The sequence below is a fragment of the Flavobacterium subsaxonicum WB 4.1-42 = DSM 21790 genome (genome assembly GCF_000422725.1).
Lineage (GTDB): Bacteria > Bacteroidota > Bacteroidia > Flavobacteriales > Flavobacteriaceae > Flavobacterium > Flavobacterium subsaxonicum.
The window spans coordinates 230,686-287,779 of record NZ_KE383911.1 but is presented as its reverse complement, the minus strand read 5'-3'; the positions used below and the strand labels follow the sequence as shown (position 1 = coordinate 287,779).

Genomic DNA, 57,094 nt, shown 5'->3' with positions numbered 1-57,094 from the left:
ATCTGCTATTTAGTAATTTGAATAGCAGATATACTACCAGGCTCGCAGACAACACAATTATTAGTGTCAGTTCTGGAAATAGTGGCATAGCTATAGTGGATGTTTACGCTAATTTACTGAAAAATTACCCGAAACCCTTATGTTTTAAGGTATTGGCGCACGAAAAAACAATTTTATAATTTGAGATACTTTAAAATAATAATACAATAAAATAAAGGGGCTTAAATTTAAAATTTGTTGATATTAGGGTAATGATGATTTTTATACATTAACAGTTCGCCGCTTTTTTTATATAGTTCGTAGATATTTTGCAGATAATTTTCATCAAATAGTTGCGCTCTAATTCAGATTTATAGCAAATGCCCTTAAACTTTAGGGGAGGTAGTTACTTTTGCTTTTTGTTGTACAGATGTAAAAATACATACCCGGCACAACCGGCCAGTATGGAGGCTATTAGTATCGCAAATTTGGCTTCAGCCTGAAGCGAAACCTCTGTAAAGGATAGCAAAGCTATGAAAATTGACATGGTAAAGCCAATACCACCCAGTAATCCTAACCCTAAAACGTGCGGCCATTTCACGCCTTCGGGCAATTGAGCGATCTTTAATTTTACCGATAGCCACGACATTGCAAATATCCCTACGGGCTTCCCTAAGAATAGACCTAATACAATGCCTAAGCCTAAATTGCCGGTTAAGCCCTGTAGCATGCCATCTTCAAAAGTTATGTTGGTATTTGCCAGTGCAAACAATGGCATAATAATAAAATTGACAGGTCTGGATAAAAAATGCTCCAGTTTTTCTAAAGGCGATTCGGTTGCATCGGGTGTTGTGGGTAAGGTAAGCGCCGTTAATACTCCTGCAATGGTGGCATGTATACCCGAATGGTGTATGCAATACCACATTATGATGCCCGGAAGTAAATACGCCCAAAGGCTTTTTACACCCATTTTGTTGAAGATAATCTGTACGATAAAAAGGCCACCGGCATACATTAAATATTCGGTGTGCATCCCTGTGGAGTAGAATAGGGCAATAACCAGTATGGCCATCAAGTCGTCTACAATGGCAAGGGCAGCCAGGAATATTTTGAGTCCTGTTGGCACTCTATTCCCTAATAACGATAAAATTCCCAATGCAAAAGCAATATCGGTAGCCATGGGTATGCCCCAGCCACCGGCAATTGCGGTGTTAGTATTGAATGATATATAAATGAGTGCCGGCACCAAAACCCCGCCAATAGCTGCAAGCACGGGTAGTGCCGCTTTACGTGCTGATGATAATTCGCCCTCTACAATCTCGCGTTTAATTTCGAGCCCTACCAGTAAAAAGAAGATTGCCATAAGGCCATCGTTTATCCAGAGCAGCAGTGGGTAGCGCAATTGGATGCTTTCGGTTTCAAAACCCAATTGCGTTGCAAGCAGCTGTTCAAAATCTGCCGAAAGGCCAGAATTAGCTATAAGTAACGATACGGCAACACACGCCAGCAGTACGATACCACCTGCTGATGAGGAACTGAAAAATTTTTTAAAAACGCTAAGGTTAATGGGGTTTTCCATAGTTGTAAAAATACAGAATTTAACACAAAAAAGCGAGCAATAACGCGGTATTATGCCCTATCTGTGGCTACTTTATAAGTGGGGTCTTCGGCTATATTTACCACTATTACACCTTCGGCATTTTTAAGCAATTGCCTGGAATCAGCACTTAAATGTGTAAGTGTTACGGTTTTGCCAACAGCGCTGTATTTGCGGGTAATGTTGTTAAGCGCCTCAATGGCCGACATATCGGTTATGCGGCTCTCTGTAAAGTCGATTACAATTTGCTCGGGGTCGTTGGCTACATCAAAGGTTTCTAAAAAGGTGGTGGTCGACCCAAAAAATAACGGCCCTAAGATATTGTAATGCTTTACACCATCTGCATCAACATACATTTTAGCGCGTATGTGCTTGGCGCTTTCCCATGCAAAAACCAGCGCCGATATTATTACACCTATTAGCACGGCCAGTGCCAGGTTGTGCAATACGATAGTGATGATGGCCACTACAATACCCGTAAAAATATCCTGCTTTGGCATTTTATTTATGATTCGGAAACTGGCCCACTCAAACGTGCCAATGGCAACCATCATCATAACGCCAACCAACGCAGCCATAGGTAGTTTGCCTATTACGGATGCACCGAATAATATGATTATAAGTATCGTAATTGCAGCTATAATTCCCGACAATCTTGCCCTCGACCCCGCCGAAAGGTTAACCAGCGTTTGCGCTATCATGGGGCAGCCTCCCATACCAAAAAAGAAACCGTTGGCAATGTTGGCGCTACCCTGTGCAATACATTCGCGGTTGCTGTTGCCTTTGGTTCCGGTAATTTCGTCTACTAAATTCAGCGTAAGCAGGCCTTCGGTTAAACCTACGGCAGCCATAATTAAGGAGTAAGGAAGTATTATTTGGAGCGTCTCGAAATTTATTGGAATGTTCGGGATATGGAAAGGAGGGAACCCGCCTTGCACCGATGCGATATCCTGAACGGTTTTGGTCTCTATGCCAAAGCCTAATACTATGGCAAACACCACTATAATAGCAACTAACGATGCCGGCAATGCCTTTGTAATTTTTGGGAAACCAATTACTATAGCAATGGTTAGGGCAACCAGGCCGGCCATGGTGTATAGCGTTGGTCCGGTTAGCCAGGCTTCCTCACCATTAATCATTGTTTTAAACTGTCCTAATTGCGACATAAATATTACAACGGCAAGGCCATTTACAAAGCCATACATAACAGGCTGGGGCACAAGCCTGATAAATTTTCCTAACTTAAAAAGCCCAACCAGTATTTGCATTACACCACCTAAAGCCACGGCTGCAAAAACATATTCTATGCCCTGTGCCTGCATTAAGGCTATAAGCGTAATTACCGTTGCACCCGCGCCACCCGATACCAGCCCTGGCCTTCCGCCAAAAATTGCAGTTACCAGGCCCATTATAAAGGCGGCATACAAGCCCACCAACGGCGGAAAACCTGCCAGTATAGCAAACGAAAGCGACTCCGGAATCATGGTCATGGCTACGGTTAAGCCGGCCAGGATTTCGTTTTTATAGTTTACTTTTTGCGAGAAGTCGAAAAGGCCAAATGTTTTGGTTTGCATGGATGTGTGTAAGTTTTGCAAAGTTACAAAGTACATTACTATTTAAGCACAGCTAAAAAATAATATAGCGGTTGCAAAACTAAATAATATTTATCGTAATATTGCGATAAATAAAATGTAATTTTTATGGGCACTACAAAATCAGAACAATTTACAGCGCGCCAAAACGAGCTTTCGGCTTTAGCCAAAGCAATTGGGCACCCTGCGCGCATAGCCATTATTGAGTATCTGTTACAGACAGATGCCTGTGTGTGCGGCGATATCGTGGAGGTTTTGCCCCTTGCGCAGGCCACGGTATCGCAGCATTTAAAAGAGCTTAAAAATGCAGGGCTTATAAAAGGGAGCATAGAGGGTACATCGGTTTGTTATTGTATTGACGAGAATGGCTTCGAAAAAATTAAGTCGTTTTTTGATCATGTCGCCCTTTCTATTACAAACAGAAAAAACGAATGTTGTTAACTAAATCATACAGATTATGAAACTATCTGAAATTAAAAACCACCTGGCTACAGCCGAGGCGGTAAATTTTAAACTGCCCAACGGTACCTTTGTGCCGGAGAATTTTCATGTAACCGAGGTTGGCGTGATTACTAAAAACTTTATAGACTGCGGTGGCGTAGTGCGTAAAGAAGAAGTGGCTAACTTTCAGCTTTGGGATGCTAACGACTTTGAACACAGGCTAAAGCCGAAAAAGCTGCTGGATATTATTGCACTATCTGAAAAAGTACTGGGTATGGGCGATTTTGAAATTGAGGTGGAATACCAGTCGGATACTATTGGTAAATACGACCTGGATTTTAATGGTACAGATTTTATTTTGGTTAATAAGCAAACGGCCTGCCTTGCTGAGGATGCGTGCGGTATACCGGCTAAACCAAAACTGAGTTTGCAAATGTTAGGTAATCAGGAAGGTAATTCGTGCACTCCGGGTGGGGGTTGCTGCTAATTTTACGTTATGAAAAATATATTAGTATTATGTACCGGCAACAGCTGCCGAAGCCAGATTGCCGAGGGATATTTAAGGTACTTTGCAAAAGATAAAGCTACCATATACAGCGCAGGTGTAGAGACGCATGGCGTTAACCCTAAGGCTATTGCTGTTATGGGTGAAGATGGGCTGGATATATCGTTACACACCTCTAACAACATCGAAGAGTATTTTGATGTGAATTTTGACTATGTAATTACCGTATGCGATAACGCAAAAGAGCGTTGCCCTTTTTTCCCTACGCAGGCTAAAAAATTTCATTATAATTTTCCTGACCCCGCAAAAGCCACAGGGTCAGAAGAAGAAATTATGGATGAATTCAGAAGGGTAAGGGGTATGATAAAAGAATATTCTGAAAATTTCGTTCAGCAAAATCTCTCAGTATCTCAGTAGTTAAGTACCTCTCTCTAAAACTTATGGATAATAAAAATACACGGCCTGTTATGCAGGTCGGGTATTTCTTTTTTCCATTGGGCTACCGTTTTTGTTTTTATTAATTCGGTAGGTTGCGTAATATCCGCTGCAATACACAAGTGGGTAGTAGGTTGCAGTGCCAGTAAAACCTCTTCGAGCATTTTGTTGTTGCGAAAGGGTGTTTCTATAAATAGTTGCGACTGGCTTTTATCCTGAGATAGTTTCTCAAAGTTTTTTAAAGCAGCCCTTTTTTCGCCTTTTTCTATGGGCAGGTAGCCGTTAAAAGCAAAGCTTTGCCCGTTCATGCCGCTGGCCATCATTGCCATCAATATAGAAGATGGCCCCACAAGCGGAACCACCTGTATGCCTTTTTCGTGGGCAATTTTTACAATGGCCGCACCGGGGTCGGCTACACCGGGGCAACCGGCTTCGCTCATCAGGCCAACATTTTTACCTTCCATGCAGGGTTGTAAAAAGCCACTATGCTCAGATGGTTTTGTATGCTTATTTAAAACCGACAGTTTTAGGTCGGGTTGCTTTTTAGTGGGCAGTATGGCTTTTATAAAGCGGCGTGCTGTTTTCTCATTCTCAACTATGTAATGGTCTATAAAATCAACGGCGCGTTCTATAGCCTGTGGCAGCACATCTTTAGTATCGCCTTCTTCGCCAAGCGGCACAGGCAATAAGTATAATTTTCCTTTGGGGGATGGTGTATTCATCTTCTTGTTTAGATAATTGCAAAAATAGGCATATTAATTAACTTACTTTCGGGTTAATTGCTACTTTAATAAAGATAAATAGAGTGCAAGAGTAGAGGTACTATTGTATGTGGTGTTCTTTTAAAAGCTTGGCGGCTACAAGTTCGCAGGCATCATCAAGCATATCATATACATTGTCAAAACCTTCGGGGCCACCGTAGTAAGGGTCGGGCACATCAACTTTCTGTCCGGGAAAAATCTCGTCCATCATCAGTTTAACCTTGGCCTTAGCCTGTGGGGTTGGGGCAAGCTGCGTAACATCTTTAAGGTTAGAGCTGTCCATAACATAAATATGGTCAAATTCTGTAAAGTCAGCTTTTTTGATCTGGCGTGCCTTTTGGCAGCTAATATCCAGGCCACGGTTTTTTGCAGTGGCTACAGATCTTGGATCCGGACCCTGGCCTGCGTGCCAGTTACCTGTACCGGCGCTATCTACCAAAAATTTATCTGTAGGTAATTTAGACTGCAGTATACCTTCTGCCAGCGGAGAGCGGCAAATGTTACCCAGGCAAACCATTAAAATTTTAACGGGCATTATACCGATAGTTTTTTGTTTATATCGTCTACAAATTTTCTAAACTGCTTATCTGTAGTAACAAGGTTATCTACGGTTTTGCAGGCGTGCAGTACGGTAGCGTGGTCGCGGTCGCCAATTTGCGAGCCAATATTTGCAAGAGATGCTTTGGTAAACTTCTTGGCAAAAAACATGGCAAGCTGCCTGGCTTGTACAACGTGGCGTTTCCTGGTTTTAGATTGCAGGGTATCTACATCAAGCTGGAAATAATCTGACACTACTTTTTGAATGTAATCGATTGAAATCTCGCGTTTAACGTTTTTTACGAATTTTTCTACCACCATTTTGGCAAGCTCAAGCGTTACCTCGCGGTGGTTGAAAGATGACTGTGCAATAAGCGATATTATGGCACCTTCAAGCTCGCGCACATTGCTTTTAATGTTGCGGGCTACATATTCTATAATTTCTTCGGGCATTTCTACGCCGTCTCCAAATAGTATGTTTTTAAGTATCGATACACGTGTTTCATAATCAGGCTGGTGCAATTCTGCCGAAAGGCCCCATTTAAAGCGCGATAGCAATCGCTGCTCTATATCCTGCATGTCTACCGGTGCCTTATCTGATGTAAGGATAACCTGTTTGCCGTTTTGGTGCAGGTGGTTAAAGATGTGGAAAAACACATCCTGAGTACCTGTTTTGCCTGAAAGGAACTGAACATCGTCTATAATAAGTACGTCTATCAATTGATAGAAGTGAATAAAATCGTTACGGGTGTTGCGCTTAACCGAGTCGATATACTGCTGGGTAAAGATCTCTGCCGATATGTACAGCACAGTTTTATCCGGGTATTTATCTTTAATCTCTATACCAATAGCGTGCGCAAGGTGGGTTTTGCCCAAACCTACGCCACCAAATATAAGCAGCGGGTTAAAAGATGTACCCCCCGGTTTATTGGCAACAGCCAATCCTGCCGAACGGGCAAGGCGGTTAGAGTCGCCCTCAAAAAAGTTGTCAAAGCTGTAATTTGCATTAAGCTGCGACTCTATTTTAAGGTTACGGATGCCGGGTATAACAAACGGATTTTTAAGCTCCGGGTTTTTATTTTGTAACGGAAAATCAACTTCCTGTGGTTTAACAGGTGCGCGGTGGGCACTTGGCAACTGCTCTGTAAAGGGCTGTTTGTTGCCAAAGGTGTTTTCCATCTTAATTTTATAAAGTAACTTTGCGCTATTGCCAAGCTCTTTAGTAAGGGCTACTTTTAATAATTTAACATAGTGCTCTTCCAGCCACTCGTAAAAGAATTTGCTGGGCACCTGGATATACAAAGCACCGTCGGTTAACTCAACTGCCCTGATGGGTTCAAACCAGGTTTTGTAGGCCTGATCCTGAATATTGTCTTTTATAAATAACAGACAGTTATCCCATACCGATTGCGCAGTTTTAGTCATATATCCTGATAATTAATTGTTTATTAAAAGTTGTCTTACAAAAGGGAATGCTGGAAAATCATTCCTTTTAGGGAGAACAAATATGGTCACAAAAATCAGTAAAAAAAAACAAAAGGCGTATTGATTATTATAAAAAAATATTGTAAGCGTCTAAACCTAAAATTAATAAAAAATTAACATTTAAAATATATGAATTTTCACGAATTTAAAGTACGTGTCCGCTATGCAGAGACCGACCAGATGGGGGTTGTATATCATGGCAATTACGCGCAATACTTTGAGATGGGGCGGGTAGAATGGCTTAGAAATCTTGGACTTAGCTATAAGTTTATGGAAGAGAACGGTATTATGCTGCCTGTTGTTTCTTTAACATTAAATTATAAAAAACCGGCCCGATATGATGATCTCTTAACTGTAAGAACTATCTTAAAAAAACAGGAGTCGGTTAAGATAGAATTTGACTACGAAATATACAATGAGGGGGGAGAGTTATTAACAATTGGCAACTCGGTTTTGGTATTTGTAGACATGAAAACCGGCCGCCCGGTAGCACCGCCAGACTATGTAAAAGAGAAGCTCGTTAAGTAGCTTTTAGTCGCAGTTGCAGTCTCAATTTGCAGTTAATTTTGGGACTGAAAACTGCGACTGTGACTGTTTACTTTATCGTAATTCCATACAAATTTTGCAGTGCCTCAAGTACCATTGGGGCATTTTGCTTTCGGGTGCTAAGGGTAATTTCGCAATCATTCTCCATTTTTTGCGATACAATATTCAGGTTCTTCTCCTTAATAATACGCATTACGCGATTCATATCGGCATAGCCAAAAGCAAGTGTAAAGTAAGAATCGATGGTTTTTTCGATGATTTCAGATTCCTCCAAAGCCATTTGGGCTGAAGTTCGGTATGCAGAAATGAGTCCGCCTACACCCAGTTTTACCCCACCAAAATATCGAACCACAATAACCAGAACGTTAGTAACGCCAAAGCTTTGTATCTGCCCGTAAATAGGCATACCTGCAGAGTTGTTGGGTTCGCCATCATCGTTAGCGCGGTAGTAAACAGTTTCTGTGCCAAGCTGAAAGGCGTAACACCAGTGCCTGGCGGAGTGGTGCTGTTTCCTGATATCTGCAAGCAGTGCCTTAACCTCGTCTTCGGTAGTAACCGGGTAGGCGTAGCCAAAAAACTTACTGTTCTTTTCTTTAAACAGCATTTCGGGCGATGGTGTGGCAAGGGTTTTATAGGTGTCTTTTTCCAAATCAGGGTTAAACTTTACAGGTTGCAAAGTTAGTTAAGTTATTCGAAACCAAAAATTGAGTATACTTGTATGGATTATACTTCGCTATGAAAAATATCACCTTAACCTTATTTTTACTTTACGCGGTTGTTGGATTTGCACAAAGCAATGATAATAGCTATTCTATTTATTCTACGGTACTTAATAACAAATTAGCGCAGTTTTATGGCCCCAAATTAGATTCTTTACAGTCGTTAATAGTTCTTTATAACAATAATACAGATAGTAATGATCTTAAGTTCGTTGATGAATTAGTTGACGATCCACCCTGTGATTATCTCTTTAATTATTTGTATTTTCAGTCAGGAAAAGATTCTGTTTTTATCCACAGGTTTAAAAATGAACCTGAAATTAAGGAGGTTATTACAAAATTTAGAAAGAATGCTAATATTAATTTTGATGCCGATATGGGGCTTTTAAAGCTTATAAGTAATGCGAAAATTAATACAATTACTCTGCAAGAGTATCGCTCCTTCTTTAAAAATGGTAAAAATATTGATAAAGGATGGAACAAAATAAAGGATAAATATGGTTCAAAATCAGTCTTTGAATTATCTCAAATAACTTACAGTCAAAATTTTGCTGTTTTTTACATAGCTCATCACTGTGGTGGACTTTGCGGCTCAGGCGATTTTGTAATAATGGAAAATGTTGAGGGTAAATGGCGATTGCTTAGCGTCATAAACTTGTGGATATCATAACTACTTAGTTATCACCTTCTTCTTTTTCTTTTTGTCAAAAAGGTAGCCAATAATTAAGCCTACTACCGCCCATAGGGGTATGCCCAACAGTATTTTGGCAAGGTCAAATCGCTCATGGTCTATTAGCGGAAACATAACCATAGTAATTACGTATAAAAGGCCGGCCCACACAAGGCCGGAACGGACCCATTTTTTCATGACGTTTGTGTTTTGTTATCATAAATTTAGCAAAATTTACTGTGATATGCAAGCAAATTCGCATTTGCGTAATGTGCTAATTACATTATCTTTGCGGCTTTAAAAACCAAAAGTTACAATGAAGATGAAAAAATGTTTGGGGATATTAGGCTTTATGTTGTTTTTTATCCTTCAGGCTGCAGCCCAGTTTCCGGCCGGCACTAAAGAGGGTGGTTATACGTCTGCTTCAGAGTTTCTGAGTAATAACCCGCAATACAAGTCTGATTTTGAGGTTATAAAAAGAACCCGAACCGATATTTTAATGTGGGCGGGCAACGATTATAAAGTAGAAACTAAAGATAAGCAGGTTAAGACTTCGGTTATTAAAAAAGAGCTTTGGGGTGTGTTTAAAAAAGATACCCTTTACCTAAATGCCAAGCCTTTAACAGGATACGCCTGGTATGCAAAAGTAGAGGTGTATGGTAAATATTGCTTTTTAAAGCCAGAATATCCTTTTGCTAAGGGTGTACAGGAAGAGTTGGGTATGATAGTAGACCCTGATTTTTCTGCCAATCCGGGCAGCGGCCTGGGTGGTGCTATTGGCGGTGGAGAAAAAGCTGTAATGAGGCTGCCGCTTATTTATAATATGCAAACCGCTAAAAAACAGGTGCTTTCTAAAACTACACTACTGGCATTGCTTGAAAAATACCCCAATGTTAAGGCTCGCTTTGAGGCAGAACCCGACATGAAAAGCGAGGCTACGCTTGTAAAATACCTTATAACAATTAACGAACTCGAAAAATAATAGCCGTTACAAATCAATGCGGCTTTAAAATTTAGATGTAAATGATTACTATTGATGCACTTTCGGTACAGTTTGGCGGTACCACGCTGTTTAGCGATGTTTCTTTTTCTATAAACGAGACCGATAAAATAGCCCTTATGGGTAAAAACGGCGCCGGTAAAAGTACACTGCTAAAAATTATAGCCGGCGAAAACAAACCCTCAACAGGCTCTATATCATCTCCTAAGGGCACTGTGATTGCTTACCTGCCACAGCATTTGCTTACGCACGATAACGCCACCGTGTTTGAGGAAACATCTAAAGCGTTTGAAGGCATCTTTAAAATGAAGGCCGAAATTGATGCCCTTAACGAAGAGCTAACCGTACGTACTGATTATGAGAGTGATGAGTACTACAAAATCATCGAAAAGGTATCGGAACTCAGCGAGAAATTTTACTCTATAGAAGAGATAAACTACGAGGCCGAAGTAGAGAAAGTGCTTGTGGGCATTGGCTTTACGCGCGAAGACTTTCATCGCCCAACATCTGAATTTAGTGGCGGATGGCGTATGCGTATTGAGCTTGCCAAGATACTTTTACAAAAACCCGACCTGATCTTGCTGGATGAGCCTACTAACCACATGGACATTGAAAGCATCCAGTGGCTGGAAGATTTTCTTATCAATAGTGCTAAGGCTGTGATGGTTATAAGTCACGACAGGGCCTTTGTAGATAACATAACAACTCGTACCATAGAGGTTACTATGGGCCGTATTTACGACTATAAAGCCAAGTATTCGCACTACTTAGAGCTGCGAAAAGACCGCCGTGCCCACCAACAGAAGGCCTACGACGAGCAGCAGAAGATGATTGCTGAAAACATGGAGTTTATAGAGCGTTTTAAGGGTACCTACTCTAAAACACTACAGGTGCAGAGCCGTGTTAAGATGCTGGAAAAGCTTGATCTTGTGGAGGTTGACGAAGTAGATACATCGGCATTGCGCCTAAAATTTCCGCTTGCGCCACGCTCTGGGCAGTATCCTGTTGTGGTAGAGGCGCTTACCAAAAACTACGGCGACCACACCGTGTTTAATAACGCCAATATGGTTATAGAGCGTGGCCAGAAGGTAGCCTTTGTAGGTAAGAATGGCGAAGGTAAATCGACTATGGTTAAGGCCATTATGAGCGAGATCGACTTTGAGGGCAAAATGGAACTGGGTCATAACGTTAAGATAGGTTACTTTGCTCAGAACCAGGCAGCTATGTTAGATGAAGACATTACTGTGTTTGAAACGATAGACCGTATTGCCGAGGGTGATATACGTACGCAAATCAAAAATATATTAGGTGCTTTTATGTTTAGCGGAGACGATACTACCAAGAAAGTCAAGGTGTTATCGGGTGGCGAGAAGACCCGCCTTGCCATGATTAAGCTGCTTTTGGAGCCGGTTAACCTGCTTATTTTGGATGAGCCTACTAACCATTTGGATATGAAGACTAAAGACATTATTAAAGATGCCCTTAACGCTTTTGACGGTACGTTGGTACTGGTATCGCACGACAGGGATTTCCTTGACGGACTGGTTACTAAGGTGTTCGAATTTGGCAACAAACGTGTTAAAGAGCATTTTGAAGGTATTAAAGGTTTCCTTGAAATTAAAAAGATAGAAAACCTTAGAGAGATAGAGCGAAAATAGGTTAATATTTCACTTTTCGATCATGAGTTACAGTTAAAGAGGCGCCTGTTTAGCGCCTCTTTTTTTGTGTTTTGTGTAGCGTGTATTGTATAATAATAACCAATAATATACCAATCGGTATATTATTTTGACACTTTATCGTTCTAAAATAAAAATATACCGATTGGTATATTTTTAGGTGCAAAAAAAGGCATAAGTTGTAAAAACGTATGCCTTTTTTGTATGATAGTAGTAAAGGTAATTATAGATTCAAATTAATTGAATTTTACTTCCAGGATATCAATTTCTCCTTCGCTAATTTCGTTGTTATCATCGGCAATAATATTAATGCCCGAAATGCAAAGCGATTTTACTTTTCTCTTGCCTTTAGTAACCAGTTTGTCAAAATTAGACGGGTGAAGCATCAGCATCACATTCTCGGTAAGGGCATTTGTAAGGATAAAACTCTTGATGGTGGCTAAGTCGATGTTCTTTTTCATAGCAATTTGCTTTAGAAGGTTTGTTTTACAAAGATGGACTATAAACCTTTAAAATTTTGGTAACAAAAAGCCAATAAAACATTAAATTTTGTTAACAAAATTTTTGCTAACACCAGTACTGTTTCGTTTGAGTAAATTTTATGCGTTTTACCAAACCGTTAACTTTGCCAGGTAATCGGCATCGCTAAAATAAGCCGGTTTTTGCTCGTTAATACCTATAATAGTATAGGCCTCGTTGTGGTTGCCCTCAATCTCAAAGCTGCTGGTAGAGGTATACTGATCTAAAAAGCCTTTAATATCAAAGTCTTCCAGCTCCGGCTTAGGCAGCAGCACAAAATAGTCTATAATAGTCTCTTCGCCTCTAAAGGTAGCCCTGCCCTCAAAGTTTTTAAGTTCGTCGAATATATCTTTAGCTTCCTGGTATTTCATAATTTGATTTTTAGATGATTGGATTAATAGATTGTTGGATGTGTAGATTTTTAGATTGGCAGATAGTTAGACTGCCTGTAGCAATTGCTTAGTATTTACGGGCTTATTTTTTGGAGCTTGTATTTTGTGATTTGTATTTTCCCCTCCCGTAATTCGTAATTTAAAATTTGTAATTCAAAATTACCTCGACAGCCACTTATACAACCGCTCCGCATTCTCTTTAGTAAACAGCCCGGTACCGGTGCTCATGGTAGCGGCAGATCCGCAGGCTACGCCCATACGGGCCATATCTTTATGGCTGCCGCCCTGTGCCAATATGGCAACCATACCGGCCACCATGCTATCGCCCGCGCCAACGGTACTCAGTTTTTTGACTGATGGTGCCGGCACGTGTATGCTCTCGTCTTTACTAACAAGGTAGGCACCCTGCGGCCCCAGAGACACCACCACAATTTCGGCCTTGCCCTCGTCGATCAGCTGTTTGGCGGCCTCATCGGCACTCTCGTTATCCAAGTCCTTCATCCCCGTAAGGGTACTCAGTTCGCCCAGGTTAGGTTTAAGCAGGTACACGCCTTCTTTAAGCACTTCGGTCAGCGCCTCGCCAGAGGTGTCGGCAATAACCTTAGCGCCCTTTTCTTTCAGTTCGCGTACAAGCATGCCAATAAAGGCCGGTTCAATGCCCGGGGGCAGGCTGCCGCTAATAACCACAATTTCGGGGGTAGGCGAGAGGCCATGTATAATCTTGGCAATATCTTTAACCTCGGCGGCCGTAATATCTTCGCCGGGCATACCAAAGCGGTACTGCTCGTTGTGCGATGTATCTACCACAATAAAATTCTCGCGGGTTTCGGCAGCGGTAGGTATGGTGCTTGTAGTAACGTTTTCCTCCTTAAGCAGTTGCTCCAGCAGCTCGCCGGTACGGCCACCGCAGGTAAAAAGCGCGACCGATTTTATGCCAAGGCGGGCCAGCCCGCGCGAAACATTAATGCCACCGCCCCCCGGCTCGTATTTGGGCGGGGTGCAGCGCAGTTTTTTCTCGGGTTTAAGGTTTTCTACCGTGGTGCTTTTATCTACGGTGGGGTTAAGCGTAATGGTTACTATGTTTTTTATCATTGCTAAAAAGCTGTTTTTTAAGGCCTGGTTTAATAGCTAATATAGCAATTAAAAGCCTGCGCACTACTTAACGCTATGTTAAGAGTACGGCAACAATAAAAAATGTAATAACAATTTTAGCTAATAAAGCGCTCTATAATACTGTACTCGTTGCTAAGCTCTATATAGTAGCAGCCTTCGGGTATCTCTACATCAAGTTCGGCAATTTGTTTTTCTGTAAAGCCGCGTTTTAAAAGCTCTTCGCGGTTATGCAGTAAAATGGGCTCATCACCAACGTAATACAAATCGTCGTCAGAGTGGTTAACTTCTGTAACCGTGCCAGATATGCCGTAGTCTAATGAGTTGTACAATAATTCTTTTTCCAGCTCTTCGTCAGAGAGCTTGTTAAGCCATGTTTTAAGTTCTTTTAGCTTCATTTGTGCATTAGTAAAAATTAGTAATTGGGCGTAATCGGTAATTTATTGTGGGGCAAAAAATTAGGGTATAAATATACAGATTTATTAGTAATTATATACAAGGTGTTAAATATTTATTAAATATTCTTACAATATTATACATCTAAAAATTAGCTGTTTAAGCACTATAGCTATAGCTGTGCCTGCGGTACATTATGTTTTGCCCTTTATTACAGGGAGTTCGCACTTTTGGCAGGCTTATTGATGTTTATTTATTAAGTAATTTTTAACGAGATAATTATTTTAAAACATACAATCTGTTTTTTGTGATATTTCTTACAATTGGTTGAAATTTTAAGATTTTTAAAGATGTTTTTTAGCAGTTAAACGACACTTTAGAGTGGTACTATTATTATTTCTGAAAGATTTAATAAATAAATGCCCCAAAATTGCCGGGTAAAAAAAAAGTTTATATTTGTAAAATATAGTGCCGCTGTTTCAGGCGTTTTACCAGTAAAATGTACTCCTGCGGCACTATACACAAACCCTCCAAAAACGCCCTGAAATGAAAACTTACGATGTTAAACACATAGCCTTTCATGTGCTGGTGGCCCTGTATTTTATATGGTTACCGGTGTTTGGCGTGCTGTTGGCCTTTGCCTTAACCAATACGCTGGATGCCGAGAGCCTCTCGCTGTCTAAAATATTTTTAACCTGGATATTTTTAAACCTGCTTATGGGCTCTGCCCTGTTTGCGGTTATACAGCTTTTTCAGAAAAAGGATTTGCTTGCAAAAATTATACGGTTCAGCTACATGGCAATGGCAGTAATTTCTGTAACCATTACTGTTATTATAGTTACCAACGCAAAGGGGTAGCACCTTTTTTGCATTAGCGCTTTGCAGTACGCAAAATTAAGCTTAACTTGTTGTTTTAACAGGCATTATTGCACAACAGGCTGTTTAAACACTAAAATAGAGTTACTAATTTGGCAAAATAATGCCTGCACACCTTTTTACTAATAAAGTTGTGGCGGGATTAATGTATATTTGCCTTTATTTTTTATTACGAATGGATAACAAAAGCGAAGAATTTTACGCAAGGCTTAAAGAAGAGCTGGCAAAATCAGAGAACTGGCCTGCCGAATACCTGTTTAAGTTTATAGTACCGTCTGACCCTGCAAAAGTACTCCAGATAGAAGAAACCTTTAATAATATGGGTGCGGTTATAGAAACAACACAATCTAAAACCGGAAAATATACCAGTGTTTCTATAAACGTACGTATGGGCGGCGCGCAGCAAATTATAGATAAATACATAGCGCTGTCTACTATAGAAGGTATTATATCTTTATAATAAACTACAACACACAACATGTACAATACACAAGAAGCTATTAATTTTCTTGAATATAATGCCGAAAGGCCTCACCTTATTATTCCGGAATACGGCCGCCATTTGCAAAAGCTTATTAAGCAGGCCATAGAACTGGAGGATAGAGATGAGCGCAATAAAGCGGCACGCTATATAATTGGGGTTATGGGCAGCCTTAACCCGCACCTGCGCGATGTGCCCGATTTTCAGCACAAGCTTTGGGACCAGATATTTATAATGTCTGATTTTAAGCTCGATGTAGATAGCCCGTACCCAACGCCATCGCCAGAGACTATTGCCCTTAAGCCTACACCGCTGGGGTATCCGCAAAATTTTCCTAAATACCGCTTTTACGGCAACAACATTAAGTATATGATAGATGTTGCCAACAGCTGGCCGGAGGGCGAAATGAAAAATGCACTTATTATTGTGATTGCCAACCACATGAAAAAGTCGTTTTTAAGCTGGAACAAAGATACCGTTAAAGACGATGTTATTTTTGAGCACCTTAAAGAACTATCCGGCGGTAAGATAAACCTGCAGGCTACCGATGAGGAGCTTTCTAACGCTACCGACCTGATGAAGGTTAACAAAAAACTTAGCAACAAAACACAGTTTAGCATTAATCCCAAGCAAAAAATGCAAAGGAGCAATGCCAGCGACAGACGTAATAACAACCAAAACAACAACAACCGTAAACCCTAATTTTTTTAACGCTGCATGGGAACATTTAAAATTGAAGGAGGAGCGCCCCTTAAAGGCGAAATTAAGCCGCAGGGAGCCAAAAACGAGGCACTGCAGGTACTTTGTACTGTACTGCTAACCCCCCAAAAAGTAACCATTAATAATATACCGGATATTATTGATGTTAACAAGCTTATTAGCCTGCTGCGCAATCTTGGCGTTAAGGTAGAAAAGCTTGCCCACGGATCGTATTCGTTCCAGGCAGACGAGGTTAACCTTGCATACCTGGAGTCTGAGGCGTTTAAAAAAGAGGGCGCATCTTTAAGGGGTTCTATTATGATAGTAGGCCCGCTATTGGCGCGTTTTGGTAAAGGCTACATACCTAAGCCGGGTGGCGATAAAATTGGACGCCGCCGTTTAGATACCCACTTTGAAGGTTTTATTAACCTTGGGGCAAAATTTAGGTATAACGAAGAAGACCATTTTTATGGCGTAGAGGCCGACAGGCTTAAAGGTACGTACATGCTTTTAGACGAGGCATCGGTTACCGGTACGGCAAATATTGTTATGGCTGCCGTGCTTGCCGAAGGCAAAACCACTATATACAACGCCGCCTGCGAGCCCTACCTGCAACAACTTTGCAGGATGCTTAACAGCATGGGCGCTAACATTACCGGTATTGGCTCTAACCTTTTAGAGATAGAAGGTGTAGAAACCCTTGGCGGATGCGAGCACCGCATATTGCCCGATATGATAGAGATTGGCAGCTGGATTGGCCTTGCCGCCATGACCCAGAGCGAAATTACTATTAAAGATGTTAGCTGGGATAACCTTGGCGTTATACCGGGCACCTTCCGCAAGCTGGGTATTACCCTGGAGCGCAGGGGAGACGATATTTACATTCCTGCACATACCGATGGGTACGAGATACAGAATTACATAGACGGTTCTATCTTAACCATATCCGATGCGCCGTGGCCGGGCTTTACGCCCGACCTTTTAAGTATCGTTCTGGTTGTGGCAACACAGGCACGTGGCGAGATACTTATCCATCAAAAAATGTTCGAAAGCCGTTTGTTTTTTGTAGACAGGCTTATAGATATGGGCGCAAAAATTATTTTATGCGACCCACACAGGGCTACCGTAATAGGTTTAGACTTTAAGTCGAAACTAAAAGGCATCCTAATGTCATCTCCGGATATCAGGGCGGGTATATCGCTGCTAATTGCGGCACTATCTGCAAAAGGAACCAGTACCATACAAAACTCAGACCAGATAGACCGTGGCTACGAGCGCATCGACGAAAGGCTTATTGCCATTGGCGCAAAAATTACAAGGATAGATTAATTTCTACTGAAATACATACCACTAAGGGCCGGATCTATTCCGGCCCTTTTTTGTTGTAAGCCTGTAGGTTGCAATTGTAAAAAGCTGTACTTTTCCAATTGAAAATCAATCAACCAAATCAATCAACCAAATCAATCACTACAATGGATAACAACTACACCTCAAAACAGCTTAATAATAACCCCGAAGCTTACTTTAAAGCTGCAAAAAAGAACAATACCAAAAAAGCCCTTATAATTGTGGCTGCCATTATTATTGCGCTGGGGCTAATAGGCTTTTTTATTGTTACAGGTATAAGCAGGGTTTTAAAAGGCAGCGACACTTATAACCTTGCCATAAATACAATACAAAACGACCCCGAAGTTAAAAAACTAACCGGCGGCATTAAAGACTATGGCTTTTTATCCACCGGCTCTATAGAGATAGATAATGGCGTGGGCACGGCATCGTTAACCATTACCGTAAAAGGGGTTAAAAAAGACATAGATGTTGCCGTGGCGATGGAAAAAGCAGCGAATTCTGAATGGAAAGTAACTGATATGGAAATTGTTGAATAATATAAAATATAACTAACCTATTTATGAAAAAACTATTTACCCTTTTAGCCCTGGCCCTAACCCTTGCCACGCACGCACAGGCTGTACAACAAGAAGATAAACCGTATATTGAGGTTACGGGCACGGCCCAAAAAGAGGTAGTGCCCGATATTATCTATATTACCATTACCCTGAAAGATAAGGTGGTAAACAAAGATAGTTACACCATTATCCAGCAGGAAACCAAGCTAAAGCAGGCGTTGCAGCAGGCGGGTATCGACCTTAAAAAGATGTCGTTGTCGGATGCCAGTTCTGATATTATTATGTACAAGCGTAAAGAAAAGGGTGTAGAAGAGATGAAAGAATATACCCTGATAGTAAATAATGCTACCGAGGTAAGTAAGGTATTCGAAACCCTGCATAACATTAATATTAAAGAGGCAGAAATCTCTAAAACCGAATATTCGCAAATTTATAACCTTAGAAAAGAGGTGCGTATTTCAGCAATAAAAGCAGCTAAAGATAAAGCAACATATCTTTTAGAAGCGATTGGAGAACAGCCAGGTAAACCGTTGGTAATTAACGAGCTTGGTTCTAATTTTAGTGCGCCTAAATTTGGATCTAACGTGGCTCTCCCGTCAGATTATGTAACCAATTATACAGATTCTTTTAAGCCTATTAAAATAGAGTTTTCCTACTATGTTAAGTATGCTATAAAGTAAGTCGCTTATTGGTTTGTAATTATAACGTATTAATTCCCTACGGGAAAACTGGCCGCTGCCTAATCAAAATTTGCTACCGAAATTAAATCGCTACGCGATAGTGATGGCGTAAACTTTCCTTATCACAAATTTTAATTTCCTATAGGCAATTAATTTCGGTAGCAAATTAAAATCGCAACGCAACAAATTTCCCGAAAGGAATACATTTCGTTAGCAACCAAAAGGGAGGCATTCCAACTTTGCCGTAGGCAATTAATTTCGGTAGTAAATTAAAATCGCGAGACAACAAATTTCCCAAAAGGAATGCATTTCGGTAGCAACCAATAGGGAGGCATTCCAACTTTGCCTTGGGCAATTAATTTCGGTAGCAAATTAAAATCGCGACGTAACAAATTTCCCAAAAGGAATACATTTCGGTAGCAACCAAAAGGGAGGCATTCCAACTTTGCCATAGGCAATTAATTTCGGTAGCAAATTAAAATCGCGAGACAACAAATTTCCCGTAGGGAATACATTTCGGTAGCAACCAATAGGGAGGCGTTCCAACTTTGCCGTAGGCAATTAATTTCGGTAGCAAATTAAAATCGCGGGGTAACAAATTTCCCTAAGGGAATAAAATTCCTATCACAAAAAAAGAGCTAAACACTTTACCGCGGTTAGCTCTTTTTATATTAAAAAGGTAGGGGGGAATTTAATCAAGCATACCCATAAACTTAAGGCCAATCATAATACCATCGGTAGCAAAGCCGCCTTGGTAGGCGCGTACATAATCTACCCTAAAAAAGCGGAATTTGCCAAAGCCTACATTGTCAAACCCGGCAGTAAACTCCTGGTACGGTTTGGCATCGGGGGTGGCAAGGGCATGGTAGCCCACTATAAAGTTCCACTCTAAAAGGTTAAGCAGCGGTATCTTGTTCATAATATAGCCCCTGGTGTTCAGTTCGGTGTGCAGCTCGGCATACGAGTCGTTCGTGCTGTGGCTGTAGTACGGCAACAGGTTAAAAGCATTTAGGTAGCCCGCAGTGTTAACGTGGGTTTGGTTACCGTTAAAATGTTTGTAATCGGCAAACGAAATACCATCGGCACCAAAAAACTTACCGGCTTTAAGGTTAATGCTAAAATCGCCCTTATTGCCTAACGAGGTAGAGTAGGTAGTGCGCGCAGCAACAAAATCGTACTCATAGTTTTTTTCGCTGCCGGCAAAAGCCTTTTCGTACTGTAACGAAAGGGTAGGGTAGTTGCTGTTGCTAACGTTTATCTTGCCATCTGGGCGGGTAATGTATTTTTGTCCGAACTTTATACTCGCCACCACACCCGCTTTATAAAGGTGGTGCGTTGCAAACGGTGCCGAAAATTCGTTAAACGGATCTAACGGATTGTTCGATGTAAAATTATCATCGTTTTTAATAAGCACATAATCAGTATTATTAAACAACGCCTTTCTGCGCGAATATTCGGCATAGCCCTGCATGTTCAGCCCTGTAAAAACCTCCTGGCCGTACTGTACACGGGCAAAGGTTTTGTCGTACAGCTTCATGTAGTTGTCTTTAAAAAACAAGGTGCTAACAAGGTTTACCAGTGGGGTAATGGGTTCGGCGGGGTTAAACTGCACGGCCTGGCTGCCGCCGCTAATGTATAAGTAGGCATTGTTTTGCCTGTTAAAACGGTGGCTGTACGTACCCACCACACGCAGGCGGTCTTCGGCAATGCCGTAGTTAAATTTGGCGCCCGCAAAGGTAGAGGTGCCTTTCTCCTCATCATACTTGCTGTAATTAAGCCCGGCATTAAAATTCCAACCCTGTACGGTGTTGTAGCCAATGGCGAACGGATCAAGCGGACCCTCATACGTAAAACGTGATTTTTTGTATGAGTTGGCATAGCTGTAGCCGGTTAAGATGTCGAAAATCTTAAACTTATTGTTTTTCCTGTCAATAGAGTCCAGGTAGGTTTTAGACTCGCGAAGCGTTTGTATGCTATCTTTTTTGGTATAGTCGGCTACCTCTTCATCCGTAAGCGGAATCGGCCTCATGGCATTCCAGTACAGCGAGTCTTTTTTGTTGGAGTTTTCTTCTACAAAAACAATCTCCTTGCCAAAAGTCTTTTTGTCAAAACTATCTTTAAACACATAGTTGGTGTACACGTGCGTAAAGCCACCGGTAAATTTTATACCAAAGGCACCCGCCTTAATATCAAATATCTGCGAGTTTTTAGCCCATATCCTGTTCTCGGTATTATAGCTGAAATTTTGCTTAAGGTTAAGGTTTTCTAATATAGGGTTTTGCATACGGAAACCCTTAACATCTACATCTATAGCATAAATAGCCCAGCTGCCATCTACAATATAAATATAGCCCTCAAACACCGGCTCTTTATCGCGGCGCGGTATCAGCTTAATCTTGTTTATCTGGTTGTTGTTCTCATCAAAAAAAGTACCCTCCAGCTTAAACTTGTAGTAGTTAAAGGTATTGTTAGCCAGTGGCGATACCATATTTACATTAAAATCGATGTAATTATTGTAGAAGTTGTAAAACGTGCCCAAAGCTGTGTTGTAGCTAAAACCCCTGCTGTCGCCGCTGGTTTTACTGGCCACAATGCGCTCTTTAATGTTGTTAGGCTGCTCGAAAGTAATTTTAGAAACCGTTTCAGACAGGTACAAAATACCAGATCCGGTGCTGTCTACCATACCCTCGGGCGCATCTACCTTAATGCCCATAATTTTTTTAGGCAGGTCTTTTACCTTAAAGATACCCTTCGAGTAAAAGTCGGCTTCAAAGCGGCCGGTTTTTTCGCTATTCTCTTTTTTGTGGGCCACCGCCTGGCGAATCACCTCGTAGGCAGGGTCTTCTTTGGTAGAAATTACCACCTCGTTAAGCTCGTAATTTTCTTCCTGAAGCGTAACGTTAAGCAGGTGTGGAAGCGCGCTAACCGTTACCGGAACTTTTTTTGTTTTATAGCCTATGGACTGAAAAATAATGGTGTACTGGCCGGTGTTTTTTATAATAAGCTCAAAATTGCCTTCTTCGTTAGTAGTGGTGTTGTTATAGGTGTTCTCGATAGCAACGCTAACAAACGGAATGGCCTCTCCGTTAGCCGATGTAATTTTACCTTTAATCTGTGCGTTTGTGGTTAGTGCCGCAAAAAATAAAAGCAGGGTCAAAAATTTGTGCATGGTTGGTTTTGTTGGTTAAGTAAGGGTAATATTTGTATTAGTATAGACGGGTATTGTTAATAAATGGTTGCATGACTATTAAAATTTTATTGGTTAGCATAGATAACGGGCTATTGCACTAATTGTTACACCGTAGCTGCGCATAAAAATAAATGATAAATATAAAGTTTGCATCCCTTAGCTTGAAAAAGTTACACATTACCTGTATTTTTGCGATATGAAAAATAATTACTCCATGTATTTACAATTTAAGAAACAATTACTTCATGGAGACAAATCATAACCCGGCATCTGCCGCAGGGCTAAAAACCACGCTTACGGGTATTATTGTCAGCACCATACTGGCAATTGTAAAGGCCCTTGGCGGAATTTTTGGCAACTCGTACGCCCTTATTGCAGATGCTATAGAAAGCACTACCGATATTGTTACGTCGGCCATGATGTACATTGGCCTTAAATGGTCGTCTAAACCGGCCGATAAAGAGCACCCTTACGGCCACGGCAAAGCCGAAGCCCTTATTGCCTTGGGTATTGCCCTGGCATTGGTTATTGCTGCTATAGTAATAGCGGTAGAGAGCGTGCACAACATCCGTACGCCGCATAAATCGCCTAAAGCATTTACGTTAATTATACTGGTGGTGGTTATCGCCACCAAAGAGTTTTTGTACCGTTATGTTATTAAAACGGGTAACGAGATTAACAGCGGTGCGGTTAAGGCCGATGCTTTCCACCACCGTAGCGATGCCATAACATCGGGCGCGGCGTTTATTGGTATTACCATTGGGCTTCTTGGTGGCCCGGGTTACGAAGTGGCCGACGATTGGGCTGCCCTGCTTGCCGGCGGAATTATTATTGTTAATGCCTACCTTATTGCTCGCCCCGCTATTGGCGAGCTGTTAGACGAAGAACTGGATCCCAAGCTAAATGTGCGCATAACAGAGCTTGCCGCCGAAGTAGCGGGTGTGGAATACGTGCAAAAATGCCATATACGTAAAATGGGACTTATGAGCCATGCCGATATGCACGTTTGGGTTAATAAAGACCTTACCGTAGAGCAGGGGCACACCATTGCTCATGCCGTGCAGGACCATATACAAAGCGTACTGCCCCAGTTTGCCTACATACACATACACATAGAGCCCGCAGGGGCTGTACATTAACCATACTTTATTATGAGAGATAAACGTTTTAACCTTGCCAGCAGGCTTATACACTGGGCTATAGCTTTTACTTTTTTATACCTTTTATTAACGGTGTTGCTGCGCCTTGGGTGGATGAATAAAAACCACATAGGCGGTATTATTCAGGATGGCCTTGCCGAAGATGGTGTTAGTATAGATAAAGACCTTGCCGGTACTATTGGCAAAAAAGTGCGCCGCCCAATGTGGCACACCCATACCATTGCGGGCTATGTGCTTACCGGCCTTTTTGTGGTGCGCTGCGTAATTACTTATGTACAGGGGCAGGCATTCCCCAGCCCGTTTAAGGCAGTGTCGGGGTATAATAAATTTAAGGCGTGGGTGTATGTTATATTTTATATTCTGGTTGCGGTATCGCTGGGTACAGGACTGATTATTGAATTCGGACCCGAGAGCATTCACGATATTAGCGAAGAGATCCATAAACTGTCGTTATACTATATGGTAACATTTATAGCGGTACACCTTATTGGGGTTATTATTGCCGATGGCACTAAAGACCGTGGCATTATTTCTAAAATAATTAGCGGCGACAGGCCGTAGGCATTGAACTCGTCTTGACATTTTTGATTGAAGCGAAAAATAAGAGTTTTTGTACAGATTTTGGCTTTTTTGCACTGCATAGCAGCGCTACGGAGTAATAAAACAGGTAAAATATGGAGCAAAAAGACCATTTTGCAGCCAATTAAAAAAGTCAAGATGAGTTCATTACTAAATATTTTATAAACCAAAGATGGTGCATTGTACTTTGCCTATCTTTGGTTTTATTTTTTTACTACAAGCCATGAAAAAGATTACCGAAGCAATGATACGCAAAGAGGCTACCATCAATAAAATACAGTTTGATAAAGAATGGTTTTATGCCGTAGATGATGTAGCCGACTTTTTAAACGAAGACTTTACCGGTATAGAAACCGTTACCCTGCCTATTATAATTGATGGCGAGAGCTACAACATGCTTTGCGCCACCTGGGAAGATTTTGAACGCATCCGCCAAAAAGAACCCCTTGAAGATTTTAGGGGCAGTGTTTTGCGCAATAAAAAACCATTAATAAGAAAGAAGAAGTAGTTTATATAAATATTATCTTTGAATATCGTTATACTACAAAATCATATAATTATGAAACAGCTGGTCATAAATATTAACGACAACAAGTTGTCGTTTTTTCTGGAATTGATCAAAAATTTTGATTTTATAACAGTTGAGGATACTGCTGATTGGTACCTATCGCTTTCCGATAAACAAAAGCAATCTATTGAAAGAGGTTTGGACGATGTTAAAAATGGAAATGTTATAAGTCATTCTGAAGTAATGCAATCTGTTAAAGCAAAAATTCAAAGTTTAAAAGATCGATAATGGATGTGTTTTGGTCGGGCAATGCCCAAGTTAATTATTTGGAAGTTATCGAACAAATTTTTGAAAAATGGAATTTAGATATAGTTCTTAGATTTGAGAATCAGGTAAAGGAACTTATCGAAAAGATATCCCAATATAATTATATATGCCCTTCTTCTAAAATAGTAAACTTGCATCGTTGCATAATTAACGAGCATACTTCATTAATTTATAAACTGGATGGTAACATTATTAATGTTATAGATATTATTTTCAATCAGAGTAATCATAAATTTTAGGAAAAACTACTCTAATGTTCAGGAAGAATATCTTTGAATTTTCCATACAGCTCTATGACCTCTTGCAAAGCAAAAACTATATTTCTCTGTGAATCTCTGAGATCACTCCGTGCATCTCTGTGGAATAACCCTTAACTCCAAACCCACAACTCCAAACCCGAAACCCATAACGCCTAACCAAAAAACTATTCCAAAATATCCAGGAAAGTCAAGCCAAAGATAATACCCTGGCTACGGAAACCGCTCTCGTAAGAACGTACATAATCAATTCTCAGGAACCTGAATTTACCCCAGCCTAAGTTATCAAGGCCAACGCTAAATTCGGTGTAAGGGTTGCGCTCCGGAATAGAAAGCAGGTGGGCGCCTAAAACCAAATGATAGTCCAGCTGGTTTATAAGCGGTATGCTGTTGGTTAAAAAGCCATTAAAGTTATGTTCGGCGTGGGCTTCAAAATATTTATCGCTGGTGCTGTGGGTGTAATACGGCAGCAGGTTAAATACATTAAGGTAGCGCTCAGATCGGCCCACATAGGTTTGGTTGCCGTTAAAATGCCTGTAGTCTGTAAATGCTATTTTATCGCCACTGTTTAAAAACGTACCGCCCCTAAAGCTCATGCCCAGGTTACCGGCGTTGCCAAAAGTAGCATCGTAGGTTACACGCGCCGACAGATGGTCAAAATTATAATCGTCTACGCTCGATGCAAAACCTTTCTCGTATTTAAGAAACAGCTTAGGGAATTTTGTCTCCTCTATTATAAACTTGCCGTTAGGGCGTGTCTGGTATTTTTGCCCAAAGAAAAAGCTGGTTGCCACCGATGCCTTAAGCATGTTGTGCTGCTGGAAAGCCGGCGCATCATAATCATACGGCAACAGCGGGTTGTTAGAAAAATACGGGTCGTAAGCATCTTTAAGGGTCGAGAAGGCCGTGTTGTTAAACAACGATCGCTTACGGGTATACTCAAAAGTACCAAACAGGTACACGCCGTTAACGGGTTCTTCCTGGTAGCTTAAACGCACAAACTGGTTGTCGTATAGCTTCATGTAGTTATCCTTAAAGAAAAGGGTACTTATTGAGTTAACAATCCTGTTTATAGGGTTCTCGGTATTAAACTGCTCTATGGCGGTACCTCCCGTAAGGGTAATAATGCGGTAGGTAAAATTGTTGAATTTCCTCGAAATGGTCCCCGTCATCCTAAAGCGCTTCTCGGCAAAACCATAGTTAAGGTCGGTACCTATAGTAGTATACGCGGTGTTATCTTCGCTACGCTTTGTAAAGTAAAACGAAGGTGCAAAGGTATACGCCTGCACGGTATTGAAGCCCAGTTTTTTGATGATGCCCGTGTAGCTCAACGTCCAGTTTTCGTAGCTGTTATTATAATTATAGCCAATTATGGGAGAGAAGTACGAAAAACGGTTGTTTTTTTTATCGATAGAATCTTTATAGGCCTTGGTGTTAATAACCAGCTCTATACTGTCTTTTTTAGTGTAGTCGTTGCGTTCTTCGGCCGTAAGGGGTATAGGGCGTTCCTGTTTCCAGTAGCTAACCGGTTTTTTGTTGGCTTCGGGCTCAAACCGAAGCACCTCGTTGCCAAACGTTTTTTTATCGAACGCCGGGTTAAAGTTGTAGTTGCTGTACACATACGAGAACCTGCCTGATAGGCCCGCACCAAAAAGGCTGGCTTCAAAATCCAGGGTTTGTACGTTTTTAGACCATAGCTGTTCTTTAGCATTGTAGCCAAAGTTTTGTTGTATAAGCAGGGTGTTAAGCAAATCCTGCTTAATTTTTTTACCGGTTATAGACAGGCTGACGGCATACAGTTGCCACGAATTTTCTACTATATATACGTAGCCGTTAAAGGCAGGTTCGCTTTCTCGCTTTGGGGTGACTTTTATTTTGTTTACAAGGTTTTTGTTTACATCATAAAAAGTACTCTCCAGCGTGTAGTTGTAATAGCTAAAGGCATTATCGGCAATGGGCGATACGGCATTAACCTCAAACGGAATGTAATTTTCGTAAAAGTCGAAATCGGCTGCGGCTGCGTTGTTAAAGCTGTAGCCGTTATCGCTGCCGCTAACTTTAGAGGCTATAATGGTTTCCTGTAAATCATCGGGCTTTTGCGATTTTATTTGCGATACCGTTTCAGATAAATACAAAACGCCACTGCCCGAAGGGTCTAAAACGCTTTGCAGGTTGCCCACCTTAAACCACAGGAATTTTTTGGGTACATCTTTAATCCTGAATAAACCTTTAGAATAAAAATCGGCTGTGAATTTTGCCGTTTTAGCCGAATTGGCCTTGCGGCTGCCTATGGTTTTTTTAATAATGTCGTTAGCCGGGTTATCTTTGTTAGATACCACCACCTCGTCCAGCTTATAGCTTTCTTCTTCCATAGTAACGTTTAACGTGTACGGAAGCCTGGTAACATCGGTAGTAGCCTCAAAAGTTTTATAGCCTAAAGATTGTACTATAATAGTGTACATGCCCCTGGTTTTTACATTAAGGGTGTACTCTCCTTCGGCGTTGGATGATGTGCCGTTGTACGTGCCTGCAACAATAACCGATGCATAGGGCACAGGCTCTCCTTTGGGGCCGGTAACCTTACCCGATACCTGCGCAATGGCAGTAATGCTCATTAAAAATAACAGGACAACAGCAGCGTATTTCATTATAATTCTAATATAAAAGATTGTAGTGCCAGCTCGTAGCTTTTTAGCCCGAAGCCAATAATAACCCCCGCCGATACCGGCGATATAAAGCTTTGGTGCCTGTAGGTTTCGCGAGAAAAGGTGTTAGATATATGTACCTCTACAACGGGTGCAGGTACGGCCTTTATGGCATCACCAATGGCTACTGATGTATGGGTGTAAGCACCGGCATTTAGTATAATACCATCCAGCTCGTAGCCGGCCTTGTGTATTTGGTTTATAAGCTCGCCCTCTACATTGCTCTGGTAGTACGACAGCTTAACCCCGGGGAATTTTAGCTGTAGCTGCGCAAAGTAATCTTCAAAGCTGCGGCCACCATAAATTTCGGGTTCGCGTTTGCCAAGAAGGTTAAGGTTGGGGCCGTTTATAATAATAATATTCATGTATGCTTATTTTAGGTAAATGTAATTAATAGGTGTACGCCCCGTATGTTGTTTAATAGTAATTTTAACATTTAGAGCCATAAAAAAACCGGTATTACCTAAAAGATAAACCGGTTTTTATTATTTTATCAAAAATTTTAGAAAAAGTATCCTACTGATAACTGGAACACCGCGTTTTTAGAATCTATTTCATCATAAACATCGGTAAGTCCAATAGTATAACGTGCCTGGGCAAAAAGGCCTGCAATAATTTTAAGTTCTACACCACCTGCAGCAGCCATATCAAAAGTTTTAGTATCAAAAGCTTCTTCGGCATCGCTAACTAAAAACGAGAACTGCGGCCCTGCCATAAGGCTTAACCTGTCTGGTAATAAATAAAATTTAGCCATAACAGGTACAGATATATAATCCAGGTTAATATCTTCGGCTACACCAATAACGCCATCGGCATCGTATTTAGCTTTACCACCTACAGAGTTAAATAAACCCTCTGCCTGTACAGAAAACATTGGTACAAGGTTAAGTTCTACTACAGCACCGGCATGAAAGTTAGTAATACCATCGCTGTCTATATCGCCGTTAAATTTAGCAAAGTTGGCTCCGGCCTTAATACCAAAGTCTATGCCTTGTGCCTGCACTGCAAAGCTGCTTGCAAACAATACTGCTAATAAAAAAATCTTCTTCATTTTTATTTAAGTTTAAGTTGGTTTACAAATTAAAACATGTAGCCTAAAGAAAGCTGCACGGTTGTATTTTTAAGATCGGTATTGCCCGATATTTTGTTGGTGCCGCCATAGTACCTGCCTTGTATAAACAGGCCATCAGTTACAAAAAACTCAAGGCCGCCGGCAAAACCAAAATCAAATGTTTTGCTGTTGTACGGGCTAAAACTGTCGCTTTCGCTAAGCAGCATACCAAACTGCGGGCCGCCGTGTATATTAAAGCCATCAGTAAGGTATATCTTGGCCATAACGGGTACGCTAAAATAATTAAGCTTAATATCATCGCCATACGTGCCTTTAACCTTGGCACCCTGTACAGAGTATAAAAGCTCGGGCTGTATAGAAAACGGGTCTATAACAGATATTTCGTAAACTGCGCCTATATGAAATTGGGTAAGAACGTTTAGGTTACCATCGCCATCGCCTTTAAGGTTGGCAAAGTTTAATCCTCCTTTAATTCCCCATTGTGCCTGGGCGCTAAAGCCCCCTAAAATCAGCAGGGCAGTAAGTAGTATTTTTTTCATGCAGGTGTACTGGTTTACGGGCAAAATTAAAGAAAAGTAGTATTAATACTGCATAATTTAATTCGACTTTAACTATAAAGATGGCTTATGGTTGATTTGTAATGTTTTAGAAGGCGAATTAAATAATGACCTTTACAAATAGTCAGGCCTACCTTACTGCTTTTAAATAACAAAACCTCCTTCACAATGTGCAGGAGGTTTATACTTTTACTTAGGTTTTTTATTGAAGGTATTAAAACTTGTAACCAACACCAAGTTGGAAAACAGAGTTTTGTACGTTAATATCGTCAGCAATATCAGTTATACCCTGGTTGTAACGTGCTGTAGCAAATAAGCCCATAGCAGTCTGGAAGGTTACACCACCGGCAACACCTACTTCAAATGTTTTTAAGCTGTCTCTAAACGGAGTTGGAGAGTCGCCACTGTTAGAGTTAGGATTAAAGTCAATCTCGTCATTTAGCAAAAAGCTAAACTGCGGACCTGCCTCTATACTAAAGCCTTCAAAAAGGTAAAATTTAGCAAGTACCGGTACGTTAATGTAATCTAACTGCAGCTCTGCCTTATCGCCATCGCTGCCTTCAAAGTCAAATTCTGCACCCTGGCCAGAATATAAAGCCTCTGCCTGTATAGAGAATATCTCTGCTATTGGAAACTCAGCCAATACACCTACGTGAAAGCTTGTTCTCGAATCTGGGCTTTCTATATCCCCATTAAGTGTTGCAAAGTTAACACCACCTTTTACACCAAAGCTAACCGCCATAGAGTCGGCGTTGCTTGCGTCTTCCTGTGCGTTAGATACTGCTACAGTTCCTAACATAAGTGCACCAACTGATAATAATTTAAATAGTTTCATCTTTTTATTAAGTTTTAGTTTTGTAGGTTCAAAATTATATGATTAACATTGGCACCATTATCAAAGATTTCTTAATTCACATAACTTTAACCGTATGAAAAGTTGGGTTAAAATAGTAAACGACTACAAAACCTACCTAAAGATAGAGCGTGGGCTGGCAGCCAATTCGGTAACAAATTATGCTTTTGATGTGCAAAGGCTAACTGATTATCTGCAACTTAACAATATGGAAATTTCTCCGTTAAAAATAGACGAAGAAATTATCCAGCAGTTTATTTACCACGTTGCGGGCGAGCTAAATCCGCGTTCACGGGCACGGTTAATTTCGGGCCTTAAGAGTTTTTTTAACTTTTTAATCTTCGAAGATTACCGAAAAGATACCCCAATGGAGCTAATTGAGGTGCCAAAAATTGGCAGAAAACTGCCCGATACGTTATCAACCGACGAAATTGACCGCCTTATTGCCGCCATAGACCTTGTTACTACCGAAAAAGAAGACAATCAGGCCCAAGGTTTAAGGCAGCGCAACCGTACTATGCTGGAAACATTATACAGTTGCGGCCTGCGGGTATCTGAACTTACCACCTTAAAGTTATCCGACCTGTATTTTGATGAGGGCTTTGTAAAAATTACCGGCAAGGGCAATAAACAGCGCTTTGTGCCCATTGGCAGCTTTACCCAAAAATACATTACACTATATATTAAAGAGGCGCGTAGCACCCTTACAATAAAAAAGGGCCACGAAGATACCCTGTTTTTAAACCGAAGGGGCAGTGGCCTAACCCGCGCTATGGTATTTACCATAATTAAAGACCTGGCAAAGGCCATTAATTTAAACAAGGTTATTAGTCCGCACACCTTTAGGCACTCGTTTGCTACCCACCTGCTCGAAAACGGTGCCGATTTGCGTTCTATACAGCTTATGCTGGGGCACGAATCTATCACTACAACAGAGATTTATATGCACCTGGACCGTAAGTTTTTAAACCAGGTGCTAAATACTTATCATCCAAGAAGATAATTTATAGGAAAACTATATAAATTTCGTTAAAAAAAATTTTTTATTTTGTAAGTAACACTAATTTTGCAGTGTAATACACAAACAACTAATGTCTAATATAACCGACACCAATAGCGTAAGTGCTTTTTATAAAAAGCTGCTTGATGAGGTGCCCGACCTTATTTTTAAAGCAGTATTTGCCGATGGCAAATTTTCTGTGGTGTTTTGCAGCGAATCTGTAAACGAAGTTTACGAGATGACCCCCGAAACATTTATTGCCAACCCGGATATTTTTTTAGATGAGCGCATTGTAGCGCAGGACAGGCCGGGCTTTATAAAAAAGCTCGAAATTTCGCGCCTAAAACTTGTACGTTACGATCATGAATACCGCGTAGAGCTTCCCCTAAAGGGCCTGCGCTGGATGCGTATAACCGGCAAACCCGAACTTACTAAAGATGGCGCCGTGGAGTTTTACACCCGCGTTAGCGATATTACCGATTTTAAACACCAGGAGCTAAAGCTTAAAATATCGCAGGAGCGTTTTGATTTTGCCATGAAAGCCGCCGCCGAAGGTGTGTGGGACTGGAATATGGTAGATAACACCATATACCTATCGGCACAAAGCATGAAAATTATTGGCTGGGAAGAAAAACCTGCCGTGCTTAGCAATGCCTTTTGGCAAAGCCGCATCCATCCGGATGATGTTAAACAGCAGCAGGAGGCAAGGAACAAAGCCCTTAAAGACCTGGATAGTGTTTATGAAAGCATTTACCGCGTGCGCACTAACGATGGGCGCTACCGCTGGCTGCTTAGCCGCGGGCAGGTTATAAAGTTCGATGAAAACAATAAGCCCATAAGGGCCGTAGGTATACATAAAGATATTAGCCAGCTTAAAGAAAAAGAGATTCAGCTGGGTAACACCATTAATATTATTGGCGACCAAAACAACAGGCTTAGCAACTTTGCGCACATAGTATCGCATAATTTAAGGTCGCACGCCAGTAACCTTAAAATGCTGCTGGACCTGTTTAAAAATGCCGACGCCGAAGAACGCGACGAAATGCTGGGCCATCTGGAAGGCATTTCAGACGGGCTTACCATAACTATTAGCCATTTAAAAGACCTTGTAGAAATCCAAACCGAGGTTAAAACCGTAAAAGAACATTTAAACCTTAGGCATTACCTAAAAAATATACTAACAATATTACACAACGAGATTACCAAACACAGTGTTACTATAGAAATTAATATTCCGTTAGATGTAACCGTAAATTACAACGCCGCATATTTGGAGAGTGTGCTGCTTAATTTTACAACTAACGCTATTAAGTATTCCAGTACCGAGAGAAAGCCCATTATATCCTACGATTTTAGTATAGAGAACGGCAAAAAAGTGCTCTCTATATCAGATAACGGCTTGGGCATCGATCTTAAAAGGCATAAAAGTGCATTGTTTGGTATGTACAAAACGTTTCATAAAAACCAGAACTCCCGGGGCATTGGCTTGTTTATTACAAAAAACCAGATAGAGGCCATGGGGGGCAGGATAGAAGTATCGAGCGAGGTAAATAAAGGAACGACGTTTAAAATTTATTTTAATGAAGAAGATTAACAGCCTGTATGTAATAGATGATGACCGCATCTATCACTTCTTACTAAAAAATTTATTCAAGCAAAATGGCATCGATGTTAAAACCAGTTTTTTTAGCAACGGCCACGAGGCTATAGAGGCCCTGCGCAAAGACAAGGCAGGAGACGACGTGCCCGACCTTATTTTGCTCGACGTTAATATGCCTATTATGAATGGGTGGCAGTTTTTGGAAGAGTATACCCGATTAAAGGAAATGCTGCCAAAATCATCTGTTATTTACATGATAAGCTCGTCTAACGATATTGTAGATATCAATAAGGCTAAAGGGTATAACACTATTGTAAAAGACTATTTTTTAAAGCCAATTTGCAAAGAAGATCTCGATAAAATCTTTGTTGCAGGGCTATCATAGTTTTTGCTTATGGTTACTATAAAGAAAAATGATTGTTTAAATGTTTTGAGATGTCAATTATCATCTTACCTTTGCTTAACGCTGTTAAGTAATTTAAAAGCTATAGGATATGGGAAGTAAAGAGAGGATTTTAAGACAGAAGGAAGAAACCCGTGCCAATATAATTAAGGCTGCAAGAGAGATAGTTAAAGACGAGGGATGGCAGGGGCTAAGCATGAGAAAGATAGCCGATAAGATAGAGTACACCGCCCCAATTATATACGAGTATTTTTCTAACAAAGAGGCCATATTGCAGGAAATAACCTGTAGAGGTTTTTGTTTGCTAACTAAAGACCTGGAAACGGCAAAGGCATCTAACGATGATGCTGCACACCAGTTAGAAGCCATGTGGATGGCCTACTGGAATTTTGCGAGAGATAACAGAGAAATGTACCAGTTAATGTATGGCGTAGAAATGGCCTGCTGTACACAACGATCTACCGAAGCCGATTTGCCTTACAAGCTAATTACTGAGGTTATAAGGGAGATAATGAAAGATGTAAACCCTACAGATATGGTTATTAAACAAAAGTATTTTACTTTTTTCTCTGTAATACACGGGCTTATTTCCATCAATATTATTGGCGATGGCTTGTCTAACGACATTAACAAACAAATATTAAAAGATGCCATACAAGGCATTATACGCTATATTAAAGAATAGCGCTTTTTTTTGCCGATTTACTTAACGCTGTTAAATACTTTAATTAGATTAATGATGCCATTTTAAAAGAGGCATTTTTTTAGGAGATTTACTTAACGCTGTTAAATACTTTAATTACATTATTTAGAATATCAATTTAAACCATAAAATTTTTTGTACCACGGGTTAACACCATTAAATAATTTAAGACCATTATGAAAGACGTAAAATTAATTCACATCATTGCACTGGCGCTATTAGCGTTACTATATGCATGTTCTGGCAATAATGCGGCAGCACCGGCGCCGCAGGCAGCTAACCTGCCGGTATTCTCGGTAGTAGCCGCAGATGCTGTTACTTATCAGGAATATCCTGTTACCGTAGAGGGAAGGACCAACGTAGAGATACGCCCACAGGTAGACGGTTACCTTGATAAAGTTTTTGTAGACGAAGGCGCCTTTGTTAAAGCAGGCAGCCCCATCTTTAAAATCAACGAGAGCAAATACCGCGAGCTTTTAAACAATGCTACCGGAAGCCTTAACGGCGCAGAGGCAGCACTTATAAATGCTAAACTGGAGGTTGAAAAACTTACCCCGCTTGTAGAAAACAAGGTAGTGTCAGACTATCAGCTTAAATCGGCCAAGGCCAGCCTTAAAATTGCCGAGGCCAACAAAAGGCAGGCCGATGCTGCTGTGGCGTCTGCCCGTATCAATCTGGGTTACACGCTTATTACCGCCCCTACAGATGGTTACATTACGCGCCTTCCTAAAAAACAGGGTAGCCTTGTGTCGGCAGCCGACCCAATTGCGCTTACCACATTATCAGATATTGGCGAAGTACACGTGTACTTTTCGTTAGGCGAGTCGGATTTCATCAACTTCCGCGATAAATATGCCGGTAATACCATAGCCGATAAAATTAAAAACCTGCCACCATTAGAAATGGTATTGCCAAACAACACCGTATACGAGCAAAAAGGTAAGATAGACATGGTAGACGGCCAGTTCGACCGTACCACAGGTGCTATCACGCTAAGGGCAAGTTTTCCTAATGCTAAAGGGTTGCTTCGCTCAGGTAACACGGGTAAGATCCGTTTAGGCTTACCGCACGCAAAAGCACTGCTTATCCCGCAATCGGCTACCATAGAACTTCAGGATAAAATATTTGTATTTACTGTAGATAAAAACAACAAAGTAGCCCGCACACCGGTTATTGTTTCGGGCAAATCGGGCACTGATTACCTTGTTCAGGAGGGCTTAAAAGCAGGCGACAGGATTGTATTTAAAGGCTTCGAAAACCTGCAGGACGGTGCTGTTATCGTACCTGAAAAAATTAAAGGAGAATTGGCTGCCAAATAATTAAACACCAACATTTTAACGTAAAACATCATGTTTAAAAAATTTATAGACCGGCCGGTTTTGGCTACGGTCATATCCATCCTATTGGCTATTTTAGGGGTAATTGGCCTTACGCAATTGCCACTGGGCCAGTTTCCGGACATCGCTCCGCCGGCTGTACAGGTTACCGCCATGTACCCCGGGGCCAATGCCGAAACCGTATTACGATCGGTTGCCCCCTCGCTGGAAGAATCGATTAACGGTGTAGAGAATATGAGCTATATGAGCTCTACCGCAAGTAACGATGGCTCGTTAGTAATTACAGTATACTTTAAGTTGGGCACAGATCCAGACCAGGCTGCTGTAAACGTGCAAAACAGGGTAGCGCAGGCCACAAGCCAGCTGCCGGCAGAGGTTGTTCAGGCTGGTGTAACCACCGCCAAACAGCAAAACAGCCTTATCATGGTGGTGGATATGTACTCTGAAAACGAAAGCCAGTACGACCAGACATTTCTTGCCAACTATGCCCAGATAAACATTATCCCGGAGATTAAAAGGATACCCGGAGTAGGGCAGTCCATTATTTTTGGTGGTAATAAAGATTATTCCATGAGGGTGTGGTTAAACCCATCTCAAATGGCATCGTACAATGTTAGCCCTAAAGAGGTTATGGCATCTATACAGGATAAAAACCTTGAAGCCGCACCGGGTAAATTTGGCGAGAACAGCACCCAGTCTTTTGAGTATGTTATTAAATACAAAGGCAAGCTTACCAAACCAACCGATTACGAAAATATTGTTATCCGCACCAATGCCGATGGCTCAATCCTTCGCCTTAAAGACGTGGCCCGTATAGAATTTGGGTCGTACACCTATGGTAACTTTACAAGGGTAAACGGCAAAGCAGGGGTTAATATAGCCGTTATGCAGTTGCCGGGCTCTAACGCCAACGAAATTCAGATAGAGATTGCCAAACTAATGGAAAAGGCCTCTAAAAATTTCCCTAAAAACGTTAAGCACCTTATCCTTTACAATACTAAAGACATGTTGGATGCGTCTATAGACCAGGTAAAACACACGCTTATAGAAGCCTTTATCCTGGTGTTTATAGTAGTATACTTGTTCCTTCAGGATTTCAGGTCTACGCTTATTCCGGCCATAGCCGTACCGGTAGCGTTGTTAGGTACGTTCTTTTTCATGTCCATTTTCGGATTCTCCATCAACCTGCTAACGCTATTTGCTTTAGTACTGGCCATTGGTATTGTGGTAGATGATGCCATAGTCGTCGTCGAGGCGGTGCACGCCAAGATGGAACACAAGCACCTATCGCCAAAAGCGGCAACCGTATCGGCCATGAGCGAAATTACAGGTGCCATTATATCTATCACACTGGTTATGTCGGCCGTGTTCTTACCGGTAGGCTTTATGGAAGGCTCTACAGGGGTGTTTTACAGGCAGTTTGCCTTTACACTGGCCATAGCTATTGTTATATCGGCGGTAAACGCCTTAACATTGAGCCCTGCACTGGCAGCCCTTTTCTTAAAACAACACACCCCGGCACATGGCGGCGAACAACAGAAACAAAACTTTAAGCAGCGCTTTTTTACCGGCTTTAATTCCGGGTTCGATACACTAACCAATCGTTATGTAAACAGCCTTAAGTTTTTAGTACGCTACCGTTGGGCCAGCCTTGGCGGATTAGCCGTAATAATTGCTGCCACCGTTTGGTTGGTAAAAACCACACCATCGGGCTTTATACCCAGCGAAGACCAGGGCTTTATAGCCATATCGCTATCCATGCCCGCAGGTACATCGTTAGACCGTACATCGGCAGCAATGGCCGAAGCGCAGGATGCCTTAAACTCTATGGAGGCTAAAAAAACATTGATGGGGCTGTCCGGATTCAACATCCTTACACAATCATCAAGCCCGTCGTTCGGGGTGGCATTCATACTTTTAAAACCATCTAAAGAGCGTGGCGAGGTTAAAGATATCAATGCCATTATGGACCTGGCAAGGCAAAAGCTTGGCGCAGTTAAAGGTGCTAACTTCTTTGTATTCACATTCCCAACCGTGCCTGGGTTTAGTAACGTAGACGGACTTGATTTTGTGCTACAGGACCGTACCGGTGGCAAGCTGGATAAATTTAGTGCCGTGGGTAATAACTTTATTGCCGAATTGATGAAACGCCCGGAAATTGCCGTTGCATTTACATCGTTCAGGGCCGATTACCCTCAGTTTGAAATGGAAGTAGACGATGTTAAGGCCGACCAGCTTGGTGTTAGCGTTAAAGAGCTGATGCAAACCGTTCAGGCCTACTATGGTAGTGCACAGGTATCTGACTTTAACCGCTTTGGAAAATACTACCGTGTTATGGTTCAGGCCGATAAAGGTACCCGTGCCACGCCCGAATCGTTAGACCAGGTATTTGTTAAAAATAATAAAGGCGAAATGGTGCCTGTAAACACACTGGTTAAACTGGTAAAAGTATACGGGCCCGAAAATGCATCGCGTTACAACCTGTTTAACTCTATGGGTATAAACGCCATACAAAAACCGGGTTACAGCTCTGGTGATGCTATTAAAGCGGTAGAAGAGGTTGCTGCCATACACCTGCCTTCAGGATACTCGTATGAGTTCTCGGGTATGACGAGGGAAGAGATCACTTCTGGTGGGCAATCAGCGGTTATTTTCGCGCTAAGCTTAATATTTATCTACTTTTTATTAGCAGCCCAATACGAGAGTTATATACTGCCGTTTGCGGTTATACTTTCTATACCAACCGGTATCTTCGGGGTGTTTGTTGCCATCGGTTTAACCGGAATTTCCAACAACATTTACGTACAGGTGGCGCTGGTAATGCTTATAGGGCTGCTCGCCAAGAATGCTATTTTGATTGTGGAATTCGCCGTGCAGCGCCGCCGTGCCGGTAAATCGCTCCTTGCATCATCGTTAGAAGCGGCCAAACTGCGATTACGACCAATTATAATGACATCTCTTGCCTTTGTGGTAGGATTGGTACCCATGATGAGTGCCACAGGCCCATCGGCCCAGGGTAACCACTCTATTAGTATTGGTGCCGCCGGGGGTATGCTTGCCGGTGTAATATTGGGGTTATTTATTATCCCGGTATTGTTTATCGTGTTCCAGTACTTACAGGAAAGGGTATCGGGTAAAAAAGAGCCTGCAACACAGGCCGAATTAGGATTAATAGGATAAAGAACAAAAGCGCCGCCCCTTGTGGTGGCGCTTAAACCAACTATAGTTTATAAAAAAGATGAAAACGTTTAATATTTACATACTGTTTGCTGCCATGCTTGTAATTGCAGGATGTAGTGTATCTAAAGATACCAAAACACCCGAGCCCGAGTTGCCTACAGCTTTCAGGAATAACGATGTTACTGTTACCGATACGACCTCTATTGCCGACATTGAGTGGAAGAGCTTTTTTCCTGATGCTAACCTGCAGGAATTAATTGGCCGTGCTATTGCTAAAAATTATGATATGCAGACGGCTATCAAAAATTTAGAGATCGCACAGTTGCAGTTCCGTCAGAGTAAATGGGGCAATGTACCACAGCTTAATGCCAGTGTAACCGCCAGTACCACTATAGCTTCTAAAAACAGCCTTAACGGCATAAGCCTTAATAGTTTTTTAAATACAAGCCATATAGAAGACTATAGTGCCGGTGGTACACTATCGTGGGAAGCTGATATTTGGGGTAAAATAGGCAGCAGGAAGCGTGAAGCGCTTGCCGCCTACCTTAAAACGGAAGAAGCCCGTAAGGCTATCCAGACCGATATTGTAGCGTCTGTAGCACAGGGGTATTATAACCTTTTAATGCTTGATGCCCAACTGGACATTGCCATTAAAAACCGCGACCTGGGTGAAAATACGGTTAAGATTATCAAACAGCAGTTTACGGCCGGCCAGGTAACATCATTAGCTACAGAGCAGGCCGATGCCCAGCGTTTGGTTGCTGCGCAAATTGTTCCGCAACTGGAAAAAGAAATCGCCATTCAGGAAAATGCCCTTAGCGTTTTAGCCGGGTCGTTGCCCGATGCTATTGCAAGAGATACTAAGCTGGACTTAGCCGAACTGCACACACAAATTGCCACCGGTTTACCGGCGGGTATTGTAAGCCGCAGGCCAGATGTTAGGTCGTTTGAATATGAACTGAATGCCGCCAATGCCCGTGTGGGTATTGCCAAGGCGTATATGTACCCTGCGCTTAATATTACAGCAGGTGGTGGGGTAAACTCGTTCCAGTCGAATAACTGGTTTAACATGCCGGCATCGTTATTTGGCATGGTTGCCGGTAGCCTTACCCAGCCGTTATTGCAGGGCAGGAGGCTTAAAACCCAATATGAGGTTGCCAAAACCGAACGCGAAAAAGCCGTGATTGCCTTTAGGCAATCGGTACTGGTGGCGGTAGGCGAGGTAAGCGATGCTTTAGTTGAGGTTGAAAAACTTAAAGAAGAGCGCGCCTTTGCCACAGCAAGGGTAGATAACCTGCAAAGGGCCGTAACCAACGCCGATATGCTTTTTAAAAGCGGCATGGCTACCTACCTGGAGGTTATAACCGCACAAAGCAATGTGCTGCAAAGCGAACTGGAGCTTGCAGCCCTTAAAAGAAACCAGCTCTCTGCGGTAGCCCGGCTGTATAAAGCACTGGGCGGAGGCTGGAAATAATGGTGTTTATTGATGTTGAAAGAGCTGCCCATTGGGCAGCTCTTTTTATTTCTGAGTGGCTGAGGTTCTAAGCTGCTTAGGCGCTAAGCCTGCATCTAAAACCTGCCGGTCTATGTCTAAAGTTTAAAGTTAAAAGTCCGAGGTCTATTATCTGATGTCTCTTATCTATCATCTCTTAAACCTAAGTCCCTAAAACTCTCAGCTCCTAAGCATCTTATTTAGCTATATTAACCGCCCTTGTTTCCCTGATTACGGTAATTTTTACCTGTCCGGGATAGGTCATTTCGGTTTGAATTTTGTGAGAGATCTCAAAAGAAAGGTTAGCAGCAAGGTCATCGCTTACTTTTTCGCTTTCTACAATAACACGCAACTCACGTCCGGCCTGTATGGCGTAGGCACTTTTAACGCCCGGAAAGCCGTAAGCAATATCTTCAAGGTCTTTAAGACGCTGAATGTAAGAATCCAGTACCTGCCTTCTTGCACCCGGCCTTGCGCCCGATATAGCATCACACACCTGTATAATAGGCGATAGCATCGATTTCATTTCTATCTCGTCGTGGTGGGCACCAATAGCGTTGCAAACCTCTTCTTTCTCACCATATTTTTCAGCCCACTGCATACCCAGTAATGCGTGCGGAAGGTCGCTTTCAGCATCCGGCACTTTACCAATATCGTGTAGTAAACCGGCTCTTTTAGCAAGCTTAACGTTAAGGCCAAGCTCCGCTGCCATAATACCACAAAGTTTAGATACTTCGCGCGAGTGTTGCAGCAGGTTTTGCCCGTAAGAAGAACGGTATTTCATCCTTCCCACAATTTTTATAAGTTCAGGGTGCAGTCCGTGTATACCAAGGTCAATAACGGTACGTTTACCCACTTCTATAATTTCGTCTTCAATTTGTTTGGCAGTTTTGCCAACCACCTCTTCAATACGCGCCGGGTGAATACGCCCGTCTGTAACCAGTTTGTGCAGTGCAAGGCGTGCAATTTCCCTACGTACAGGGTCAAAGCACGATAGTATAATAGCCTCCGGGGTATCATCTACAATAATTTCTACACCGGTAGCGGCTTCAAGAGCACGTATGTTACGGCCCTCACGGCCAATAATACGGCCTTTAACATCATCAGATTCGATATTAAATACAGATACGCAGTTTTCTACCGCTTCCTCAGTACCTACACGCTGAATAGTGTTTATTATTATTTTTTTAGCCTCCTGCTGTGCAGTAAGCTTAGCCTCTTCTATAGTATCCTGAATGTGGCTCATAGCAGTGCTCTTGGCTTCGGCCTTAAGGCTTTCTACCAATTGGTTCTTAGCTTCTTCGGCTGATAGGCCACTAATAACCTCCAGCTGGTCTACCTGGCTTTTGTGCAGCCTGTCTATTTCTTGCTGTTTTTTATCAAGGTGCTCTATACGGGTGGTATAGTCTAAAATTTTAGCTTCGGCCTCATCATTGGTTTTTTTAACCTTGGCAAGCTCGTTAGAAACCTGCGATTCTTTATCGCGAGTTCTTTTTTCGGCTTCGGCAATTTTTTTGTCCTTGCCTAAAATAACCTGCTCGTGCTCGGCTTTAAGTTCAAGAAATTTTTCTTTAGCCTGTAGTAATTTATCTTTCTTCAGGTTTTCTCCCTGGTTTGTTGCGTCTTTTATGATAGATTCAGCATCTTTTTTGGCGCTGCTCAATAAGCTGCCGGCACTTTTTTTCTCCAGGAATTTTGCCACCCCGAAGCCAATTGCCAGCCCTATTACTATCCCGATAATTATCATTAATGTCATGTCCATAGGTTGTTTGTTTGGTGTATATGTATATGTAAAAAAAAAGCCTACATCAGTGGGTAATTGTATAAACTCGGTGTAACAAGTTTTGGGCTAACCCGCTGTTCAAGGATCTGCTCAGGGCAGCTTGCTATAGTAGCGACGATTCACCCATTTTTAAAAAATTGGCGTTGAGTTTATCAAAAAAGTACTAATGTAGGCAGTATTATTGACGTATGTTTAAGAACGTATTTTATTGTTTGAGAAGGTCTCCCAGTCTTTCATCCATCTGTAAAAGGCGTGCCTGCGTGGCTTCCAGCTCTTCAGAGCGGTCTAATACTTTTTGCTCGCTAAGCGATGCAAATTGTAGCGCACACATTGCCAGTACATCCTGCTTATCCCTTACGGCATAGTTTTCTTCAAACTGCTTTATCATGGCATCAATTTTTTTAGAAGCGCTTCTAAGCCCTTCTTCCTGAGAGGGGTCTACCGTTAACGGGTATACCCTGTCTGCAATCGATATTTTAATTTTCAGTTTGTCGTCCATTCCTTCTTTAATCAGAAAGTTGTGCTATGCAATAATCAATTTCGCGTATCAAAGAATTTATCCTGAGTTTCGTATCTCTCTTGTTTTCGTCGCTGCCTAATAATGAGTTTGCCATTTTTAAGGATTCGTTTTGCTGTTTAAGCGCCGCTATTTCCTCTGCCTGCCTGTTAATGAGCGCAGCCGAATGTGATATTTCGCTTTCCAGTCCTTTCTTAGCTTTATCGGCATGCTCCAGCCTTCGGGCCAGCATATCGAGCTTACTTTCAAGAGAATCAACAATTTCAGACAATCCGCTCATCTCTGCAAATTTCATTACATGATTTTACAAAGTTAAGATTACTTTAATGAGAAACAATAGTTGGGTGTAAAAATCTTAGTTTTTTTTAAATTTCCTGTAATAAATTGCGTGTGGCATAGTTATAAGTTTAAGCTAAAGGCTGCGGTTTTTTTAGTGGTTTTTTATATTTTAGCCCAATGAGATTTTCCTTACTTGCACTATTATTTAGCCTAACGCTTTCGGCGCAAAGCCCTTACCCGCAGGATTACTTCCGTTCTCCAATGGATTTGCCCGTGCATCCGTCGGGCACTTTTGGCGAGCTGCGCACCAATCATTTTCATGCCGGCCTCGATTTCCGTACCAATCAAACCACTGGCCATCCTGTGTATGCTGCTGCAGGCGGGCATGTGTCGCGCATAAAAGTATCCAGCTATGGCTACGGTACGGCGCTTTATATAGACCATCCCAACGGTTTTACAACACTATACGGCCACCTAAGTGCTTACGGCCCAAAAATAGAGGCCTACGTTCGCGCCAAGCAATACGAAAAAAAGTCGTTTGATATAGAGCTGTTCCCTAAACCGGGCGAGCTGGAGGTAGTGCAGGGCGAAGTAGTGGCCTATTCCGGTAACTCAGGCGGCTCTGGCGGACCCCATCTTCACTTTGAATACCGCGATACCAAGACCGAAATGATATTAAACCCACTGCTTTTTGGCCTTAACAAAAAAATGCAGGATACCAAGGCACCCGCCATTCATGGCATTGTGGTGTACCCCTTAAGCGATGATGCCGTGGTAAACGAGTCTAAAAAGCCTATGCTTATTAACCTTAAGCTGCAAAAAGACGGTACTTATATTGCCGATAAGGTGTATGCCAAAGGCAAAATAGGCTTCTCGATAAGCACTACCGATAAATCTACCGGTAGCTCGGGCAACAACGGCATTTTTAAAGTGGAGACGTTTTTTAACGGCAGCCCGCATTTTAGCTATATGTTCGACACCTTTGCGTTCGACGAATCGCGCTACGTAAACAATTTTATAGATTATCCGCGTTATTACAACACGGGCCAGCGTTTCCAGAAGCTGTTTGTAAAAACGCCGTACCCGTTATCGCTGTTAAAGCACACCGGTACCAACGGCCAGTTTACTATTGTAAAAGATACGGTTAAGAACTTCAGGATAGTGGTAAGCGATTTTCATGGCAACAAAACCCTGGTTAACGGCAGTATTGAATACAGCGATAAGCCCGGCACCGTAGCCGACCCTAAACACGTTACGCCTTATTTTGTAAAGGCCGCTAACGATAATAATTATACCAAGAACAATGTGTCGGTTTTTATTCCGGCCAATGCGCTTTACGACGATTTTTATATGGATTTTGATGTTACCGATTCTGTACTGCACCTGCACAATGCCACCGTACCGGTGCACACTGCGGTTACAGTATCTTTTGATGCGGCTAACATACCCAAAGAAAAACTGCCTAAAACCTTTATTGCCGGCTTTACCGATAAGAGAATCTCTTATAACAACACGTACATGGAAGACGGCAAGCTAACTGCCAAGGTAAAAACACTGGGCAATTTTAAACTGGCGATGGATACCACTGCCCCTAAAATTTTTAGCCCAAGCTTTGCCGAAGGTAAATGGCTTACCAAAAACGATACTTTTAGCCTTAAAATTAGCGATGACATGAGTGGTATTGCTACCTTTGATGCATGGCTAAACGGTAAATGGATATTAATGCATTACGATTATAAGACCAGGATTATCTTTCACAATTTTAGTGATGGGGTAGTAGCCGAGGGCCGCAACGATTTAAAAGTTACGGTTACCGATAATGTTGGAAATTCTACTACCTTTGAAACTCATTTTTTTAGAACACAAAATACTGCCGCTGTTGAAAACAATAAATAAGCTTTTAACGTTACTGTTCCTATTATTTTGTACGGTTGCTTTTGCCCAGCAAAATCCCGTTTTATACGGTATTATGATAGACGAAGACAACAAGCCTGTAGAAGGGGTAAGCATTTTTTATGATGGGCCTGCCGGGCGTGTACAGGCCACTACCGATAAAACCGGTTTTTACCAGATAACAATTCCTGCCGATACTCCTGTAACCGTTTGGTTTTCGCACATAAGTTTTAAATTATCGGCTTTTTACTTAGAGATGGGCATGGGCGACAGTTTTGAGTTTAACTCTAAGCTTAACACAAGCGTCGAAGAACTTGGCAACCTTGTAATCAACAAAGATACCGGCCGTAAAGAGGTTGAGGGTATAACCACCATAGAACCGGAAGTTATATTGCGCATGCTGGGGCCTAACCCGGGTGTAGAGAATATCTTAAAATCGTTCGCAGGGGTTAATGCTAATAACGAGCTTAGTACAGGCTATAATGTGCGCGGGGGTAACTTTGATGAGAACCTTGTGTATGTTAACGATATAGAAATTTACCGTCCGTTTTTAATCCGTTCCGGCCAGCAGGAAGGGCTTAGCTTTACCAACAGCGCTATGGTATCTAACGTTGATTTTTCTGCCGGTGGTTTCCAGTCTAAATATGGCGATAAAATGTCATCGGTGCTGGATATTACTTACAGAAAACCAACCCGTTACGGTGCTGCTTTAGAGGCGAGTTTCCTCGGCGGAAGCCTAACCTTAGAGGGTGTTTCTAAAGATAAAAGATGGGGTGCTATTGTAGGTGCCCGTTACCGCGATAACAGCCTGTTGGTTAACAGCCAGGAAACGCAAACCAACTTTAGGCCTACATTTATAGATGTGCAAAGCCTTGTAACCTTTACCCCTAACGAAAAATGGGACTTTAGTTTTCTGGGTAACATTGCACAAAACAAATACCAGTACCAGCCACTTTCAAGGCAAACAAACTTTGGTACCATAAACGACCCTATTGCACTACAAATATTTTACGAAGGCCAGGAAAAAGACGAATACCAAACCTTTTTTGGTGCCTTTACCTCTAAATATAAAGTGTCTAAAAACTTTGCTTTAAAGTTTATCGGATCGGTTTACCACACTCAGGAGCAGGAATATTTTGATATCCTTGCGCAGTATGCCCTTGGCGAGGTAGACAGCAACATAGGGTCGGACACGTTTGGCGATATCCAGTTTGCCCGTGGGGTAGGCTCTCAGCTAAACCATGCCCGTAACGACCTGGATGCCCTTATTGCCAATGCAGAGATTAAAGGCTACCACGATATTGGCGATAATAAAGTAGAGTGGGGTGTAAAATATACCCGCGAGGATATTCGCGACCGCCTTTTAGAGTGGGAGGTTATCGACTCTGCCGGGTTTTCTATCAGGCCACCGGTTATAGATATGGTGCCTAACGATCAGCCTTACACGCCTTACACAGGTCCGCTTGTGCCGTATAATACTATAAGGGCCACTAATTTTGTTACTATAAACCGTTTTTCGGGCTATGCACAATGGAGCCGAAAAGTTACGGTTGGCGAAAGCGAATTATATATGAATGCCGGTGCCCGCGTGCATCAGTGGCAGGTTACAGGCGATGGCCTTGATGGCAAAAGCCAGATAGTGGTTAGCCCACGTGGGCAACTGGCCCTTAAACCGAAATGGGAGCGAACAAATATGCTTTTCCGCCTTTCGGGAGGTTTGTACCAACAGCCGCCGTTTTACCGCGAGCTACGCGATTCGCTTGGCATGGTGCGCCCCAGTGTTAAAGCGCAGCGATCTGTACACATAGTTGCCGGTAACGATTATAGCTTTAAACTTTGGGAAAGGCCGTTTAAGCTGGTTACCGAAGCCTATTATAAAGACATGAATAATGTTAATACCTATACGTTAGAGAATGTGCGTATTCGCTACCGCGCCAATAATGATGCGGTTGCCTATGCTTACGGCCTTGATATGCGTATGAACGGTGAGTTTGTACCGGGTACGGAGTCGTGGATTAGTGTTGGTTACATGAAGACCGAAGAAAATATTAACGGCCGTGGCTACATTGCCCGCCCGACTGACCAAAGGCTTAAAGTGGCGGTGTTGTTCCAGGATTATGTGCCTAACATACCAAGCCTTAAAATGTACCTTAATTTAGTGTACAACACCGGTTTGCCGGGTGGTTCGCCATCGTATGCCGACTCTTATATTTACCAGAGCCGCCTTAACGATTACCGCCGTGCCGATGCCGGTTTCTCGTATGTTTTTGTAGATGGTACCCCGGTTAAAGAAGGCGACAAGCCTAAAGCCAAATGGCTGCAGCCGTTTAAAGAGCTTGCCCTTGGCCTTGAGATATTTAACCTGTTCGATAACCAGAACTCTATTACCAATACATGGGTGCGCGATGTATATACTAAAAGCCAGTACGGTATACCTAACTACTTAACCACGCGTGTTTTCAGCCTTAAGCTTACGGCTAAGATATAATTATTGAAACAAATTGCTTATTTTTGGTATATATCTACTGATGAAAATGAAAAAAGCCGCGATTATAGTCCTTGCCTTTACTGCTGCCTTTATGGTTAGCTGTAAAGAAGAAAAGCCAAAGCCAAAGGTAATTTATGAAGGTGCTAAGGCTGCCGAGGCCAGGCCTAAAAAGGTAGATTCTACCCAGATTAAAATAGCCGACCTGCCCATTTTAATGGAAGGCACTAAGTACTTAATTCACCCGGTGGGCGATATACGCATCTATGATGATAGTAACCGAAGCTATGGTTCCAGCCGTACCAACAGCTCTGTTAGCTATGCTATATCCAACTACAACCGTTTTGAGATTACCGGCTATTTTGAGAACCTTAAATTTCAGCATGTTGATTCTACTGCGCTTAGGCCGTTAACCGACCTGAAGCTGCAAATTCAAACCGCAACCTATCTTAATACCATTGCCGATAAAACCCGCAGGCAAATACTGGTGTACACCCTTGTAGATGCCGATACCAATGCCGATGGCAAGGTAGACAGCAACGATATTAAATCGCTTTACATTAGCGAGATTAATGGCAAACACTTTAAAAAATTATCGGGAGATGTGCAGGAACTGGTAGACTGGACGCTTATTGATGCCCAAAACCGTATTTATTTCCGCACCATCGAAGATATCAACAAAAATGGCGCTTTCGATAAGAACGATGTGGTGCACTACCACTACGCCGACTTACTTGCCGCCGACTGGACTGTTACCGATTATAAACCGGTAGAATAGTTTGCAGTGTTCAGTATTCAGTCGCAGTTTTGCGACATTGTATGTCATTCTGAGCGCAGCGCAGCGGAGTCGAAGAATCTCACTCAAAATTGTTTGGTCATGTAACTGCCTACTGTGACTGAATACTGAACACTAAATCAAGATATCACTCTCCAGGTCTGATTTTTCTATTTTAAAATCAAAGCCCAATTGCTGCATCAGCTGTATTACAAGGTTTTTGTACCAGTTTTCTGATTTTGGGTGAATGTATATCTTCTCGATAAGCTGGTTAATGTCTACGTTGGCTTTAACGCCCTCATTTATGTTTAAATGATGTTCGGTAAGGTCGGATATTATACGTACCTCACGTTCGTACTGAAAGCTTTTGCGCTTAAACAGGAACGGGAAAAACGTATCATTAAAAGGAATATACTCCTTTTTGTAATCAATATATTTTACCTCGCCAATATGCTGGTCGTAGCGGTTTTCGGGGCCAAGTGCCTCCTGTAAACGGCCAATGGTGCTTTGTATGGCCAGGCCCTCGTTGTTTTTGGTAAATATCTGCCACATGGCATAACTCTCGTACTCATTAATATGCCAGCTGCTTATAACCACATTTTTACGGTGCGATTTATAGTAATCTAAAAATTGCCTGTTGTGTTCGGATATTTTTTTGATCTCCTCAAAAGTAGGTTCGCTAAAAGTACCCTCGTACTGGTCTTCAAACTTATCCGATCGCGACATAAACAGTTGCCTGCAAAACAGCAGGTCTAAAAATTTGGAAAGGTCTAAATATTTCCAAACTATGGTATCCGGGTCGGGTATTGTAATCTGGTTGTTGGAAATATACATAGGTTGTTTAAGTTTCAGGAATTAAGATAAATATCTTTTAGGTCTTTAAAATGGTCAATTTTATAATCGGCTTCCGTTGCATTGTGGGCATTGTGCTTATCGTACAAAACCGTAGGGATGCCCAAAGCCTTTGCCGCCGCAATTTCAGATTCCGGGTCGTCTCCCACTACTAAAACTTCATCTGGTTTATATTCAAATCGTTTCAGGATATCGGCAAATACCTCTTTCTTATTGGTAATAAGCGGATTTACAACGTGCACTTCTTTAAAATCGGGAGCAATGCCCATCTGCTTGATTTTGCTGTCCTGCAGGGTTTTAAATCCGGTGGTAACTAAAAAGCGCTCCCCGGGAATGTTTTTAATTTCGGGATAGTCTTCAAACGTGGCAATGGGTTCATCATAAGTAAGATGCTCCTGAATGTCGATGCATTGTTGGGTAAGTTCGGGGCTAAAATTATACTGCTGCGCTACCAGCCTGAACGGCGTGCGCATGGTGCCTTTTTTAATGTCATCTATATAATCCTGATGCCGACCGCTTTGCACAATAGCATTAAAAACAGGGCCGTAAAGCTTTTCGCCAATGGCACTAACAGGGTAAACCGTATTGTCGAGGTCGTAAATAATAGCTTTTTTCGGCATATAAAAATAGTTGGAAGTTTAAAGGTACGCCTAAAAAAAATAGCCGCAAAAAATGCAGCTATTAATCAATTGTTATTTTTATCCAAGTTTGTCTATTGATGATTTTTGCTATAGAAATTTACCACAAAGGCACAAAGCCATATTTTACAATAATCCACAATGTTCACTAAGGTAACTGCTTACAGCAGAAGCTCACAAGGCTTTGTGGCTACTAAATGTTTCAAATAACCGAATAAACAAATCATCAAATTATCATTTATTCAAATGATTGCATCATCACAAGCTTCTTATAAGTGCCTTCCTGGGCAATAAGTTCGTCGTGGGTGCCCTGTTCTACAATGCGGCCTTTTTGCATTACCACAATTTTATCGGCTTTTTGTATGGTAGACAACCTGTGCGCAATAACCACCGATGTACGGTTTTGCATCATGTTATCCAGCGCTTGTTGTACTAATCTTTCACTTTCGGTATCTAAGGCTGATGTAGCCTCATCCAGAATCATGATAGGAGGGTTTTTAAGCACCGCACGGGCAATGCTAAGGCGTTGCTTTTGCCCACCCGAAAGATTATTACCGCCATCGCCAATATTGTAGTCAAGCCCTTCGGAGTGACCCACAACAAATTCGTAGGCATTGGCTACTTTTAGAGCGTCAAATATCTGTTCGTCTGTTGCATCGTGTCGGCCTACAAGCATGTTATTTCGTACAGAATCGTTAAATAAGATGCTGTCCTGCGTTACAAGTCCTATCATCCCTCTAAGCGATTTAAGTTTAATGTCGCGAATATCAATACCATCTATCTTGATGCTGCCCTCCTGAACATCGTAAAAACGTGTAAGCAGGTTGGCAATTGTACTTTTACCGGAACCCGACTGCCCAACAAGGGCTACTGTCTGGCCTTTTGGCACTGATACAGAAAAATCTGTAAGTACATATTTTTCATCTTTATAATAAAAGTTGATATTGTTAATGCTGATACCTTTTTCGAAAGTATCTTTTTCTATGGCCTTAGCATGATCATCAATGGCTACAGGAGCTTCCAGTATTTGTACAATACGTTCTGCCGATGCCGTACCTCGTTTTAGCCCATAACTTGCTTTAGAGATATCTTTAGCAGGCGTAAGGATGTTGTAGGCCATTAAGATATAGCCCAAAAAGAAATCGGCTTCCATACTTTTGTCTTCAAAAACCAGATAACCACCATATACCAATAATACGGCAATAATAACGATGCCTAAAAATTCGCTCATGGGCGATGCCAGGTTCTGGCGGTTTGCCACGGCATTACTATGATCAAACAACCTGTTGCTGGTAATGTTGAATTTTTTACCGAATATTGCCTCTGCAGTAAATGATTTAATGATCTTGAGTCCGCTTATTGTTTCTTCAAGAACAGAAAGTACCTCGCCTTGTTCGCGTTGCAATAGCATTGATTTCTTTTTAAGGCTTTTGCCTATTTTAGAAACTAAAAACCCCGCAATTGGTATAAATATAAAAACAAATAGGGTAAGCTTTAAGCTAAGTGCTGTCATAACCCCAAGCGTAAACAATATGGTTAGTGGCTCTTTAACCACCATTTCCAGGATATTTTGAAGGGAGTTACTTATCTCATTTACATCGGTTGTAAGGCGGGTAATAACATCGCCTTTAGTTGTAGCCGAATAATAAGATGCCGGTAGTTTTACTATCTTGGCATACATGGCCTCTCGAATATCGCGTATTAGGCCGTTTCGTAAATAGGTAATAAAATATACAGCCAGGTAGGTAGTAAGGTTTTTGAGCATAAAAATTATTATGATCAGGCCTATAATGTACATTAATACAGTAAATACACCCTGCTCCAATATCTGGACATACAAGGTATGATTAAGTAAATCCTGAAGGTACGTTTTTAAATCGCCTATGCCATGATAAACAGGTTGGTGTATTATTGGCTTGGTATTTTCGAATATTACATTTAATACCGGTATTACGGCTATTAACGAAAGGGTACTGAAAAACGCGCTTAGCACGTTAAAAAATATATTTAAAAAAATATACTTTTTATAAGGCAGTGCTAAGCGCGCTATTTTTTTATAATCACTCATTAATTAGTTCAGGTTCATTTCCTGTATAATGTTCTTAATTTTTTGGTCTAATGATGCCTCTACTTCTTTAAAGTTCTTAACATCATCAAGCTTATCGTTTACACTAAAGTAAAATTTAATTTTAGGCTCTGTACCGCTTGGGCGGGCGCAAATTTTAGTACCATCTTCAAGATAGTAAATAAGCACGTCTGATTTTGGCAGCGTAAGTGCTTCCTCCTCATCGGTAAGCAGGTTTTTGGCTGTAGACGATTGGTAATCTTCTACCATAAGCACACGCTGGCCGTTAATTTCTTTAAGCGGGTTTTCGCGCAGGCTAATCATCATCTGCTTAATTTCGGCAGCACCTTCTATACCTTTTTTGGTGATAGAGATAAGGTACTCTTTATAGAAACCGTATTTAACGTACAGTTTTAAAAGCTCCTGGTACAGCGAGCTTGCCTTAGCCTTGGCCTGTGCAGCAATTTCGCAAAGCAGCAGGGTAGATGTAATAGCATCTTTATCTCTAACAGCGTCGCCTACCATGTAGCCAAAGCTCTCTTCGCCACCGCCAATAAACTCCTGCTCAGGAAAATCCACGATCATTTTAGCGATCCATTTAAAGCCGGTAAGACCCACTTTGCACTCTATGCCATAGGCACTTGCCAGTTCCTGCATCATTGGGGTAGATACAATAGTCGAGCCAATAAACTGTTTACCATCAAGTTTGCCTTGTTTTTGCCACTCGTTAAGCAAAAACTCTGTCATAAGTATCATGGTCTGGTTACCGTTAAGCAACGTCATAATACCGTTACCGTTACGAACGGCCACACCAAGGCGGTCGGCATCCGGGTCGGTACCAATAACCACATCGGCATCAATATCGTCTGCCTGTGCAATTGCCATAGAAAGTGCTTCAGGCTCTTCCGGGTTTGGCGATTTTACCGTTGGGAAGTTACCGTTAGGTACAGCCTGCTCTGCCACAATGTGCACATTGCTGTAGCCTGCATCTTCTAAAAGATCCGGGATAAGTTTAACCGATGTACCGTGCAGGGGCGTGTAAACAATTTTAAGGTCGGTTTTAGCTTCTGCAGGCGTATTGAACGATGCATTAATTAAAGACGACTTTATAAAGGCTACATCTATATCGTGGCCAATAATTTCTATAAGGGCCTCGTTAGCTTCAAATTTAATAGCGCTGTATTCTAAGGCTTCAATAACATCTATAAGGGCTTTATCGTGCGGGGGTACAAGCTGGCCGCCATCTTCCCAATATACTTTGTAACCGTTATATTCTGGCGGGTTGTGCGATGCTGTAAGTACTATACCAGCCTGGCATTTAAGCTCTTTAACGGCAAAAGAAAGCTCTGGCGTTGGTCGAAGCTCTTCGAATAAAAATACTTTAATACCGTTGGCAGAAAATACATCGGCTACCACTTTGCTAAGCACATCGCTGTTATTACGGCAATCGTAAGCTATGGCAACCCTTATTTCCTGGTTAGGAAAGTTGGTATGCAAATAATCAGACAAGCCTTGTGTAGCCTTGCCTAAAGTATATTTGTTAATACGGTTAGAACCCGGGCCCATAATACCTCTCATACCGCCGGTACCAAACTCAAGGTTGCGGTAAAAGCTGTCTTCCAGTTCTTTGGGAGAAGAAGTCATCATGTCTTTTATGGCAGCCTGCGTTTCGCTGTCAAAAACCGGGGTAAGCCATACGTTTACTTTGTCGAGGATAGATTTTTCAATTTCCATGGATGAGGTTTTATTAATTTCTTTTTGGTTGGATTAAATTTATAAAGTTTCGCTGACTTTGTAGCGCTCTTCGTTGTTTTTTGTACGAAGGATGATCTCGCCTAAAAAGCCGGCTAAAAATAGCTGTGTTCCAATTATCATGGTAGCCAGTGCAATGTAAAACCAGGGGTTATCTGTAATTAAAATAGCCCTTTCGTGCATGTATAGTTTATACAGCTTGTTTATACCTATATATACGGCCGATGATAAGCCTATTAAAAACATAAGCACGCCCAGTGCCCCAAAAAGGTGCATGGGCCTTTTGCCAAAACGCGACAAAAACCAAATGGTAATAAGGTCCAGGAAACCGTTTATAAAACGCTCCATGCCAAATTTGGTTGTGCCGTATTTACGTGCCTGGTGTATAACCACTTTTTCGCCAATTTTGGCAAAACCGGCATTTTTGGCCAGTACGGGTATGTATCGGTGCATTTCTCCGCTAACTTCAATATTTTTTACTACCTTTTGTTTGTATGCCTTTAAGCCGCAGTTAAAATCGTGCAGCTTAACGCCCGATGTTTTTCTGGCAGCCCAGTTAAACAATTTAGACGGCATGTTTTTAGAAAGTATAGAGTCGTAACGTTTTTTCTTCCAGCCCGATACAAGGTCGAGCCCACCGGTGGTTACCATACTGTACAGGCCCGGAATTTCTTCGGGGCTGTCCTGCAAATCGGCATCCATGGTAATAATAACATCGCCCTGTGCCCTTGCAAAACCGGCATGCAGCGCTTGCGATTTACCGTAATTTTTAAAAAACTTAATGCCTTTTACATTAGGGTCTATGCTGCCAAGCTGCTGTATAATGGGCCAGGAATCGTCGGTACTGCCATCATCAATAAAAATAACCTCATAGCTGTAGCTATGCTGGGTCATTACCTTTACGATCCACTGGTGAAGTTCTTTAAGCGATTCTTCTTCGTTAAGAAGGGGTATAACTATAGATAAGTTCATGTATTAAAATGCCCCCGGGTTTTCTTTTTTAACAATAGCACCTACAATCAGGGAGTAAACAAGGCCTAAAAAAGCATAAAATAATATGGTGAATGGAAAAGCAACATAAGGCTTCATAAAGATCTCTGCCATTTGTATTCCAATTTTTAATTCTTCGGCACTCATATTAGGGTTGCTAACAAGCATTGCCTGTTTCATTTTATCCAGCATATCTGCCTGAAATTCTGGTAAAATAAGGTTGAAGATAATATTAAATACAGCAAAAATTAAGGCTCCTATAACTACAGTACAAACACCTGTTTTTAAAGATTCGCCAAAAGTTATGTAGCCACCAGATGCCTTTTTAAAATAATTACAGGCCAATATTATAAATATAACAGGCAATATAAGGTTGTTAAGCAGGCTGTTGGCTATGCCAAACCATTTGTTGTCTTGCGGCTCTATGTCTAATACATAGGCTAATACAAATTCTAAAATCATAATTACTCCAAAAATTACCCCATAATTAACAGCGGCTTTTGCAGGAGTTATAGGTTTTAAAGTAGAGATGTTCTCATTCATGGTTGTTTTGTTATATTGGTTTTAAGAAGCAAATATACTAAATCCGTACGTATGTGCTGTTAAAAAAGTGTTGTGGTTGTGCCGAAAAAAAGCAGGCGGAATATTTGATATTAAAAAAATAGTTGTAATTTTGCAGCCTGATTTAAAAAAGATTATAAACAAAAAGCTGTAAGGCGTTTACACCTTCAACACAAGAAGCCGCAAAACGGGCTGCAGCCAAACAATAAAAATTTACAAGATGAAAAAAGGTACACACCCGGAAAATTACAGATTAGTTGCTTTTAAAGACATGTCTAACGAAGATGTTTTTATTACTAAATCTACAGCTGACACAAGAGAAACAATTGTACACGACGGAGTTGAATATCCGGTAGTGAAAATGGAGATCTCAAGAACTTCTCACCCTTTTTACACAGGTAAATCTAAACTTATCGATACTGCAGGACGTATTGACAAGTTCAAAAACAAATATGCTAAATTTAGCAAAGAAACTAAGACTACAGAAGAGTAATTACTTCTTTAAACTTATACAAAGCCTTTCGGGAAACCGGAGGGCTTTTTTTGTTTAAGTTTCAAAGTAACAGAGTGACAGAGTTGCAAAGTAACAGAGTAACAAAGTTTCAAAGTAGCAAAGTAGCAGAGTTACAGAGTGGTAATATAACCGTTTAGTCTTTGCAACTCTGTAACTCTGCTACTTTGCTACTTTGGAACTATCCAAACTAAGTAACTAAGCCCCTTAGAAACTAAGAACCTTTTTACTAACTTTGGCACTTTGTAACTCTGCAACTCATAAAAAAAATGAACTACATTCTTTTTGATGGCCCTGTGCGCAATGCCCTGCTGCCGTTTACCTTTACCCGCCCCGTAGCCGATATTCGCATAGGTATACTTACTATTCGCGAAAAATGGGAAAAATACCTGGGCTATACCACCACTACGGTTACCGAAGAGTATCTTACAGAGAAATTTCCGATGGTAGAGATGGAGAAGAATGTGCTTATTAACGCGGCCTACCTGCCTAACGAGGTGCTTGCCGAAATGGTTATGGCGCTTGAAGAGAACCAGGCTATTTTTAGTGGCGACGAAGTTATTGCCTTTTATACTACAGAAAACCAGGAAGAGGTTGATTTTGATACGTACGATATTATAGAATACAGCGAAGACGGACTTAAAATTGAGCACGTGTGGGACATCTTTAAAAAGAACGATGCCGCCCTGCGCGAAGATTTTGAGTTGCTTACAGAGGGTCGCACATCGCAACCCATACCAACCAGCGTTAACACCATTAGCCCCGAAAATATTTTTATAGAAGAAGGTGCTAAGCTGGAGTTTGTTACCCTTAACGCTTCAACCGGGCCTATATATATAGGTAAGGATGCCGAAATAATGGAGAACTCTGTTATTCGTGGCCCGTTTGCCTTGTGCGAGGGTGCCCAGGTAAAACTGGCTACTAAAGTATATGGCGCTACCACGGTGGGCCCTTTTAGCAGGATTGGGGGCGAGGTTAGCAACTCGGTACTATTTGGTTATTCTAATAAAGGGCACGATGGCTTTTTAGGCAATGCCGTGCTTGGCGAATGGTGCAACCTGGGTGCCGATACCAACAACTCCAACCTTAAAAACAATTACGAAGAGGTTAAGCTCTGGAGCTACGAAAAAAGTAGCTTTGTAAAAACAGGGCTTCAGTTTTGTGGCCTTATGATGGGCGACCACAGCAAAAGCGGCATCAACACTATGTTTAATACCGGTACGGTAGTAGGGGTTTGCGCCAATATTTTTGGCAGTGGCTTCCCGCGCAATTTTGTGCCCAGCTTTTCATGGGGTGGGGCATCGGGCATGATGACCTACGATGTTAAAAAGGCTTTTGAAACCGCCCGTATTGTTATGGCACGCCGCGATATTGAATTTACAGCGCAGGATGAGGCTATTCTTTTAGAGGTGTACCAACAAACAGAAAAACTTAGAAACATATAATAGCAACCTACCGTTGCAATAAAATACTACATGGCAGGGCAAAGACAAACTAAACCTAAATTTGGCATTGCCACACTATTGCTCTTACTGGTACTGGCGGTTTACTACAACTACGGTGTTAAAAACGAGCCTAAAGCAAAGCCGCCCACAGAGCGCAAAGCTACAAAGGCTAAGAGAGCCAAAAAAGCTAAAGAGCCATCAGAGCTGCGCTACCTTACTACTTTTACGGGCAAGGTTACAGGTATTAAAGATGGCGATACGTTTGAGGTTTTATATGACAACCAGCCCGAGCGCGTGCGCCTTGCCGAAATTGACTGCCCCGAAAAATCGCAGGCTTTTGGCAAGAATGCCCGGCAATATGCGTCAGACCTTTGCTTTGGCAAGATTGTTACGGTAACTTCTACCGGCAAGCGCGATCGTTATAACCGTATTGTGGGCACTGTTGTAACGCAAAACGGTACCAATGTTAACGAGGCTTTATTAAAAGCCGGACTGGCATGGCACTATAAGCAATATTCTAAAAACGCAGGGTTAACGGTTTTTGAAGAAGAAGCCCGCCAGAGCCATCTTGGCCTATGGGCCGATAAAAACCCTGTAGCCCCGTGGGAATGGCGCAAACAAA

Annotated in this window: 57 protein-coding genes and 1 other RNA gene (2 of these 58 running past the window's edge); 30 read left to right on the top strand and 28 right to left on the bottom strand. The window is 41.7% G+C overall.

Going from position 1 to position 57,094, the window contains the following annotated elements; all coding sequences use genetic code 11:
• The 3 genes from G509_RS0119765 to G509_RS0119755 all read right to left on the bottom strand — a co-directional run.
• Positions 1–88: the 5' end (the start) of a hypothetical protein gene (locus tag G509_RS0119765; RefSeq protein WP_026993122.1), read on the bottom strand. It extends 323 nt beyond the left edge of the window; 88 of the gene's 411 nt are visible here — the first part of the coding sequence; it begins with the start codon at positions 86–88; the stop codon falls past the left edge of the window.
• Positions 89–385: 297 nt separating this feature from the next.
• Positions 386–1,558, bottom strand: coding sequence for a Na+/H+ antiporter NhaA (gene nhaA / locus G509_RS0119760; RefSeq protein ID WP_035739356.1), 1,173 nt, complete (start codon positions 1,556–1,558; stop codon positions 386–388).
• A 50-nt stretch (positions 1,559–1,608) separates the two neighbouring features.
• On the bottom strand, positions 1,609–3,150 hold the full coding sequence (locus tag G509_RS0119755; protein WP_026993120.1) for a SulP family inorganic anion transporter: 1,542 nt from the start codon (positions 3,148–3,150) through the stop codon (positions 1,609–1,611).
• 126 nt (positions 3,151–3,276) lie between these two features.
• Here G509_RS0119755 and G509_RS0119750 point away from each other — a divergent pair, with 126 nt between their 5' ends.
• The 3 genes from G509_RS0119750 to G509_RS0119740 are packed head-to-tail and all read left to right on the top strand — an operon-like array spanning position 3,277 to position 4,531.
• Entirely contained in the window at positions 3,277–3,609 is a 333-nt protein-coding gene (locus G509_RS0119750) for an ArsR/SmtB family transcription factor (protein WP_026993119.1), read from the top strand.
• A gap of 16 nt (positions 3,610–3,625) precedes the next feature.
• Positions 3,626–4,096 carry a DUF6428 family protein gene (locus tag G509_RS0119745; RefSeq protein ID WP_026993118.1) on the top strand — a complete coding sequence of 157 codons (471 nt, stop codon included), beginning with the start codon at positions 3,626–3,628 and terminating at the stop codon, positions 4,094–4,096.
• 9 nt (positions 4,097–4,105) lie between these two features.
• Entirely contained in the window at positions 4,106–4,531 is a 426-nt protein-coding gene (locus tag G509_RS0119740; protein WP_026993117.1) for an arsenate reductase ArsC, read from the top strand.
• A gap of 14 nt (positions 4,532–4,545) precedes the next feature.
• Here G509_RS0119740 and G509_RS0119735 read toward each other — a convergent pair whose 3' ends face one another.
• The 3 genes from G509_RS0119735 to dnaA all read right to left on the bottom strand — a co-directional run bounded on the left by G509_RS0119735 (position 4,546) and on the right by dnaA (position 7,272).
• Positions 4,546–5,271, bottom strand: coding sequence for an SAM-dependent methyltransferase (locus G509_RS0119735; RefSeq protein ID WP_026993116.1), 726 nt, complete (start codon positions 5,269–5,271; stop codon positions 4,546–4,548).
• A 100-nt stretch (positions 5,272–5,371) separates the two neighbouring features.
• On the bottom strand, positions 5,372–5,845 hold the full coding sequence (locus G509_RS0119730; RefSeq protein ID WP_026993115.1) for a low molecular weight protein-tyrosine-phosphatase: 474 nt from the start codon (positions 5,843–5,845) through the stop codon (positions 5,372–5,374).
• The gene (gene dnaA, locus G509_RS0119725) at positions 5,845–7,272 is read right to left on the bottom strand and encodes a chromosomal replication initiator protein DnaA (RefSeq protein ID WP_026993114.1); all 1,428 of its coding nucleotides are present in this window, start codon (positions 7,270–7,272) and stop codon (positions 5,845–5,847) included. The genes G509_RS0119730 and dnaA overlap by 1 nt, the downstream gene beginning before the upstream one ends.
• A 189-nt stretch (positions 7,273–7,461) precedes the next feature.
• Between dnaA and G509_RS0119720 the strand changes: the two genes are divergently transcribed.
• Positions 7,462–7,860 carry an acyl-CoA thioesterase gene (locus G509_RS0119720; protein WP_026993113.1) on the top strand — a complete coding sequence of 133 codons (399 nt, stop codon included), beginning with the start codon at positions 7,462–7,464 and terminating at the stop codon, positions 7,858–7,860.
• Positions 7,861–7,927: 67 nt separating this feature from the next.
• Here G509_RS0119720 and G509_RS0119715 read toward each other — a convergent pair whose 3' ends face one another.
• Positions 7,928–8,482, bottom strand: coding sequence for an IMPACT family protein (locus G509_RS0119715; protein WP_051200390.1), 555 nt, complete (start codon positions 8,480–8,482; stop codon positions 7,928–7,930).
• A 131-nt stretch (positions 8,483–8,613) separates the two neighbouring features.
• On the opposite strand from G509_RS0119715, the gene G509_RS0119710 reads away from it, so the two are divergent.
• Complete coding sequence (locus G509_RS0119710) at positions 8,614–9,267, top strand: hypothetical protein (protein ID WP_026993111.1); 654 nt, start codon at positions 8,614–8,616, stop codon at positions 9,265–9,267.
• Here the strand turns inward: G509_RS0119710 and G509_RS0119705 are convergent, their stop codons facing one another.
• The gene (locus tag G509_RS0119705) at positions 9,268–9,465 is read right to left on the bottom strand and encodes a hypothetical protein (protein WP_026993110.1); all 198 of its coding nucleotides are present in this window, start codon (positions 9,463–9,465) and stop codon (positions 9,268–9,270) included.
• A gap of 124 nt (positions 9,466–9,589) precedes the next feature.
• Between G509_RS0119705 and G509_RS0119700 the strand changes: the two genes are divergently transcribed.
• Both G509_RS0119700 and G509_RS0119695 read left to right on the top strand, forming a co-directional pair.
• The gene (locus G509_RS0119700; protein ID WP_026993109.1) at positions 9,590–10,249 is read left to right on the top strand and encodes a DUF6563 family protein; all 660 of its coding nucleotides are present in this window, start codon (positions 9,590–9,592) and stop codon (positions 10,247–10,249) included.
• 41 nt (positions 10,250–10,290) lie between these two features.
• A complete protein-coding gene (locus G509_RS0119695) occupies positions 10,291–11,925 on the top strand; it encodes an ABC-F family ATP-binding cassette domain-containing protein (RefSeq protein ID WP_026993108.1) in 1,635 nt (544 codons plus the stop codon).
• Positions 11,926–12,179: 254 nt separating this feature from the next.
• On the opposite strand, the gene G509_RS0119690 is transcribed toward G509_RS0119695, so the two are convergent.
• The 4 genes from G509_RS0119690 to G509_RS0119675 all read right to left on the bottom strand — a co-directional run bounded on the left by G509_RS0119690 (position 12,180) and on the right by G509_RS0119675 (position 14,362).
• The gene (locus G509_RS0119690) at positions 12,180–12,404 is read right to left on the bottom strand and encodes a hypothetical protein (protein WP_026993107.1); all 225 of its coding nucleotides are present in this window, start codon (positions 12,402–12,404) and stop codon (positions 12,180–12,182) included.
• 147 nt (positions 12,405–12,551) lie between these two features.
• On the bottom strand, positions 12,552–12,833 hold the full coding sequence (locus G509_RS0119685; protein ID WP_026993106.1) for a hypothetical protein: 282 nt from the start codon (positions 12,831–12,833) through the stop codon (positions 12,552–12,554).
• Between the two features lie 180 nt (positions 12,834–13,013).
• A complete protein-coding gene (locus G509_RS0119680; protein WP_026993105.1) occupies positions 13,014–13,946 on the bottom strand; it encodes a 1-phosphofructokinase family hexose kinase in 933 nt (310 codons plus the stop codon).
• Positions 13,947–14,062: 116 nt separating this feature from the next.
• The gene (locus G509_RS0119675) at positions 14,063–14,362 is read right to left on the bottom strand and encodes a hypothetical protein (protein ID WP_026993104.1); all 300 of its coding nucleotides are present in this window, start codon (positions 14,360–14,362) and stop codon (positions 14,063–14,065) included.
• 544 nt (positions 14,363–14,906) lie between these two features.
• On the opposite strand from G509_RS0119675, the gene G509_RS0119670 reads away from it, so the two are divergent.
• From G509_RS0119670 to G509_RS0119645, 6 genes are all read left to right on the top strand, one after another.
• Complete coding sequence (locus tag G509_RS0119670) at positions 14,907–15,218, top strand: hypothetical protein (protein WP_026993103.1); 312 nt, start codon at positions 14,907–14,909, stop codon at positions 15,216–15,218.
• A gap of 193 nt (positions 15,219–15,411) precedes the next feature.
• Positions 15,412–15,696 (top strand): DUF493 family protein, encoded by a 285-nt coding sequence (locus tag G509_RS0119665; RefSeq protein WP_026993102.1) that lies wholly within the window; start codon positions 15,412–15,414, stop codon positions 15,694–15,696.
• An 18-nt stretch (positions 15,697–15,714) separates the two neighbouring features.
• Positions 15,715–16,419, top strand: coding sequence for a DUF4290 domain-containing protein (locus G509_RS0119660; RefSeq protein ID WP_026993101.1), 705 nt, complete (start codon positions 15,715–15,717; stop codon positions 16,417–16,419).
• Positions 16,420–16,434: 15 nt separating this feature from the next.
• The gene (murA, locus tag G509_RS0119655) at positions 16,435–17,745 is read left to right on the top strand and encodes a UDP-N-acetylglucosamine 1-carboxyvinyltransferase (RefSeq protein WP_026993100.1); all 1,311 of its coding nucleotides are present in this window, start codon (positions 16,435–16,437) and stop codon (positions 17,743–17,745) included.
• 143 nt (positions 17,746–17,888) lie between these two features.
• Positions 17,889–18,302: a cytochrome c oxidase assembly factor Coa1 family protein gene (locus G509_RS0119650; RefSeq protein ID WP_026993099.1), complete on the top strand. Its 414-nt coding sequence runs from the start codon at positions 17,889–17,891 to the stop codon at positions 18,300–18,302.
• Between the two features lie 23 nt (positions 18,303–18,325).
• Complete coding sequence (locus G509_RS0119645) at positions 18,326–19,003, top strand: SIMPL domain-containing protein (protein ID WP_026993098.1); 678 nt, start codon at positions 18,326–18,328, stop codon at positions 19,001–19,003.
• Positions 19,004–19,694: 691 nt separating this feature from the next.
• Here the strand turns inward: G509_RS0119645 and G509_RS0119640 are convergent.
• The gene (locus G509_RS0119640; RefSeq protein WP_026993097.1) at positions 19,695–22,172 is read right to left on the bottom strand and encodes a DUF5686 and carboxypeptidase regulatory-like domain-containing protein; all 2,478 of its coding nucleotides are present in this window, start codon (positions 22,170–22,172) and stop codon (positions 19,695–19,697) included.
• Positions 22,173–22,438: 266 nt separating this feature from the next.
• On the opposite strand from G509_RS0119640, the gene G509_RS0119635 reads away from it, so the two are divergent.
• The 4 genes from G509_RS0119635 to G509_RS22590 all read left to right on the top strand — a co-directional run bounded on the left by G509_RS0119635 (position 22,439) and on the right by G509_RS22590 (position 24,728).
• Positions 22,439–23,332 (top strand): cation diffusion facilitator family transporter, encoded by an 894-nt coding sequence (locus tag G509_RS0119635; protein ID WP_026993096.1) that lies wholly within the window; start codon positions 22,439–22,441, stop codon positions 23,330–23,332.
• Positions 23,333–23,344: 12 nt separating this feature from the next.
• Positions 23,345–23,914, top strand: a complete 570-nt coding sequence (locus tag G509_RS0119630) for a cytochrome b/b6 domain-containing protein (RefSeq protein ID WP_026993095.1) — start codon at positions 23,345–23,347, stop codon at positions 23,912–23,914.
• 241 nt (positions 23,915–24,155) lie between these two features.
• Positions 24,156–24,440 carry a hypothetical protein gene (locus tag G509_RS0119625; protein ID WP_026993094.1) on the top strand — a complete coding sequence of 95 codons (285 nt, stop codon included), beginning with the start codon at positions 24,156–24,158 and terminating at the stop codon, positions 24,438–24,440.
• A gap of 51 nt (positions 24,441–24,491) precedes the next feature.
• Entirely contained in the window at positions 24,492–24,728 is a 237-nt protein-coding gene (locus G509_RS22590) for a hypothetical protein (RefSeq protein ID WP_035739354.1), read from the top strand.
• Positions 24,729–25,191: 463 nt separating this feature from the next.
• Here G509_RS22590 and G509_RS0119605 read toward each other — a convergent pair whose 3' ends face one another.
• The 5 genes from G509_RS0119605 to G509_RS0119585 form a co-directional block, all read right to left on the bottom strand.
• On the bottom strand, positions 25,192–27,672 hold the full coding sequence (locus G509_RS0119605; RefSeq protein ID WP_026993092.1) for a DUF5686 and carboxypeptidase regulatory-like domain-containing protein: 2,481 nt from the start codon (positions 27,670–27,672) through the stop codon (positions 25,192–25,194).
• A complete protein-coding gene (gene aroQ / locus G509_RS0119600) occupies positions 27,672–28,094 on the bottom strand; it encodes a type II 3-dehydroquinate dehydratase (RefSeq protein ID WP_026993091.1) in 423 nt (140 codons plus the stop codon). The genes G509_RS0119605 and aroQ overlap by 1 nt, the downstream gene beginning before the upstream one ends.
• 137 nt (positions 28,095–28,231) lie before the next feature.
• The gene (locus G509_RS0119595; protein ID WP_026993090.1) at positions 28,232–28,780 is read right to left on the bottom strand and encodes a porin family protein; all 549 of its coding nucleotides are present in this window, start codon (positions 28,778–28,780) and stop codon (positions 28,232–28,234) included.
• A 29-nt stretch (positions 28,781–28,809) separates the two neighbouring features.
• Entirely contained in the window at positions 28,810–29,340 is a 531-nt protein-coding gene (locus tag G509_RS0119590) for a porin family protein (RefSeq protein ID WP_026993089.1), read from the bottom strand.
• A 232-nt stretch (positions 29,341–29,572) separates the two neighbouring features.
• Positions 29,573–30,193 (bottom strand): porin family protein, encoded by a 621-nt coding sequence (locus G509_RS0119585; protein ID WP_026993088.1) that lies wholly within the window; start codon positions 30,191–30,193, stop codon positions 29,573–29,575.
• Between the two features lie 94 nt (positions 30,194–30,287).
• On the opposite strand from G509_RS0119585, the gene G509_RS0119580 reads away from it, so the two are divergent.
• The 7 genes from G509_RS0119580 to G509_RS0119550 all read left to right on the top strand — a co-directional run bounded on the left by G509_RS0119580 (position 30,288) and on the right by G509_RS0119550 (position 39,908).
• A complete protein-coding gene (locus G509_RS0119580) occupies positions 30,288–31,214 on the top strand; it encodes a site-specific tyrosine recombinase (RefSeq protein ID WP_026993087.1) in 927 nt (308 codons plus the stop codon).
• Between the two features lie 88 nt (positions 31,215–31,302).
• Positions 31,303–32,805 carry a sensor histidine kinase gene (locus G509_RS0119575; protein WP_026993086.1) on the top strand — a complete coding sequence of 501 codons (1,503 nt, stop codon included), beginning with the start codon at positions 31,303–31,305 and terminating at the stop codon, positions 32,803–32,805.
• Positions 32,792–33,196, top strand: coding sequence for a response regulator (locus G509_RS0119570; RefSeq protein ID WP_026993085.1), 405 nt, complete (start codon positions 32,792–32,794; stop codon positions 33,194–33,196). Before G509_RS0119575 ends, G509_RS0119570 begins: the two co-directional genes overlap by 14 nt.
• A gap of 109 nt (positions 33,197–33,305) precedes the next feature.
• A complete protein-coding gene (locus tag G509_RS0119565; RefSeq protein ID WP_026993084.1) occupies positions 33,306–33,899 on the top strand; it encodes a TetR/AcrR family transcriptional regulator in 594 nt (197 codons plus the stop codon).
• 194 nt (positions 33,900–34,093) lie between these two features.
• Complete coding sequence (locus tag G509_RS0119560; RefSeq protein ID WP_026993083.1) at positions 34,094–35,236, top strand: efflux RND transporter periplasmic adaptor subunit; 1,143 nt, start codon at positions 34,094–34,096, stop codon at positions 35,234–35,236.
• Between the two features lie 30 nt (positions 35,237–35,266).
• Positions 35,267–38,434, top strand: coding sequence for an efflux RND transporter permease subunit (locus tag G509_RS0119555; RefSeq protein WP_026993082.1), 3,168 nt, complete (start codon positions 35,267–35,269; stop codon positions 38,432–38,434).
• 58 nt (positions 38,435–38,492) lie between these two features.
• Entirely contained in the window at positions 38,493–39,908 is a 1,416-nt protein-coding gene (locus tag G509_RS0119550; protein ID WP_026993081.1) for an efflux transporter outer membrane subunit, read from the top strand.
• Positions 39,909–40,122: 214 nt separating this feature from the next.
• Here the strand turns inward: G509_RS0119550 and rny are convergent, their stop codons facing one another.
• The 4 genes from rny to G509_RS0119535 form a co-directional block, all read right to left on the bottom strand.
• Positions 40,123–41,688: a ribonuclease Y gene (rny, locus tag G509_RS0119545; protein ID WP_026993080.1), complete on the bottom strand. Its 1,566-nt coding sequence runs from the start codon at positions 41,686–41,688 to the stop codon at positions 40,123–40,125.
• 63 nt (positions 41,689–41,751) lie between these two features.
• Positions 41,752–41,858: non-coding RNA, 6S RNA (ssrS, locus tag G509_RS23205), on the bottom strand.
• 56 nt (positions 41,859–41,914) lie between these two features.
• Complete coding sequence (locus G509_RS0119540; RefSeq protein WP_026993079.1) at positions 41,915–42,208, bottom strand: cell division protein ZapA; 294 nt, start codon at positions 42,206–42,208, stop codon at positions 41,915–41,917.
• Positions 42,209–42,215: 7 nt separating this feature from the next.
• Positions 42,216–42,521, bottom strand: a complete 306-nt coding sequence (locus G509_RS0119535; RefSeq protein ID WP_394363563.1) for a hypothetical protein — start codon at positions 42,519–42,521, stop codon at positions 42,216–42,218.
• Between the two features lie 161 nt (positions 42,522–42,682).
• On the opposite strand from G509_RS0119535, the gene G509_RS0119525 reads away from it, so the two are divergent.
• Genes G509_RS0119525 through G509_RS0119515 form a run of 3 tightly spaced genes read left to right on the top strand, consistent with a single transcriptional unit; the run spans position 42,683 to position 47,661 of the window.
• A complete protein-coding gene (locus G509_RS0119525; protein ID WP_026993077.1) occupies positions 42,683–44,401 on the top strand; it encodes a M23 family metallopeptidase in 1,719 nt (572 codons plus the stop codon).
• A complete protein-coding gene (locus G509_RS0119520; protein WP_026993076.1) occupies positions 44,385–46,886 on the top strand; it encodes a TonB-dependent receptor in 2,502 nt (833 codons plus the stop codon). Before G509_RS0119525 ends, G509_RS0119520 begins: the two co-directional genes overlap by 17 nt.
• A gap of 46 nt (positions 46,887–46,932) precedes the next feature.
• Complete coding sequence (locus G509_RS0119515; RefSeq protein WP_035739353.1) at positions 46,933–47,661, top strand: hypothetical protein; 729 nt, start codon at positions 46,933–46,935, stop codon at positions 47,659–47,661.
• Positions 47,662–47,793: 132 nt separating this feature from the next.
• Here G509_RS0119515 and G509_RS0119510 read toward each other — a convergent pair whose 3' ends face one another.
• The 6 genes from G509_RS0119510 to G509_RS0119485 all read right to left on the bottom strand — a co-directional run bounded on the left by G509_RS0119510 (position 47,794) and on the right by G509_RS0119485 (position 54,498).
• On the bottom strand, positions 47,794–48,492 hold the full coding sequence (locus G509_RS0119510; protein ID WP_026993074.1) for a hypothetical protein: 699 nt from the start codon (positions 48,490–48,492) through the stop codon (positions 47,794–47,796).
• A 14-nt stretch (positions 48,493–48,506) separates the two neighbouring features.
• Entirely contained in the window at positions 48,507–49,130 is a 624-nt protein-coding gene (locus G509_RS0119505; RefSeq protein ID WP_026993073.1) for an HAD family hydrolase, read from the bottom strand.
• A gap of 256 nt (positions 49,131–49,386) precedes the next feature.
• Positions 49,387–51,216 carry an ABC transporter ATP-binding protein gene (locus G509_RS0119500; protein ID WP_026993072.1) on the bottom strand — a complete coding sequence of 610 codons (1,830 nt, stop codon included), beginning with the start codon at positions 51,214–51,216 and terminating at the stop codon, positions 49,387–49,389.
• A 3-nt stretch (positions 51,217–51,219) separates the two neighbouring features.
• Positions 51,220–52,947 (bottom strand): phospho-sugar mutase, encoded by a 1,728-nt coding sequence (locus G509_RS0119495; protein ID WP_026993071.1) that lies wholly within the window; start codon positions 52,945–52,947, stop codon positions 51,220–51,222.
• 39 nt (positions 52,948–52,986) lie between these two features.
• Positions 52,987–53,937, bottom strand: coding sequence for a glycosyltransferase family 2 protein (locus G509_RS0119490; protein ID WP_026993070.1), 951 nt, complete (start codon positions 53,935–53,937; stop codon positions 52,987–52,989).
• 3 nt (positions 53,938–53,940) lie between these two features.
• The gene (locus G509_RS0119485; protein WP_026993069.1) at positions 53,941–54,498 is read right to left on the bottom strand and encodes a DUF4199 domain-containing protein; all 558 of its coding nucleotides are present in this window, start codon (positions 54,496–54,498) and stop codon (positions 53,941–53,943) included.
• Between the two features lie 238 nt (positions 54,499–54,736).
• On the opposite strand from G509_RS0119485, the gene G509_RS0119480 reads away from it, so the two are divergent.
• The 3 genes from G509_RS0119480 to G509_RS22585 form a co-directional block, all read left to right on the top strand.
• Positions 54,737–55,009 (top strand): type B 50S ribosomal protein L31, encoded by a 273-nt coding sequence (locus G509_RS0119480; RefSeq protein ID WP_026993068.1) that lies wholly within the window; start codon positions 54,737–54,739, stop codon positions 55,007–55,009.
• Between the two features lie 287 nt (positions 55,010–55,296).
• Entirely contained in the window at positions 55,297–56,472 is a 1,176-nt protein-coding gene (locus G509_RS0119475) for a GlmU family protein (RefSeq protein WP_026993067.1), read from the top strand.
• Between the two features lie 30 nt (positions 56,473–56,502).
• Positions 56,503–57,094: the 5' portion of a thermonuclease family protein gene (locus tag G509_RS22585; protein WP_081663352.1), read on the top strand. It continues 29 nt past the right edge of the window; 592 of the gene's 621 nt are visible here — the first part of the coding sequence; its start codon is at positions 56,503–56,505; the stop codon falls past the right edge of the window.

Bases quoted from the DNA above. Each gene is read 5' to 3' on its own strand.
- nhaA (WP_035739356.1), bottom strand. From the start codon at position 1,558: ATGGAAAACCCCATTAACCTTAGCGTTTTTAAAAAATTTTTCAGTTCC.
- G509_RS0119755 (WP_026993120.1), bottom strand. From the start codon at position 3,150: ATGCAAACCAAAACATTTGGCCTTTTCGACTTCTCGCAAAAAGTAAAC.
- G509_RS0119750 (WP_026993119.1), top strand. From the start codon at position 3,277: ATGGGCACTACAAAATCAGAACAATTTACAGCGCGCCAAAACGAGCTT.
- G509_RS0119745 (WP_026993118.1), top strand. From the start codon at position 3,626: ATGAAACTATCTGAAATTAAAAACCACCTGGCTACAGCCGAGGCGGTA.
- G509_RS0119740 (WP_026993117.1), top strand. From the start codon at position 4,106: ATGAAAAATATATTAGTATTATGTACCGGCAACAGCTGCCGAAGCCAG.
- G509_RS0119735 (WP_026993116.1), bottom strand. From the start codon at position 5,271: ATGAATACACCATCCCCCAAAGGAAAATTATACTTATTGCCTGTGCCG.
- G509_RS0119730 (WP_026993115.1), bottom strand. From the start codon at position 5,845: ATGCCCGTTAAAATTTTAATGGTTTGCCTGGGTAACATTTGCCGCTCT.
- dnaA (WP_026993114.1), bottom strand. From the start codon at position 7,272: ATGACTAAAACTGCGCAATCGGTATGGGATAACTGTCTGTTATTTATA.
- G509_RS0119720 (WP_026993113.1), top strand. From the start codon at position 7,462: ATGAATTTTCACGAATTTAAAGTACGTGTCCGCTATGCAGAGACCGAC.
- G509_RS0119715 (WP_051200390.1), bottom strand. From the start codon at position 8,482: ATGCTGTTTAAAGAAAAGAACAGTAAGTTTTTTGGCTACGCCTACCCG.
- G509_RS0119710 (WP_026993111.1), top strand. From the start codon at position 8,614: ATGAAAAATATCACCTTAACCTTATTTTTACTTTACGCGGTTGTTGGA.
- G509_RS0119705 (WP_026993110.1), bottom strand. From the start codon at position 9,465: ATGAAAAAATGGGTCCGTTCCGGCCTTGTGTGGGCCGGCCTTTTATAC.
- G509_RS0119700 (WP_026993109.1), top strand. From the start codon at position 9,590: ATGAAAAAATGTTTGGGGATATTAGGCTTTATGTTGTTTTTTATCCTT.
- G509_RS0119695 (WP_026993108.1), top strand. From the start codon at position 10,291: ATGATTACTATTGATGCACTTTCGGTACAGTTTGGCGGTACCACGCTG.
- G509_RS0119690 (WP_026993107.1), bottom strand. From the start codon at position 12,404: ATGAAAAAGAACATCGACTTAGCCACCATCAAGAGTTTTATCCTTACA.
- G509_RS0119685 (WP_026993106.1), bottom strand. From the start codon at position 12,833: ATGAAATACCAGGAAGCTAAAGATATATTCGACGAACTTAAAAACTTT.
- G509_RS0119680 (WP_026993105.1), bottom strand. From the start codon at position 13,946: ATGATAAAAAACATAGTAACCATTACGCTTAACCCCACCGTAGATAAA.
- G509_RS0119675 (WP_026993104.1), bottom strand. From the start codon at position 14,362: ATGAAGCTAAAAGAACTTAAAACATGGCTTAACAAGCTCTCTGACGAA.
- G509_RS0119670 (WP_026993103.1), top strand. From the start codon at position 14,907: ATGAAAACTTACGATGTTAAACACATAGCCTTTCATGTGCTGGTGGCC.
- G509_RS0119665 (WP_026993102.1), top strand. From the start codon at position 15,412: ATGGATAACAAAAGCGAAGAATTTTACGCAAGGCTTAAAGAAGAGCTG.
- G509_RS0119660 (WP_026993101.1), top strand. From the start codon at position 15,715: ATGTACAATACACAAGAAGCTATTAATTTTCTTGAATATAATGCCGAA.
- murA (WP_026993100.1), top strand. From the start codon at position 16,435: ATGGGAACATTTAAAATTGAAGGAGGAGCGCCCCTTAAAGGCGAAATT.
- G509_RS0119650 (WP_026993099.1), top strand. From the start codon at position 17,889: ATGGATAACAACTACACCTCAAAACAGCTTAATAATAACCCCGAAGCT.
- G509_RS0119645 (WP_026993098.1), top strand. From the start codon at position 18,326: ATGAAAAAACTATTTACCCTTTTAGCCCTGGCCCTAACCCTTGCCACG.
- G509_RS0119640 (WP_026993097.1), bottom strand. From the start codon at position 22,172: ATGCACAAATTTTTGACCCTGCTTTTATTTTTTGCGGCACTAACCACA.
- G509_RS0119635 (WP_026993096.1), top strand. From the start codon at position 22,439: ATGGAGACAAATCATAACCCGGCATCTGCCGCAGGGCTAAAAACCACG.
- G509_RS0119630 (WP_026993095.1), top strand. From the start codon at position 23,345: ATGAGAGATAAACGTTTTAACCTTGCCAGCAGGCTTATACACTGGGCT.
- G509_RS0119625 (WP_026993094.1), top strand. From the start codon at position 24,156: ATGAAAAAGATTACCGAAGCAATGATACGCAAAGAGGCTACCATCAAT.
- G509_RS22590 (WP_035739354.1), top strand. From the start codon at position 24,492: ATGAAACAGCTGGTCATAAATATTAACGACAACAAGTTGTCGTTTTTT.
- G509_RS0119605 (WP_026993092.1), bottom strand. From the start codon at position 27,672: ATGAAATACGCTGCTGTTGTCCTGTTATTTTTAATGAGCATTACTGCC.
- aroQ (WP_026993091.1), bottom strand. From the start codon at position 28,094: ATGAATATTATTATTATAAACGGCCCCAACCTTAACCTTCTTGGCAAA.
- G509_RS0119595 (WP_026993090.1), bottom strand. From the start codon at position 28,780: ATGAAGAAGATTTTTTTATTAGCAGTATTGTTTGCAAGCAGCTTTGCA.
- G509_RS0119590 (WP_026993089.1), bottom strand. From the start codon at position 29,340: ATGAAAAAAATACTACTTACTGCCCTGCTGATTTTAGGGGGCTTTAGC.
- G509_RS0119585 (WP_026993088.1), bottom strand. From the start codon at position 30,193: ATGAAACTATTTAAATTATTATCAGTTGGTGCACTTATGTTAGGAACT.
- G509_RS0119580 (WP_026993087.1), top strand. From the start codon at position 30,288: ATGAAAAGTTGGGTTAAAATAGTAAACGACTACAAAACCTACCTAAAG.
- G509_RS0119575 (WP_026993086.1), top strand. From the start codon at position 31,303: ATGTCTAATATAACCGACACCAATAGCGTAAGTGCTTTTTATAAAAAG.
- G509_RS0119570 (WP_026993085.1), top strand. From the start codon at position 32,792: ATGAAGAAGATTAACAGCCTGTATGTAATAGATGATGACCGCATCTAT.
- G509_RS0119565 (WP_026993084.1), top strand. From the start codon at position 33,306: ATGGGAAGTAAAGAGAGGATTTTAAGACAGAAGGAAGAAACCCGTGCC.
- G509_RS0119560 (WP_026993083.1), top strand. From the start codon at position 34,094: ATGAAAGACGTAAAATTAATTCACATCATTGCACTGGCGCTATTAGCG.
- G509_RS0119555 (WP_026993082.1), top strand. From the start codon at position 35,267: ATGTTTAAAAAATTTATAGACCGGCCGGTTTTGGCTACGGTCATATCC.
- G509_RS0119550 (WP_026993081.1), top strand. From the start codon at position 38,493: ATGAAAACGTTTAATATTTACATACTGTTTGCTGCCATGCTTGTAATT.
- rny (WP_026993080.1), bottom strand. From the start codon at position 41,688: ATGGACATGACATTAATGATAATTATCGGGATAGTAATAGGGCTGGCA.
- G509_RS0119540 (WP_026993079.1), bottom strand. From the start codon at position 42,208: ATGGACGACAAACTGAAAATTAAAATATCGATTGCAGACAGGGTATAC.
- G509_RS0119535 (WP_394363563.1), bottom strand. From the start codon at position 42,521: ATGAAATTTGCAGAGATGAGCGGATTGTCTGAAATTGTTGATTCTCTT.
- G509_RS0119525 (WP_026993077.1), top strand. From the start codon at position 42,683: ATGAGATTTTCCTTACTTGCACTATTATTTAGCCTAACGCTTTCGGCG.
- G509_RS0119515 (WP_035739353.1), top strand. From the start codon at position 46,933: ATGAAAAAAGCCGCGATTATAGTCCTTGCCTTTACTGCTGCCTTTATG.
- G509_RS0119510 (WP_026993074.1), bottom strand. From the start codon at position 48,492: ATGTATATTTCCAACAACCAGATTACAATACCCGACCCGGATACCATA.
- G509_RS0119505 (WP_026993073.1), bottom strand. From the start codon at position 49,130: ATGCCGAAAAAAGCTATTATTTACGACCTCGACAATACGGTTTACCCT.
- G509_RS0119500 (WP_026993072.1), bottom strand. From the start codon at position 51,216: ATGAGTGATTATAAAAAAATAGCGCGCTTAGCACTGCCTTATAAAAAG.
- G509_RS0119495 (WP_026993071.1), bottom strand. From the start codon at position 52,947: ATGGAAATTGAAAAATCTATCCTCGACAAAGTAAACGTATGGCTTACC.
- G509_RS0119490 (WP_026993070.1), bottom strand. From the start codon at position 53,937: ATGAACTTATCTATAGTTATACCCCTTCTTAACGAAGAAGAATCGCTT.
- G509_RS0119485 (WP_026993069.1), bottom strand. From the start codon at position 54,498: ATGAATGAGAACATCTCTACTTTAAAACCTATAACTCCTGCAAAAGCC.
- G509_RS0119480 (WP_026993068.1), top strand. From the start codon at position 54,737: ATGAAAAAAGGTACACACCCGGAAAATTACAGATTAGTTGCTTTTAAA.
- G509_RS0119475 (WP_026993067.1), top strand. From the start codon at position 55,297: ATGAACTACATTCTTTTTGATGGCCCTGTGCGCAATGCCCTGCTGCCG.